This is a genomic window from Leucobacter sp. (assembly GCF_053528595.1).
Genome location: NZ_JAIVPF010000094.1, coordinates 1 through 56,624, shown reverse-complemented (window position 1 = coordinate 56,624; position 56,624 = coordinate 1). Strand labels below are relative to the sequence as shown.

Below are 56,624 nucleotides of genomic sequence, written 5' to 3'. Positions count from 1 at the left end.
ACGGGCGAATCGCCGAAATCACCCGCGTTTCTCGCCACTCGGGGGGAGAGTCCCGGCCATGCCGATCCAGCCGCACCGTCATCCTGCGCGGAGCGAGCGCCCTCGGGCGAGTGCTGAGGATGCGGCACGCATGTACCATCCGCGTCGTCGGAGCGGCTCCTGGCTCTTCTGGATCGGCCCGGCCCCGGTTGCGGCATCGCTTCCGCGGCTCTTCTTCGGGATCCCGATCTCCGAGGGGTCCGCGCCGGCCGGTCTCTCACTCGGCTCCATCGCCCGCGGCGACGGCACACCCTCCTCCTCACCGAAGCCCCCGAAGGGGGGATCGTTTGCCGGACCGGGACCGGCTACTCGTCGAGAATGATGTCGCTCGCCCGCAGCGCGCGGATCTCACCCTCCTCGAGCTCCAGCACCGTGCCGTCCGCACCGAGCCAGTACCAGGCGCTCAGGTCGGGACCCGGGGTATCGCGACGCGTCAAGGTGTAGAGCACGCCGTTCACGTCTTTGGTGTTCATGCCCCCGAATATAGACCCCTCCCGCCAGAACGGGCTGAGCCCCCTCTCGGAGATCCGGGAGGGGGCTCAGGGAGGGCCACGAGCCGGCAGCAGCCAGTCGCGAGCGGCGGCTTCAGGCGCTCGCGAGCTGCGGCGAGGGAGCGGCCGCGGCGGCGCGCGCCGGCAGACCGCTCGCGGGGACCGAGCTGCCCTCGTAGGCGAGGTAGCCGCGCTGGATCTCGATCTTGTCGGCGATGAACTTGGCGTCGTGCCACACGCCCCAGATGAAGGTGGAACCGCGATGCGACTGCCAGGGCAGGCCGAGGAAGTAGACGCCGGGCTCGGAGGAGACGCCGCGCTCGTGCTTCGGCAGCCCGCGCTCGTCGAGGGCGTCGACCTGCAGCCAGCCGTAGTCGACGCGGAAACCGGTGGCCCACACGATCGAGGTGATCCCCGCCTCCGCGAGGTCGAGTTCGAGGACCGGATCGACCACGCACTCCGGCAGCGGGCCGAGCTCGCGGGCCTCGGGCTCCTCGGGCAGATCGATGCCCGTGCGGGCGACGTAGGCGTCGGCATCGTCGAGGATCGAGAGGTAGTTCTCGTCGCCCCGGCGGATGTTCTCGGCGAGGTCGGAGCCGAAGCGCATGACCCCGTCGGCATAGGCGTTCGCCCGGCCTACGAGGGTGATGCCGCTCGCCGCGAGGTCGCGGAAGTCGATGGTCTGGCCACCGCCCGCCCCGCTCACGGCGATCGTGACGTGCTCGGCGCCCTCCGCGGGCGTGGACTTCTCCCAGAGCCCGAGCGTGCCGAGCCACCACACGAAGCTGCGGCTCCGGTAGCGCTGGGGCGGGCGGTCGTGCGGACCGACCGCGAGGAACACCTCGCGCCCCGCCTGGCGCAGTTCGTCGGCGATCTGCACACCCGAGGATCCCGCGCCCACGACGAGCACGGCGCCTTCGGGCAGCTGCTGGGGGTTGCGGTACTGGCTGGAGTGGATCTGGCGGATCCCGGCCTCCTCGGGCACGATCGGCGGGACCGAGGGCAGCTGGAAGGCTCCGGTGGCCGCGACGACGTAGCGGGCCTCGAAGGGGCCGGCACTGGTCTCCGCGATGAAGCCGCCGCGGCCCTCGTCGCGGCGCACCGAGGTCACCTCCACGCCGGTGCGGATCGGCAGGCCGAACTTCTCGGCGTACGCCTCGAAGTAGGCGGCGACGCGCTCCTTCGGGGCGAACTCGTCGGGGTCGACGTCGTCGAACTCCAGGCCGGGGAAGCGGTCGTGCCACGCCGGACCGTTGGCGACCAGCGAGTCCCAGCGCTCCGAGCGCCAGCGCTCCGCGATGCGGTTGCGCTCGAGGACGACGTGGGGGATGCCGCGGGCGGTCAGGTGTTCGCTGAGGGCGACCCCGGCCTGGCCGGCGCCGACGACGAGGACTTCGGTGACCTCGGCTGCTGGGCTGGACATAGTTCTTCTCCGCTCGGATGACTCGATGGCGAGGAGCGGGCCGGCGTGCGCGCCGGGATCCGCGCCGGGGATGAGAACCGGCTCATCCCGCTGCCCCAAGCAAACAACAGGAGGCGCGGGCAAAGCCAATATGCTTTCGCGGTCCACTGCATCTATTGAGAAGATGGATTCACGTAACTGGATCGCTTTAATGCATGTATGGGTGGCCGCGCGGCGGTCATCGATGCCGCGCGCGGCGAAGCCGGTCGTGCTGCAGGAGCTGAGCGAGCCGCGGTGTGCGGAATCCATGGAGTGCTGGATCTCGCGGCTGTGGATCCTGCGACTCGCGAGCTCGCCCAGGATGACGGGAGCGCGTCGATCTTGCGACTCGCGAGTTCGCGCAGGATCACGGGCGGGCGGGATCCCGGAGCGGGGCCCGCTCAGACGCGCGGGTCGGTGAGGAGCTCGCGCACCACGGCCTCGACGGCTCGAGCCCGGGCCGAACGCCTCGACTGCGCGAGCGAGGAGACCGCGACGCTGAGGCTCGGCACGGAGTCGGTGATCTCGATCGTGACGGTGCTGGCGCCGGTGTAGGTCTGCTCGATGCGGGGCCGCTGGTTGAGGATCGAGTAGCCGAGTCCCGCCGCGACCATCGAGCGCACCGTCTCGTAGCTCGAGCTGCGGTACTTGATCCTCGGCATGATGCCCGCCTGCAGCAGGATGCCCTGGAAGTAGGCGCTGCTGCTCGGCAGGTCGAGGAGCACGAAGGGATCGTCGGCGATGTCGGCGAGGGCGATCCGCTTGCGCGACGCGAGCCGGTGGGCGGTGTGCACGATGACGTGGGGGCGGAACTCGCCCACGATCTCGCGGGCGATGCCGTCGGCGTCCGTGAGGTTGTAGGTGATGGCGAGTTCGGCCCGCCCGCCCCGCAGTGCGGCGAGGCTCTCCTCGTGGTCGCCCTCGGTGACCGCGACCTCGAGTTCGGGGTAGCGCTGCTGCAGCGTGCTGATGAGCTGCGGCAGCAGGAACGGGGCGAGCGTGTTGAAACAGGCGACCGTGATCGATCCTCGGATGTCGCTCTGCTCGGCCCGGATCGTCTCGATCGTGTCGTTCAGGTGGTCGAAGAGCTGGTGGGAGTGGCGCAGCAGAGTTTCGCCGGCGGGGGTGAGCACGAGGCCTTTGGAGTGCTGCCGGATGAAGAGCGGGGCGCCGAGGGCGCGCTCCAGCTGCGTGATGGCCGTCGACACCGCCGACTGGGCGACGTGGAGCTCCTGACTCGCCGCGGTCATGTTGAGCGTCTTGGCGCACTCGGCGAAGTAGACGAGCTGCGTGAGCGTGATGGGGAAGCGCTGCGGCATGTCCGGTCTCCCTGCGCTGGGGCGTCCCGCGCGGCCGAGCGGCGCGAGAGGCGATCTGTTGAGTAGATGGACTGGGTAACTTTTGACTATTTTACAGATACCCCTGGTCCTCCCGAGAATGGTGCCAGAAGAACACGACCATTCACCACTCGACGAGGAGGACCCCGTGGCTGAGACGACCCACGTGCGGCTGAGGAAGTTCAACACCCAGGAGACCTATCCCGAGCAGAACCTCGACAACGACCTCTGCCAGGCGGTCGTGGCGAACGGGGTCGTGTACCTCCGCGGCCAGATCGGGCAGGATCTCGAGACCCGCGAGTCGGTGGGGATCGGCGACGTCGCAGCTCAGACCGAGCAGGCCATGGCGAACATCGCGATGCTCCTCGAGGAGGCGGGCAGCCGGCTCGAGGACATCGTCAAGGTGACGATCTACATCATCGACCCCCGCTACCGCGAGGACGTGTACCGCACCGTCGGGAAGTGGCTGAAGGGGGTCTACCCGGTCTCGACCGGCATCGTGGTGCAGGCGCTCGCCCGCCCCGAGTGGCTCGTCGAGATCGACGCCACGGCCGTCATCAGCGAGCGATAGGGATCGCACCATGACCTTCTCCCTGATCCTGCGCGATCCGGAGACCGGCGAGTTCGGCTCGGCGATCTCCTCCTCCTCGCCCGCGGTGGCCGCGCGGTGCCTCAACCTCGCCGACGGCGTGGGCGGGGCCAACTCCCAGAACGTGACGGACCCGCGCCTCGGCCCGCAGCTCCTGGAGCGTCTGCGCGCCGGGCTGTCGGCCCAGCAGGCGCTCGACGCCGTCGTGGCAGCAGCCGATCCCGCGACGATCGACTACCGGCAGCTGCTGGTGCTCGACGGCTCCGGCCGCGCCGCGGCCTACTCCGGCGGCCGCGCCCTCGGGGTCTTCGGATCGACCGTCCGCGAGAACGCGGTCGCCGGGGGCAACATGCTCGCGGGCCTCGACGTGCTCGACGCGCTCGTGGACACCGCGCTGTCGGCGACGGGCCGCATCGAGGAGCGCCTCTACGCCGCGCTGCAGGCGGCGATGGCCGCCGGGGGCGAGGAGGGGCCCGTGCGCTCCGCGGGTATCTCGGTGGTGGCGAACGCCGGCTGGCGGGTCACCGATCTGCGCGTGGACTGGGTCGACGAGGATCCGATCGGCGCCCTGGGGCGGGTGATGGACGAGTGGCTGCCCCAGCGCGACGACTACGTCGCTCGCGGCCTCGATCCCTCGGCCGCCCCGTCGTACGGGGTGCCCGGCGATGAGTGACGAGCTGAAGCGCCGCATCGCCGATCGCCGGGCCCGGGTGGACCGCGAACTCGTCGCACTCTCGAACCGACTGCACGACGACCCCGAGCTCGGCTGGCAGGAGCACCGCTCCTCCGCCGCGGTGGCGGGGCTGCTCGCAGCGCACGGCTTCGCGGTCGAGCAGCCCTACCTGGGCCTCGAGACCGCGTTCCGCGCGGTGTACGGCGCGGGTGCGGGATCGGCCGAACCCCGCTTCACCGTCGGCTTCCTCGCGGAGTACGACGCCCTGCCCGGGCTCGGCCACGCCTGCGGGCACAACCTCATCTCCGCGATGTCCGCGGGTGGCGCCATCGCGCTCGCCGCCGTCGCCGACGAGCTCGGCATCGTGGTCGAGGTGATCGGCACCCCTGCGGAGGAGGGCGGCGGCGGCAAGATCGAGCTGCTCGAGCGCGGTGCCTTCCAAGAGCTCGACTTCGCGCTCATGGCCCACCCGGCCCCCGTCGACGTGGCCGAGGCGCGCCCCTTCGCGGTGGCGCACTGGCACGTGCAGTACGACGGCCGTGCCGCGCATGCGGCGGCCTATCCCGAGCGCGGGATCAACGCGAACGACGCCTTCCTCGTCGCGCAGCTCGCGATCTCCCTGATGCGGCAGCAGCTGCCCGCGGGGGTGCGGGTGCACGGCGTGCAGACGCGCGGGGGAGAGGCCCCGAACGCGATCCCGGAGCGCACCGAGGGTCGCTGGTACGTGCGCGCCGAGACCACCGAGCAGCTGCTCGAGCTCGAGGAGCGCGTGCTCAAGTGCTTCGAGGCCGGCGCGCTCGCGACGGGCGCGCGACTCACCGTGACCCCCGAGAGCAAGCGCTACGCCGAGATGCGCACCGCCGAGGACGCGCTCGCGCTCTACCGCGCGAACGCGATCGCGCTCGGCCGCGACTTCGACGTGGATCCGCAGGCCGCGACCATGAACCGCGCGTCGACCGACATGGGCAACGTCTCGCTGGTCGTCGACGCGATCCACCCCTACATCGGCGTCGGCGGCGAGGCGAGCAACCACCAGCCGGGCTTCGCCGCGGCCTGCGTCGGGCCGGTCGCCGAGCAGACGCTGCGCGACGGGGCCACCGCGCTCGCCTGGACCGCGCTCGACGCGGCGCTCCGCCGCTCCGCCGGCCACTAGATCCCGAATCACACGAAAGAGGAAGACATGTCCCGCAGCTACGAGGAGTGGAGGGCCGCCGCGGCGGCCCTCGAGTTCGACGGCCGCCCGGTCATCGGCGGCGCGCGCGTGGATGCGCGCTCCGGCGAGACCATCGAGAAGACGAACCCCGCGACGGGCGAGGTCATCTCGCGCATCCATGCCTGCGGCGAGAGCGACGTCGACGCCGCGGTCGCCGCGGCGCGCGCCGCCTACGAATCGGGCGCCTGGTCGCGCGCCGGCGCCGGCTTCCGCCGCGAGCGCCTGCTCGAGTTCGCGCGGCTCATCGAGCAGCGCGCCGACGAGTTCGCGCTCTACGACAGCCTCGACATGGGCAAGCCGGTGCGCGAGTCGTCGACGATCGACGCTCCGGGATCCGCGGCCCTCTACCGCTTCTACGCCGAGGCGATCGAGAAGCAGGAGGATCTCATCCCGGTGACCCCGCCGGGATCGACGGCGCTCGTGACCCGGGAGCCGCTCGGCGTGATCGGCGTGATCGTGGCCTGGAACTACCCGCTCGAGATCGCCACCTGGAAGCTCGCTCCGGCGCTGGCCGCCGGCAACGCGGTCGTCGTGAAGCCGCCGGTGGAGGCCTCGCACTCGACGCTGCTGCTCGCCGAGCTGGCGGTCGAGGCCGGCATCCCCGCCGGCGTGCTCAACGTGGTGACGGGCCGAGGTTCGACCGTGGGCCGGGCTCTAGCCCTGCACGAGGACGTCGACATGCTGGCCTTCACCGGCTCAACCGAGGTGGCGAAGCAGCTGCAGCAGTACGCGGGCCGGTCGAACATGAAGCGCCTCGCTCTCGAGGCCGGCGGCAAGAGCTCGAACCTGATCTTCGCCGACTGCGACGACCTGCGGCTCGCCGCCGAGAAGGCCGCGTTCGGCAGCTTCTACAACCAGGGCGAGGTCTGCTCGGCCAACTCGCGCATCTTCGTGGAGCGCGAGGTCTACGAGGAGTTCCTGCGCCTCTACGCCGAGGCGGCGCAGGCCTACGCGCCGGGGGATCCGCTCGATCCCGGGACCGGGATCGGCGCGCTCGTCTCCGAGGCGCACGCCGACACGGTGTGGGCGACGATCGAGAACGCGCGCCGCGACGGCACGATCTACGCCGGCGGATCCCGCCCCGAGATCGGCGGATCCCGCGCCTTCATCGAGCCCACGATCGTCACCGATGTACCGGCCGACCACGAGGTGCACACCCGCGAGATCTTCGGGCCCGTGGCCGTCGTGACGCCGTTCGACACCGAGGAGGAGGCGATCGCGCGCGCGAACGAGACCCCCTACGGACTGGCGGCGTCGCTGTGGACCGGCAGCCTGTCGCGGGCGCACCGCGTCTCGCAGCGGCTCGTCGCGGGCACGGTGTCGGTGAACACGGTGGACGCGCTCGGCTTCACCACGCCGTTCGGCGGCTTCAAGCAGTCGGGCTTCGGACGCGACCTCTCGGTGCACGCGCTCGAGAACTACACCGACTACAAGACGACCTGGATGCAGTGGGGCTGAGCGCTTCTCGGTGAGGTGGCTTGCGGCCCGAGGGGCCGCCGATCGCTGATCGAGCGGGCCCCGGCGAGTCGGCTCCCGCGCTCCATCTTCGCGCGTCAGTAGTTGTCACCAAACCTCGGTTTTGCCGACAACTACTGACGCGCGAAGGCGTCCCTTCCCGGTGAAACCGATCTCGTTGCTCGAACCCCCGCTGCTTGAGCGAGCGTCAGCGAGTCGGAATCGCCCTGGGGTCCGAGCTCCGACCCGTCGCTCCGACCCGTCGCTGCGCTCCGCTCCGCCCGTCACTCTGCGCGCAGTCGCAGGATCTCAGCCGCGCGCCCGGCACGCAGTAAGCGATCTGATTCGCAGATGAACAAGACAGATTTTCACTATTTTACAGATGCTCCGACCGGTGTGACGATGAGTGTGCAACGGCTCCGTCGCCCAGTCAGAGCCGACTGAGAGGACACGAGGGAATCATGACTCTGCAGCAGGAAACCATCGACCTGGCCGGCGCCGTCTCGGAGGCTCCGAGCGGTCTCGCGGAGATCGCGAAGCGCCACCTGGTGATGAACTTTACCCCCGCGAGCAAGTACCGCGACGACGAGCTGCCGGTGTTCGTGCGCGGAGAGCACTGCTCGGTGTTCGACGAGAGCGGCCGTCGCTTCTTCGACGGCCTGGCCGGTCTCTTCTGCGTGCAGCTCGGCTACACCCACGGCGCCGAGGTCGGCGATGCGGTGCGCGAGCAGCTCGCCGCGCTCCCGTACCAGACCACGTGGAGCGTCACGCATCCGCCGGCGGCGCTGCTCGCGCAGAAGATCGCGCAGCTCGCCCCCGGCGACCTCAACCGCGTGTTCTTCGCCTCGGGCGGCGGCGAGTCGAACGAGGCGGCGATCAAGCTCGCCCGCCAGTACCAGCAGACCATCGGCCAGGGCAGCCGCCACAAGTTCATCGCCCGCCGCGTCGCCTACCACGGCACCAGCTTCGGCGCGATGTCGCTCAACGGCATGACCGCCGTGCGCTCCATGTTCGAGCCGCTCATGTCGGGCGTGCGCCACACGCACAACACGAAGCGCTACCGCCGCCCCGAGGGCGAGACCCCCGAGCAGACCACCGCGTTCCTGCTCGGCGAGCTCGAATCGCTCATCGTGCAGGAGGGCCCCGATACGATCGCGGCGATCATCATGGAGCCGCTGCAGAACGCGGGCGGCAGCCTGAAGCCCCCGACGCCCGAGTACTTCGCGGGCGTGCGCGCCCTCTGCGACAAGCACGGCATCCTCATGATCGCCGACGAGGTCATCACCGGCTTCGGCCGCCTCGGCCGCTGGTTCGGCTCGCAGCACTACGACTTCCAGCCCGACATGATCGTCTTCGCGAAGGGCATCGCGTCGGCGTACATGCCCCTCGGCGGAGTGATCGCGAGCGACCGGATCATCGAGACCGTGCTCGACGGCCCGGTCGGCATGTTCAACCACGCGCTCACCTACGGCGGCCACCCGGTCGCCTGCGCGGCGGCGCTCAAGAACCTCGAGATCATGGAGCGGGAGGGCGTCGTCGAGAACGTCGCCGAGCTGAGCCCCTACCTCGAGGAGCGGCTCACCGGGGTCGCGCGGAAGCACGCGAAGATCGTCGGCGACTTCCGCGGCGACGGCTTCCACCGCAGCTTCGAGCTCGTGACGGATCACGTCGCGAAGCGCTGGGAGGCCGAGCCGATCAGCGCGGGCGACTTCGTGGGCCGGTACCTGAACCCGGCGCTCGCCGAGGTGGGGCTCATCTGCCGCGTCGCCATCGACGCCGAGGGCAACCCGCTCGTGCAGGTCTCGCCCCCGCTCGTCATGACGCGCGACGACATCGACGAGCTGGCCGATCTGCTGGACCGCGCCTTCACCATCGCGAGCGACGGCGCAGGCCTGTAGCCGATCCGTCGTGAGTGCGGGCCCCGCCCCACCGCGCGAGCGGGGTCCGCGCGACTGGCGCAACCCGCGCGACTGGCGCCACCCGCGCGACCCGCGCAATAGCGCGTCCGATCGCGACCCCGGGCCGCCGCGGCGAACGACGGTCCGGCGACGGCGCCGGATCCGCCCGTCCGTGCGCCGCGACGAGCACGCCGCGACGGACGCGCACCAGGCATCACCACATTCAAAGGAGATTGACGATGACCGAGCAGGCACTGGTGGAGGGGAAGACCACCGCGGGGGCGAGACAGCCCGGCGCCCTGTGGACGCTGTCCTGGACCGAGCTGTGGGAGCGCTTCAGCTTCTACGGCATCCAGGTGATCCTCGCCTACTACATCTACTACTCGGCCACGGACGGCGGCCTCGGGCTGTCGGAGTTCGAGGCGCTCGCCATCACCGGCGCCTACGGCGGCGCGGTCTACCTCAGCCAGCCCGTGGGCGCCTGGATGGGCGACCGGGTCTTCTCGGCGCGGACCATGGTGGCCGGCGGCGCCGTGGTCGTCATGGGCGGCCACATCACGCTCGCGGTCACATCGGGGCTCGGAGGCCTCCTCGTCGGTCTCGGCCTCATCGTGCTCGGCACGGGCGCGCTGTTCCCGAACGTGCTCGCGATGATGAACTACGTCTACGAGCAGAAGGAGCACTCGCGCAAGCGCGAGGTCGGATTCTCCCTCTACTACGCGGGTGTGCTCATCGGCGCGTTCGCCGGTCCGATGGCCACCGGCTGGCTGCAGGTCGCCTACGGATTCCACGCGGGCTTCTCGGCCGCCGCGTTCGGCATGCTGCTCGCGCTGGCCGGCTACGCGCTCGGCCTCCGCTCGCTGCCCGAGCAGGCGAAGCGCGTGCCGAATCCGCTGACCGCGCAGGCCGGGGTCCGCGCGATCGTCGTCGTGATCGCCGCGATCGCGGTCATCGTCGTGCTCGTGCTCCTCGGAGTCATCACCACGACCAATCTCAACAACTACGTCATCGGCGCCGCGATCCTCGTGAGCATCCTCTACTTCGCGGTGATGTCCCGCTCCGGGAAGGTCGACGCCGTGGAGCGCGGCAAGGTGCTCGCCTTCATCCCGTTCTTCATCACCGCGACGATCGCCTGGACCCTGATCCTCCAGCTCTTCACCACCTTCGCGGTCTACGCCGACCAGCGCGTCGATCTCACGATGGGGCCGATCACGATCCCGGCGGCCTACATCAGCGTCTTCCAGGTCATCACCGGGATCATCGCCGGCCCGCTCATCGCGAGCGCGTGGCAGCGACGGGAGGCCGCCGACCCCGCGGGTGCCCCGAGCGCTGGCCGGAAGCTCGGTGTCAGCATGCTGATCATGACCGCGACCTACCTGCTGTTCGCACTGCTGCCGGTGGTATTCAGCGGGCTGATCCCCCTCGTCGCGGTGATCGTCGGCATGGTGCTGCTGGGCATCTCCGAGGTGAGCTTCGCCCCCCTGTTCCTGTCCACCGCCGGCAAGCACGCGCCGCGGGCGTTCAACGCGCAGATGATGGCCCTCGCGGGCCTCACGCTCTCGCTCGGCGCGAGCCTCTCGGGCTATCTCGGCCAGCTCTACGTCGGCATGAGCGAGATCGGGTTCTTCCTGCTGTGCGCCGGGATCGCGGCCGCGTGCGCCGGGATCATGTTCGTCGCGAAGCCCGCGAAGGGGGCCTGACGCCATGCCGCACGACGACGCCGTCATCTGCAATGCGCAGCTCTGGCTGCCCGCGCGGAGCGGGTTCACGGCGCTCGCGATCCGGGACGGGCGGATCTCGGCGCTCGGGAGCGACGAGGAGATCCTCGCGCGCGCCGGCGACGGGACCGAGCGGATCGACGCGGGCGGCGCGGCGGTGCTGCCCGGCTTCCACGACGCGCACGTGCATCCCGTCGCCGGCGGGCTGGAACTGCTCGGCTGCGACCTCGGAGACATCCACGACCGGGAGGCCTACGAGCAGCGGATCGCCGACTTCGCGGCCTCGCGCTCGGACGCCTGGATCGTCGGCTCGGGCTGGTTCGGCGACGTCTTCCCCGGGGGCTTCCCCGACCGGGCGCTGCTCGACCGTCTCGTGCCGGACCGGCCCGCGGCGTTCACGAGCCACGACCACCACTGCGTGTGGGTGAACAGCCGGGCCCTGGAGCTGGCCGGCATCGACGAGCGCACGCCGGATCCCCACGCGGGCTACATCGAGCGGGACGAGTCCGGCGAGGCGACGGGCATGCTCTTCGAATCGGCCGCGGAGCTGGTGACGAGTCTGCTCCCGGCGGTCGACGAGCACGCGGTGGCCGAAGCGCTGCTCGCCTCGCAGGAGCATCTCCTCTCGCTCGGGGTCGTCGGGTGGCACGATGCGCTCCTCGGGAGCGCGCTCGGGATCCCGGACGGGCTGCCGGCGTACCTCGGCGCGCTGGCCGACGGGTCGCTGCGCGGCCGCGTCTCCGGCTCCATCTGGTGGCCCATGGGGGCTGGACCCGACCGCCTCGACGAGGTGCTCGCACGAGTCGAGCACGCGCGCGACCGCGGCTTCGCCGTGCGGAGCGTCAAGATCATGCAGGACGGCATGTGCGAGAACTGCACCGCCGCGCTCGTCGACCCGTACACGGGCGTGCACCCCGAGACCTCGGGCGACTCGGTGATCGAGCCCGGCGAGCTCGGGGAGATCGTGACGAGGCTGGACGCCGCGGGCCTGAGCGTGCACTTCCACGGCGTGGGGGATCGCGCGGTGCGCGAGTGCCTCGACGCGGTGGCCCGCGCGCGGGAGCGGAACGGCGCCGGACGGCCGCACCAGATCGCGCACATCGATGTGATCGATCCCGCGGATCTGCCCCGCTTCCGGGAACTCGGCGTGACCGCGAACCTGCAGCCCCTGTGGGCGCGCGACGACCAGGAGATCCTCGAGCGGAAGTTCCCGCTCATCGGCCCGGAGCGGGCGCGATGGCACTTCGCCTTCGGGTCCCTGCACGCCGCGGGAGCCCATCTGGCGATGGGGAGCGACTGGCCCGTGACGAGCCCCGATCCGCTCTGGGGTCTGCACACCGCGTGCACGCGCACGGCTCCCGCGGCGGATGTCCACGCGCTCAACGCGGAATCGAGGGTGCCCGCTCAGCCGGACGAGCGCCTCGACATCGAGACCGCCCTCAGGGCCTACACCCTGGGGTCGGCCGAGATCTCGGGGAACGCGGCGGAGACGGGGAGCCTCGAGGCGGGGAAGCTCGCCGACCTCGTGATCCTGACGGGCCCGATCGACGGCGAGGAGAGCCTCGACCGCCTGCGGGTCGCACGCACGATCCTCGGGGGCGCCACCGTCTACGAACGACCCGGCGCCTCCCCATCCCGACAGAGCCACTCATAGGAGAGAGAACCATGTCCAACGAACCACCGGTCGTCACGAAGACCTTCAAGAAGTTCGAGCAGCAGCACATCCTGCCGATCCCCGAGAACGAGCGCAGCGGCACCAACTGGTCGCTCGCCGCCATCTGGATCAGCCTCAACATGATGCCGCTCACCGTCATCACGGGCGCCGTCGCGAGCGGCTCCTACGGCCTGCCGATCGGCTGGAGCATCGTCGCGATCCTCGCGGGCAACGTCATCGGCGCCTTCGGCTCGGCGCTGCACGCCTCGCAGGGACCGCACCTCGGCATCCCGCAGATGCTGCAGGCCCGGGCGCAGTTCGGCTACCTGGGCGCGAGCCTCTTCGCGCTCATCGCCTTCATCATGTTCATGGGCTTCTTCGCGAGCATCCTCATCGTCGCCAAGGACTCGCTGCTCGCGGTCTTCCCGGAGTTCAACAGCACGCTGGCGATCATCGGCTTCGGGGCGGTCGGCGTCGTGCTCTGCGTGTTCGGCTACGAGCTGCTCAGCAAGACCATGGCGTGGCTCTCGATCGTCATCGGCCTGGCGGTGGCGGTCTCGATGATCCTCTTCTGGACGAAGCCCGAGGTGACCTCGCAGCGGGCCGAGGCCGCGTTCACCTTCGAGGGGTTCTTCGCGATGCTCGCGATCGGCATCGTCTGGCAGCTGGCCTACGCCCCGTACGTCTCCGACTACACGCGGTACCTGCCGAAGGACACCGGTCCCAAGGCGGCCTTCTGGGGCACCTACCTCGGCCTGGTGGGCAGCTCGGTGTTCGTGATGAGCCTGGGTGTGCTGCTCGGCGCCGCCAACCCGGAGAACCCGCTCGCTGCGCTCGGCGAGTACCTCGGCCCGATCGGCATGGTGGTGCTCATCGTGTTCGCCGTGAGCTCGGCCCTCATCAACGGCGTGGAGCTCTACTCGGCCGTGATGAACGCGCTGACGGTGATGCAGTCGAACTTCAAGACCGTCATCACCTCCGGCACCCGGGTCTGGACGACGGTCGTGTGCGGTGCGATCGCCACGGCGATCGCACTGCTCGGCCAGGGCGACTTCATGACCATGTTCGAGAGCTTCCTGACGCTGCTGCTCTACGTGCTGATCCCGTGGTCGGCGATCAACCTGGCCGATTACTTCATCGTGCGCAAGGGCGAGTACTCCATCGGCGATCTCTTCGCCCCCGACGGCGGCAAGTACGGCAAGTGGAACGGCGTCGGCCTCGCCAGCTACGGCATCGGCCTCCTCGCGCAGGTGCCCTTCATGATCACGCCGATCTTCACCGGCCCGTTCGCCGAGCCGCTGCAGTACATCGACATCGCCTGGCTGGTGGGCTTCGTGGTGACGGCGGCCGTGTACCTCCTGCTGGTGCGCTCCGCCGCGGCGAAGCGCGCCGTGCTGCAGGGGTAGGGCCCCCGAACCGGCGGGCCCGCTCGCACCGTCGCGGAGCGGGAGGGCCCGTCGGTCGTCCGCGGCGGCGTCCCCACGTCCGCGCGCCAGTAGTTGTCGCCTCGCAGCCTTCTTGGCGACAACTACTGGCGCGCGAATGTGGGCGGTGGCGGCCGGTGCAGGGATCCGTCCCCGTGCCGCGACGATGCGCTACTTCACGTCGCCGGCCGCGGAGGCCTTCTGCGAGAAGTAGACCGGGATGAGCGAGAGCAGGATCATCACGGTCGCGACCACGTTGACCTGGTTCACCTCGTTCGGGCGGGCCATCTGGTTCATGATCCACAGGGGCAGCGTCTCGACGCCGGGCGGCGCCGTGAAGATCGTGACCACGATCTCGTCGAAGGAGAGCGCGAACGCGAGCAGGCCGCCGGCGATGAAGGCGCTGCGGAACTGCGGGAAGGTGACGAGCCGGAAGGTCTGGCCGATCCCGGCCCCGAGGTCCATCGAGGCCTCCTCGAGGTTCGGGTTCATGCGGCGCAGGCGGGCGATGACGTTGTTGAACACCATGACCACGCAGAAGGTGGCGTGCGCGATGATCATGCCCCAGTAGCCCACGTGGATGCCCATGGGCTTCAGCACCTGGTGGAAGGTGTTCGAGAGGGCCACGCCGGTGACGATGCCGGGCAGGGTGATGGGCAGCACGATGAGCAGGTTGACGGTGTGCTGCCCGAAGAACCTGAAGCGCTGCAGGGCGAACGCCGCCAGCGTGCCCAGCACGAGCGCGAACGCCGTGGCGACCGAGGCCACCACCACCGAGTTGAGCAGGGCCGCGTGCACGGCGGGGTTGACGAGCGCCTTGCCCCACCACTCGAGCGAGAAGCCCGGGACGGGCCATCCGGCCACGCGGCTCGAGTTGAAGGAGTTCATGATGATCACGAACAGCGGGATGTACATGAAGCCCAGGACGACGAGCGTGACGACGGCCAGCGCGATCCTGGTGCCGCGATTCAGGCGAAGCATGGCGGTTCTCCTATGATCCTTGGTCTGGTGCGCAGCGGGCGCAGGGGGCCTACAGGTTGTTCAGCGCGCCGGTGCGGCGCACCGCGGCGAGGTAGATGACCACGAGCACGATCGGCACGACCGAGAAGGCGGCGGCGAGCGGCGGGTTGAGGTTGATGTTCTGCGCGATGATGCTGCCGATCATCTGCGTGGATCCGCCCACGTACATGGCCGCGATGTAGTCGCCGAGGCTGAGCGAGAAGGTGAACACCGAGCCCGCGATGAGCGAGGGCAGGAGCAGCGGCGCGACGACGGTGCGGATGGTGCGGAAGCCGCCGGCCCCGAGGTCGGAGGAGGCGTCGAAGAGATTGGCCGGGATCTGCGACACCGCCGCATATACCGGGATCGCCATATAGGGGAACCAGAGGTAGACGAGCGTGAGGATCACGGCGGCGGTGCCGAATCCCGGCCCCTCGACTCCGACGGGCGAGAGCGACCAGTTGAAGAAGCCGTTGTCGGTCCAGACGAGCCGCATGGCGATGATCTTCACGAGGTAGCCGGCCCACAGCGGGAGGGTGACGAGCACGGCGAGCACCGCGCGCAGCCTCGGGCCCGCGACCTTCACCATGAAGACCGCGAGCGGCACGGAGAAGATCGCGCAGATCGCGGTCACCGCGAGCGCGATCCCCAGCGTGCGCATCGCGGTCGCGAAGTAGGCGGGGACGCTGAAGAGCTGCTGGAAGTTCTCGAGCGTGAACCCGGGCTTGACGCGCGAGGTGAAGGGGTCGGTCGTCCAGAACGCGGTGATGAGCAGCAGCGCCAGCGACAGGATGTAGACGCCGACGAGCCAGGTCATGGGCAGCGCCAGCAGCGACGCCAGACGCCCCTTCGGGTGCCGGTAGAGCGCCGTGGAGATCGGCTTGGGGCGGCGTTCGAGAACGGTCTTGGTGCTCACGGTGGGTCCTCGCTGACGAGTGGTGCCGGTGGGGCGGAGATGGTGGGAGGCGCGGTGCGCGGGTGCGTCTCGGGTCATCCTGCGCGGAGTCGCAGGATCCATGCCGGGTGGTGGATCCTGCGACTGCGCGCTCGGCGCTCCGCGCAGGATGACGTCCGAGAGATCGGGCGGTGCGAGGGGACTAGCCCTTCACGGTCGCCCAGGCGTTGGTCCAGTCCTGGTAGTTCGTGCACTGCACGTCGGTGCGGCCGTCGAGGCACTGGTCGATCGGGGTGGTCCAGAACCACACCTTCTTGAAGTACTCCTCGTTGGTGGCGTTGTAGTAGTCGCAGTGCTCCCGCGCCTCATCGCTCGTCTCGCAGAACGCGCCGTTCGCGGGGGCCATGCCGAAGTTCATGGCGATCTGGCCGTTCACCTCGGGCGAGCTCGTGTAGTCCATCCAGGCGTAGGCGCAGTTGGGGTGCTGGGCGTCGGCCGCGAGCATCCAGGCGTCGGACCATCCGGTCGAGCCCTCCTCGGGCAGCACGCTCTTGAACTTCTCGTCGCCCGTCGCCTTGCGCAGCACCTCCCAGGAGGTGCCGACGACCGAGTTGCCGCCGGTGAAGGAGGTGATGTTCGTGGCCGGGTTCCAGTACTCGGAGACCATGCCGTTCTGCTGCTTGAGCAGATCGACGGCCGCGGCGAGCTGCTCCTCGTCGAGCGCGTAGGGGTTCTCGATGCCGAGATCCGGCTGCGTGGCCATGAGGTAGATGGCCGCATCGGCGATGTAGATGGGGCTGTCGTAGGCGGCGATCTTGCCGGCGTACGGGCTGTCGTCCTCCCAGACGACGCTCCAGCTGTTCGGCTCGTCCTTCACCTCGTCGCTGTTGTACTGCAGGATGTTGGCGCCGCGGCCGATGGGGATGCCGTAGACGTTGCCGTTGAGGGTGTCGTACAGCTGGCCCTTCATGCCCTCGACGATGTCGTCGCTGAAGTTCGGGATCAGCTCGGTGTTGAGCGGCTGCACGTTGCCGTCGACGATGAGGCGCAGGCTGGCGTCGCCCGAGGCGGAGACGAGATCGTATTCCCCGGTGCGCATGAGCTGCACGGCCTCGTCGCTCGTCGCGAAGATCTTGCGGTTCACCGTGCAGCCGGTGTCGGCGGTGAACTGGTCGGCCCAGGCGGGTTCGACGAAGCCGGACCACGCGAGGATGTTGACCTCGTCCTCGGTGTCTCCGAGCGCGTCGATCATCGGCACGTCGGGCACGTCGATCTGGAGCTCGCCCGGTGCGGCGGCTTCTCCGCCGTCGCCGGCGGCGCAGCCGGAGAGGGCGAGTCCGACCGCGGCGGCGAGGGCCGCGGGCACGAGCAGTTTCTTCTTCATCATTACTCCTTCGTAGTGCGGGATTGCGGGTTCGGGTCGGTGGGGGCCGCGCTCAGCCGGCCTCGGCCGGCACGGCGACCACGTGGTCGCGGGCGAAGCGCAGGCTGACGGCATCGCCGCGCTGCACGCTGGGCGCGGTGTGCGGGGTGTGGCTGTTCTGCTTCTCCGAGATGAATCGCACGCCGACCTCGGTCTCGACGAGGTAGCGGGTGTGGGCGCCCGCGTACACGGTCTCGAGCACACGCCCGGAGAGCGAGACCGTGCCCGCCTCCGGCGGGGCGTCGGGGCCCGCGAGCTGCACGCGCTCGGGGCGGACGCTGTGGGGCGCCGCCTCGCCGAGCAGCGCCCGTGCGGTCTCGCCCGAGATGAGGTTCGTGATGCCGAGGAACTTCGCCACGAACTCGGTGCGCGGGAACTCGTAGACCTCGCGGGGGCTGCCCACCTGCTCGATCTTGCCGTCGTTGAACACGGCCACGCGGTCGGAGAGGGTGAGCGCCTCCTCCTGGTCGTGCGTCACGAACACGAAGGTGATGCCGACCTCGCGCTGGATCTGCTTGAGCTCGAACTGCATCTGCTCGCGCAGCTGCTTGTCGAGGGCGCCGAGCGGCTCGTCGAGCAGCAGCACCTTGGGGCGCAGGATCAGCGCTCGCGCGAGCGCGATGCGCTGCCGCTGGCCCCCGGAGAGCTGTGAGGGCCGCCGCTCGGCGACGTGGCCCAGCTGCACCTGCTCGAGCGACTCGGAGACGAGCCGTGCCCGCTCCGCCTTCCCGACCCCGCGCACCTTGAGCCCGTAGGCGACGTTCTCCGCGATGCTCAGGTGGGGGAACAGCGCGTAGTCCTGGAAGACGGTGTTGACCGGGCGGTCGAACGGCGCGGCGCGCGTGACGTCCTCGCCGTGCAGCAGGATCCGCCCCGCGGTGGGCTCCTCGAAGCCGGCGATCATCCGCAGCACGGTGGTCTTGCCGGATCCCGATGGGCCGAGCATGGAGAAGAACTCGCCGACCCGGATGTCGATGTCGAGATCCTTCACCGCGACGAGGTCGCCGAACTGCTTGTGGACGCCCTGCACCGATACGGCGATGTCGCCCTCGGGGCCGTTGCTCGCGGCGTGATCGCCGGCGGTTGCGGCGGGGGTGGTGTGAGGCATGGTGTCGATGCTCCTCAACGTCGTTGTCGGATCGGTGCTTGAACCATAACATATGTTTTTATAGGTTTAAGCGACGGCCGCGATTCGATCGGGTTACGTTTCGGTCACGGCGGGTTCCAGGGATTCCTCACGCGGGTCGTGTCAGACTCGACGCACACACAGATCGGAGGGGCCGGTGAGCACTACCGCGGGACAGGCGCCTCCGAGTCGTCTGCGGACCGCGGCGTTCGCGCCGATCGGCGAGGAGGGCCGCACCGAGCAGGTGGAGTCCCGGCTGGTCCAGGCCATCTCGGTGGGGGCGTTCATCGAGGGGGAGCGGCTGCCCAGCGAGACCGAGCTCTCGGGTCTGCTCGGGGTCGCGGTGGTGACGGTGCGCGAGGCGCTCGGCACCCTGCGCCACCGGGGGCTCATCGAGACCCGTCGCGGCCGCAACGGCGGCAGCTTCGTGCGCACGAGCCGCGGCGCGGTGGAGGAGGTCAACGCGCGGGCGCTCATGGCCATGCCGCGTGTGGCCCTCGCCGATCTCGGGGTGCACTACGAGGTGATCGCGAGCGCCTGCGCCGAGTACGCCTGCATGCGCGCCACTCCGGAGGAGCTGGCGGTGGTGCAGCGACTGCTCGAGGAGGCCCGGGATCTGGCGCCCGACGTCTGGCGCCGCCGCGTCACCGAGGTGCAGCTCGAGCTGGCCGCGCTCAGCCAGTCGGTGCGCCTCACCACCGAGCACGTGAACGTGCAGACCGAGTTCACGCCGCTGCTCGCGCTGCAGGACCAGGACGACCGCGCGCGCATGGCCACCCACGACGCGCTCGCGGCGCAGACCGTGGCCACGCAGGCCGGCGACGTCGCCGCCGCGCGCTCCGCGGTGCGCGAGAGCATCCGCTCCTCGGTGCGCTGGCTGGTGGGCTTCCGACGGGACCTGCTCGCCGATCCTCGCGACGAGGCGTTTCGTGACACACTGGAGTCACGCCGGGTGGGCGGGGGATCCCGCGCCGGCCTCGATGAGGAGGGAAACGGGTGAGCACGCAAGCGGTGCACGAGCTCGACGCGGCCATGGAGGTGGTCGACGAGTTCTTCGACGGCGTGTTCGCGCCGCTCGAGGCCTGGCTGCCCGAGCTCACCGCGCGCCTGGTGCGCCAGCTGGAGGACGGCAGGCTCACGGGCGCGCAGCTCGCGACGCTCGTCGAGCCCGACGCCCACCGCATCCTCGACGCGGTCGACCGTCCGCTCTACGGAGCGGGGTACTGCGCCAGCGAGCTCGTGGTCTCCGAGGGCAACCCGCTGGCGTGGTGGCAGGGCCCTGACCGCAGTCTCCTCGCCTCCTCCACCTTCGGGCCCGGCCAGGCCGCGATCGATCTCGTGCGCCTCGAGTGGTACCGCGTGCCGCAGGGCACGGGCGAACGGCACGTCGCCGGACCGTTCGTCGACTACCTCTGCTCGAACGAGATCACCATCACCTCGTCGATCCCGGTGCTGCACGAGGGGCGCTTCCTCGGGGTGATCTGCGCCGACGTGCTCGTGGCGTCGCTCGAGAACGCCCTGCTGCCGCGCCTCTCGCGCGGGGCCGACGTGACCCTGGTCAACGCCGGCGGGCGCGTGGTCGTGTCGAGCGACCCCGGGTACGAGACGGGGGATCGCCTCCTGGGGGCGGATCCGCGGCTCGAGGGATCGACGCGCTCGGTGAGCTCGCGGCGGTACCCGTTCTCGCTCATCGCGCCGGCCTGAGGCGGACGAGCCGAGCGCTGCATCGGCGGCGCCGCGCGACGGGTGTTCCGTTGCGCGGCTGAGACCCGGGCGTTTCGCGCCGCCGGGTCGGCGATCCGACGCAGACCGGAGGCCGCCTGGGGGCGACGGGGCCCGGTGGTGCGCCGGCTCGGCGGTGCGCCGCCGTCTCGAGCGACCCGAACGGGGCCTCGCCGGGTTTCGCGTGCGCGAGCGATCCGTGTTTCACGTGCATGAGCGATCCGTGACAACTCGATTTCACGAGCGATCCAGAAACCGTCTTGACGCTCGACGGACTTCTCTCTATATTCAGTTATGTTCATAGTTGTCTACGTACAAAGAAGTTCGGTGAGAATCCATGAAGATTGCGGTAGTCGGAAGCTACGGCGTCGGCCTCACGATGCGAGTGCCGCGGTTCGCCGCACCCGGTGAGACGGTCAGCGGTGGCGCCTTCGCCAGCGAGCACGGAGGCAAGGGCTCCAATCAGGCGATCGGAGCCGCTCGACTCGGAGCGGACGTGTCGTTCCTGACCGCGGTGGGCGACGACCCTCACGGGGCCGACGCGCGCGAGCTCTGGAAACGGGAGGGGATCTCCGCCGATCGCGTGATCACCGGTCGGGCGCCGACCATGGTCGGCTTCATCGAGGTCGACGCCTCCGGCGAGAACCGCATCGCCATCGCCCCGGGCGCGCTCGACGAGCTCGACGGAGCGGTCGTGGGGACCTTCCGAGACGAGATCGCCGCGGCCGACGTGGTGGTCGTCTCGATGGAGATCCCGCGAGCCGCGGTCGCCGCGGCGCTCCGGATCGGCCGCGAGGCGGGCACGCGCACCCTGCTCAACCCCGCACCGGCGCGGCGGCTGCCCGACGAGATGTGGGGCGACATCGACGTGATCACCCCCAACCAGAGCGAGGCGCCGGTGCTCCTCGGACTCGGCGCCGACCACGGGCTCGACGATGTGGCGCTCGCGACGATGCTGCAGCAGCGCACCGGAGGCGTGACGATCCTCACCCGCGGAGGGCACGGCGCGCTCATCGCCGACGCCGGAGGCGTTCGACCGGTCCCGCCGAATGCCGTGGGCAACGTCGTGGACACCACGGGTGCGGGGGACTCCTTCACCGCCGCCCTGGCCGTCGGGCTCGCGAGCGGCCGCCCGCTCGACGCCGCCGCCGAACTCGCTGCGGCCGCCGGGGCGCACGCCGTCACCGTGGCGGGCGTGATCCCGTCGCTCCCCACCGCCGAGCAGCTCGGTCTGCCCGCCCCGATCCGGAATGGAGACGCCCGATGACCGCGACAGCCGCGCCCGCGCAGCGGGGATTCGACCTCCGCTCCTTCCTGCACGCTCGCGAGGCCGGCGTGCTCACGGCGCTCGTGCTCCTGTTCATCCTCGGTGCGGTGCTCTCGCCGAACTTCATGCAGGCCGACAACCTGCTCTCCGTCGGCCAGCAGATCGCTCAGATCGGGATCATGGCGATCGGCGCCACCTTCGTGATCGTCAACGGGGAGATCGACCTGTCCGTCGGTTCGATCTACGCGCTCGCAGCGATCAGCGCCGGTATGGCGATCGCCGCGGGGATCGCCTGGCCGGCGGCGGTGCTCATCGGACTCGGGGTCGGAGTGGTCGCGGGATTGATCAACGGTCTCGCCGTCGTGCTGCTCGGCGTCCCCTCGTTCATCGTGACGCTCGGCACGCTCAGCGTGTTCCGGGGTGCGACGCTGCTGATCTCCGACGGAGCCCCCATCTCGCTGAGCTCCGCGCAGCCCGGAGTGGCCGAGTTCACGCTGCTCGGGCAGGGGCGCCTCTTCGGAGTCGTGCCGATGCAGCTCATCTTCTTCGCGGTCATCGCCGCGCTGGGCGTGGTGCTGCTCTCGCGTTCCCGATTCGGCTTCAACACCTACGCGGTCGGCGGCAATCAGGAGGCGGCCCGGCTGGTGGGCATCAACGTGAAGCGCGTGAAGGTCGGGGCCTTCGTGCTCTCCGGCCTCACCGCCGCGATCGCCGGCGTGCTCGGGCTCTCGTTCCTCTCCTACGTGCAGGGCGTCACCGGAACCGGCCTCGAACTCACCGTCATCTCGGCGGTGATCATCGGCGGGGCCGCGTTGTTCGGCGGCAGCGGCACGATGCTCGGCACCGTCATCGGCGTCGCGTTCATCGGCCTGCTGCAGAACATCCTCAACATCAACGGCATCTCGTCGTTCTGGCAGACGGTGGTGACGGGCGTCGTCATCATCGCAGCGGTCGCGGCCGACAGCTGGCAGCGCAGGCGCAAGACCCGAGCCTGAACCGCTTCATCACCTCATCCACACACACGAAACCCTCAAGGAGTCAACGATGTCTCTCGTATCAACGGCGCGGAGAGCCGCAGTGGCAGGAATCGCAGCGGCGGCGCTCGCGCTCGGGCTGGCCGGCTGCGGAGCGATCACCACGGGCGACGAGCCCGCATCGGCGGACGGCTTCCAGCTCGCCGATCACATCCAGCAGAGGATCGACGACGGCGAGGAGCTGCGCATCAAGCTCAGCTACCACGACCCGTCGCTCGCGTTCGCCACGCCGATCAGCGCAGGCATGGAGCGCGCCGGCGAGGAGTTCGGCGTCGGCGTGCAGCTCATCGGGCCGACCGGCGGCGACGCGGCGAAGCAGGTCGCCGAGCTCCAGACGGCGATCCAGCAGAAGACGGTCGACGGTCTTGCGGTCTCCTCCGCCTCGAGCGATGCGCTCAAGCCCGTGATCGAGCAGGCCTACAACGCGGGCATCCCGATCATCTCGTTCAACACCGACAACCCCGACTCGAAGCAGATGGGCTTCGTGGGGCAGGACCTCACCGCCTCGGGCCGGGCCCAGGCGGAGGAGCTCGTCGCGGTGCTCGGCGAGGAGGCGACGGGCAAGGTCGTGGTCTTCTCCCTCGACACCGGCGCCGGGTGGTCCCACGATCGCTTCGGAGGGTTCGAAGAGGGGCTGTCCGGGACGGACCTCGAGATCGTCGGCCCGGTGAACGTCGGCAACGAGCCGAACGCCGCCTACAACACCGTCGAGTCGACCATGGCCGGTCAGTCGGACGTGGTCGCGATCGCGGGCCTCGACTGCTGCTCGACCACAGCCGCGGCCCAGTGGGTGCAGCAGTCGGGAAGCTCCGGGGAGATCGTCATGGTCGGCTTCGATCTGCTGCCGCAGACCGCCGAGTTCGTCGAGGACGGCATCGTCACCTTCACCATCAGCCAGAACCCCGAGGAGCAGGGATACCAGGCGGTGAAGACCCTCTTCGACTTCCTGACCGACGGGACCGAGATCACCGGCGTCGACACCGGGGCGCAGTTCATCACGAAGGAGAACCTGGCCGAGGCGACGGTCGAGGGCTGAGCGTCGGCGCGGAGCCGGTGATCCAGGAATGAGGAGACGAACGTGACGCAGATCCACCCCGCGGTGCGGGTGAGCGACGTGAGCCGGGCATTCGGGCCGGTGCGGGCGCTCGAAGGCGTGAGCTTCGACGTGCCCGAGGGGCAGGTCACCGCCCTGCTCGGGGAGAACGGAGCCGGCAAGTCGACGCTGCTCAAGATCCTCGCGGGCCTGCAGCCGCCGAGCAGCGGGACGGTGGAGGTGTTCGGAGAGCCGATCGAGTCCTTCGATCCCAACACCGTGCTCTCGAAGCACAGCGTGGCCATCGTTCCGCAGGAGCTCTCGCTCCTGCCCGACCGCACGGTCGCCGAGAACGTCCTCGTCGGAGTGGAACCCGGCAACCGGTGGTTCCCCTCGAAGACGGGGATGCGTCAGCGCACCGCGGAACTGCTCGCGGAGCTCGATCTCGACATCGACCCGTCCACGGTGGTGCGGGACCTCGACCTCGCGAAGCAGCAGCTCGTCGTGGTCGCCCGGTCGATCGCGCGGGGCTGCCGGGTGCTCATCCTCGACGAGCCCACCGCGATGCTCACGCCGGCCGAGGCGGATCGGCTGTTCGCTCTCATGGGAAAGCTGAAGCGCGCGGGTACGACGATGATCTACGTCTCGCACCGGATGCCGGAGGTGTTCGAACTGTGCGACCAGATCGAGGTGCTTCGCGACGGCCGGCACGTGGCGTCCGCGCGTCGCACCGAGATCACGCCCCAGCGGGCGGTGGCCGCGATGGTGGGTCGCGAGCTGGGACAGTTCACGACCCGGTCCGAGCAGGGCTCGACGGCGCGGACCGACGAACCGGCGGCGCTCGAGATCGAGCGCCTCGCGGGCAGGGGCCACGAGGATGTCAGCCTCTCGGTGAGGCCGGGGGAGATCCTCGGCATCGCCGGACTGCCCGATTCGGGACGGGTCGAGCTGCTGCAGAACGTCTTCGGCGGTCGAGCGGGCCGTTCCGGAACGGTGCGGGTGCTGGGGGAGGAGTACGCGCAGAGATCGCCGATCGCCAGCGTCGAGCGGCGCCTCGCGTTCGTGCCGGGCGAACGCCGGGCCCAGGGACTGCTCACGACGATGAGCGTCGCCGAGAACATCGGAGTCCTCACCGCCCGAGCGCTGACGAGGCTCGGCCTGATCCGGCGCCGCGAATTCGACCGCAGGGCGCGGGAGCAGGCCTCCAGGCTGCGGGTGAAGACCGCGACCATGGGGCAGGACATCACCTCCCTCTCGGGCGGGAACCAGCAGAAGGCCATGCTCGGCCGCTGGCTCGCCATCGATCCAGGGGTGATCATGCTCGACGAGCCCACGCGGGGCGTCGACGTGGGCGCCAAGGCCGAGATCTACGAGCTGCTGTTCGAGCTCGCGGCGCAGGGGGTCGGCATCCTCTGCTCGTCATCCGATCTCCCCGAGCTGCTGACGATCACCGACCGCATCGCCGTCATGCGAGAGGGGCGACTCGCCTCCGTGATCGAGACCGGCACCGCCACCGAGGAATCCATCATGGCGCTGGCCACCGGCGCCGCCGAATCCGTCGCGTAACGCGGCTGAGAGGAGAACACCCATGAAGAGATCAGGCATTCTCAACGACCGCCTCAGCGCGGCGCTCGCGACGCTGGGGCACACCGATCTGGTCCTCGTCGTCGACGCCGGGTTCCCGATCCCCCGCCAGGCGGATCGCATCGACCTCGCGATCGCCGAGAATCTCCCCGACCTGCGCACCGTGCTCGAGCTCATCTCCCGCGAGCTGGTCGTGGAAGGGGTGGTGCGCGCCGAGGACGTGGTCACGCACAACCCCCGCCTCGACGAGTGGCTGCAGGGGACCTTCACCGGCGCCGAGTTCTCCACGCGCACCCACGCGGACATGCTCGGTGAGCTCGCCCGGCAGGCGAAGGTCGTCGTGCGCACCGGAGCCTTCGAGCCGTGGGGCAACGTCGGGCTGTTCTGCGGTGTCGACGTCCCCAGGTGGTTCGGCGGCGAGGGTGTGGTCGTGCCCGACTACTACGCCGACAAGCTCTAGCCTCCGCTGTCCCGGCGAGGCCCAACGAATGAAGAAAAGAGATCAGACATTGTCCAGTGCAGAGGAACTCACGCTCGCCCCCGCGGAGATGGCGCCCTACATCCAGCACACGCTCATCGACGCCGGGATCACGAGGGAGCGCATGATCGCCCACGCCCGTGAGGCGGTGGAGCACGGCTTCAACGCCGCGATGGTGCCGGCGTCGTGGGTGGCGCTCGTGGCATCGGAGCTGGCGGGCACCGGCGTCGGGATCGCGTCGGCGCTCGACTTCCCCACCGTCGGCGTCATGACCAGCGCGGGCAAGGCCGCCGAGGCGGCCGAGATCGCCCGGCTCGGCGCGACGCAGCTGGACATCGGCGTGCAGATCGGCTGGCTCAAGAGCGGCATGTACGACGAGTTCCGGGAGGACATCGCCGGCGTGGTGCGCGCGAGCGGGATCCCGGTCAAGGTGATGCTCGAGCTGCCGCTGCTCACCGAGGCGGAGCGCGAGGCGGCCGTCGAACTGTCGCAGGAAGCCGGAGCGGCGTACCTGAAGAACGCGAGCAGCGGTCAGATCGAGACCGCGAACCCGGAGAGCGTGCGCTACCTCGTGGAGCGCGCGAGGGAGGGAGTGCTCGTCAAGGCCTCGGGCTCGATCAAGAGCTATGAGCAGGGACTCGGCCTGCTCCGCGCCGGCGCGGTGCTGCTCGGCACCAGCGCAGGACTCGCGATCATCTCCGACACGGGCGACGACGAGACCGAGAGCTACTGACGCGCCGCGGCGCGGCCCACCGCCCCGGTTGGACAACCCGACCGGGGCGGTGGTATCCAGGGAACACGACGAGCGAGGGGAGGTGAGCGTGAGCACGATCGACCGTGACGCCCCCGTGGCCATCCACACGCAGATCTCGGATCGGATCAGACTCAAGATCGCGTCGGGGGAGTGGCCGCCCCACTACCGGTTGAAGAGCGAACCCGAGCTGGCCCAGGACTGGGGCGTGAGCCGCGGAACGCTGCGACGGGCGATGACGACCCTGATCGGTGAGGGGCTGCTCCGCCAGGTGCGCGGTCGCGGCACCTTCGTCACCTCGACGGTCATCGAGCCGGCGATCGCGCAGAAGCTGACCACGCTCACCGAGGACTTCGCGCATCAGCGGATCGTCACCGAGACGACCGTGCTCGCCTGCGAGCTCATCGACCCGCCGAAGCCCGTTGCGGCCCTGCTGGAGGTGAGCCCGGGCGGCAGGGTGCTGCGGCTCGCACGCGTGCGCAGCACCGATCAGGGGCCCGTCGCCCTGCTGCACAACTACGTCCGCGCCGACATCGCCCCGGGGATCGAGGCGCAGGACTTCGCGACGCACAGCCTCTTCGGGGTGCTGGAGGAGATGTACAGCCTGAAGATCGCCTCGGCCCGGCGAACGTTCAGCGCGGAGGCGGCCGCCCCCGACGTCTCGGTCGCGCTCGAGCTCGCCGAGGGCGCTCCGGTCCAGTACCTGCAGCAGATCACCTATCTCGACGACGACCGGCCGGTGGAGTACTCGGACGTGTGGATCCACAGCGGACGGCTGCAGGTGACCTCGCTCCTGTCGCGCCGCTGAGCGGGTCGCGGCTCAGAGCAGGTGGCCGCCCCCGGTCACCTTCATCCGGTTCACGAGGTTCTTGACGTCCTGCGCGCGGCTCTTGGACGTGACCAGCAGCACGTCGGCCGTGTCGACCACCACCACGTCCTCGACGCCCACGAGCGCCACGAGGCGGTCGCTCTCGGAGACCACGATGCCGCTCGACGCGTCCGAGAGCACCTGGGCCCCGTCGCCGAGCACGGCGAGGTCGCTGCCCCGGCCGCGGGTCAGCAGATTGGCCACCGAGGCGAAGTCGCCCACGTCGTCCCAGTCGAAGTGGGCCGCGACGCACACCATCTTGCCCGCGGCCGCGGCGGGCTCGGCCACGGTGTAGTCGATCGCGATCTTCGGCAGCGCCGGCCACAGCCGCTCCCGCACCTCGGCGCCGCGCTCCGTGTTCCACGTGGCGGCGATCTCGCGCAGCGAGCGCACGAGTTCGGGCTCGGCGAGCGCCATCTGATCGAGCAGCACGGTCGCGCGGGCGATGAACATGCCCGCGTTCCAGAGGTAGCCGCCGTGCGCCAGGTACTCGCCGGCCTGCGCGGCGTCGGGCTTCTCGACGAACTCGGTCACGTCGTAGACGTCGAAGGGGGCCAGATCGCCGCGGGCCTTCCCGCACGAGATGTAGCCGAAACCGGTGGCCGGATGCGAAGGGTGGATCCCGATCGTCGCGATGTAGCCCTGGTCGGCGGCCTGCACCGCCGTGGTCACCGCGCGCTGGAACAGCACGTCGCCGCGGATCACGTGGTCGGCCGCGAACGACCCGAGGATCGCGTCGGGGTCGCGCAGCTCGAGCAGTGCTGCGGCGAGCCCGATGGCGGCCGAGGAGTCCTTGGGCTCGCTCTCGGTGATGAGGTTCTCGGAGAGCAGCTCGGGCAGCTGCTCGACCACGGAGTCGCGGTGGGACACCCCCGTCACCACGAGGATGCGCTCGGCCGGCGCGATGGGGGAGAGGCGATCCCAGGTGGCCCGCAGCAGGGAGTCGCCCGAGCCGGTGAGGTCGAGCAGGAACTTCGGGGCGTTGGCCCGCGAGAGCGGCCAGAGCCGGGAGCCGACGCCGCCCGCCGGGATGACGCAGGTGAAGCTCTCGAGGGCTGGCGTGCTGCTGGTGGCCTCAGTCATGCGATACAGACTACCGGCGGGAGGCGGGCGAGGGCCGGGTGCCCGCACGCCTCGGGCGGGGTCGGTGGTCCCAGCGTCCGGCGAGAGCTCGGGGACGTCCCCGCCCGGCTCGTCCCGCGCGGGCTCGCGGGACGTTCGTCCGGTCCTCCTGCGCGGGTTCGCGAGTCGCGGGATCCGCGTGCCCCGGATTCTGCGACCGCGCGGAGCGCGACGAACCTCGCATCGGACGAGCCGTCGGCGCGGCCGCTCCCGCGGAATCATCTGATGATTCCGCCGTTCCGCTGGCCGGTCGGCCGTGCCGAGGAGCCTGTGGAATGGTGCCATAATGGATGCGGCGGATTCCCAGCAACGCCCTGTGCGGAGTGCACTCGAGTTCGCTGGGACCGCGTTGTCAGCCGGGGAGCAGTGCTCGTCGAAGCAGGACCAAGGAGGAAGCCCGTGTCAGCCCAAACGGCAGAGGTCGCACCCGCGGCGAAGCAGAAGAGCCGCCCGGGCGGTACGCTCTATCGCGGCAACGAGGGCATGTGGTCCTGGGTGCTGCACCGCATCACGGGCGTCGCCATCTTCTTCTTCCTGCTCGTGCACGTGCTCGACACCGCGCTCATCCGCGTCAGCCCCGAGGCCTACAACGCGGTGATGCACACCTACAAGACCCCGATCATGGGCCTCGGCGAGGCCGCCCTGGTCGCGGCGATCGTCTTCCACGCCTACAACGGCATCCGCATCATCCTCGTCGACTACTGGCGCAAGGGTGCGCAGTACCAGCGCGTGATGTTCTGGGTCGTGATCGCGGCCTGGGCCATCACGATGGCCGGCTTCCTGCCGCGTCACCTGATGAACGTGTTCGGGCACTGAGCGTAGGGAGAGCAGAGACATGACGATGACGATTGACGCCCCGCGTTCGAAGACCCCCGCGAAGAAGCGCACCAACTGGGAGAAGTGGGGCTGGATCTACATGCGCGTCTCGGGCGTGCTGCTCCTGGTGCTCGTGTTCGGCCACCTCGCCTCGAACCTGCTGCTCACCGAGGGCGGCGTGCACGCCATCAACTTCGGGTTCGTGGCGGGCAAGCTCGCGAGCCCGTTCTGGCAGATCTGGGACACGCTGCTGCTGTGGCTGGCGCTCATCCACGGCGCCAACGGCATGCGCACGATCGTGAACGACTACGTCGAGCGCCCCGGCCTCGCGAAGACCTTCAAGGTGCTGCTGTTCCTCTCGGCGGCCCTCCTGATCCTCCTCGGCACCTTCGTGATCTACACGCTCGACCCGTGCCCGGCCGGCGCCGATCCTTCGCTCGTCGCCTCCTTCTGCAACGCGTCGTAACGGGCAGCCCGGGCGCATCGCAGACTTTTCGAACCGAAGAATAGGACTCTCGTGACCACAGACACCCACCAGGGCGAGGAAGTGACCGTCAAGGACGGCGTCATCTACCACCAGTTCGACGTCGTGATCGTCGGAGCGGGCGGCGCGGGCATGCGCGCCGCGATCGAGGCCGCTCCCAAGGCCAAGACGGCGGTCATCACCAAGCTCTACCCCACTCGATCGCACACGGGCGCGGCGCAGGGCGGCATGGCCGCGGCGCTCGCCAACGTCGAGGAGGACAACTGGGAGTGGCACACCTTCGACACCGTCAAGGGCGGCGACTACCTCGTCGACCAGGACGCCGCAGAGATCCTCGCCCGTGAGGCCATCGACGCGGTCATCGACCTCGAGAACATGGGCCTGCCGTTCAACCGCACGCCCGAGGGCAAGATCGACCAGCGGCGCTTCGGCGGCCACACCCGCGACCACGGCAAGGCGGCGGTGCGCCGCGCGTGCTACGCGGCCGACCGCACCGGGCACATGATCCTGCAGACGCTCTTCCAGAACTGCGTGAAGCTCGGCGTCAACTTCTTCAACGAGTACTACGTGCTCGATCTCGTCATGACCGAGACCGACGGAAAGAAGCGCCCCTCGGGTGTGGTCGCCTACGAGCTGGCCACCGGCGATCTGCACGTCTTCCAGGCCAAGTCGATCGTCTTCGCCACGGGCGGCTTCGGCAAGATCTTCAAGACCACCTCGAACGCGCACACGCTCACGGGCGACGGCGTCGGGATCATCTGGCGCAAGGGCCTGCCGCTCGAGGACATGGAGTTCTACCAGTTCCACCCGACCGGCCTCGCCGGCCTCGGCATCCTGCTCACCGAGGGCGCGCGCGGCGAGGGTGCGATCCTGCGCAACGCCTCGGGCGAGCGCTTCATGGAGCGCTACGCCCCCACCATCAAGGACCTGGCGCCCCGCGACATCGTGGCCCGCTCGATGGTGCAGGAGGTGCTCGACGGCCGCGGCGCCGGCCCGCACAAGGACTACGTCTACCTCGACTGCACCCACCTGGGCGCCGAGGTGCTCGAGACCAAGCTGCCCGACATCACCGAGTTCGCCCGCACCTACCTGGGCGTCGATCCCGTCACCGAGCCGGTGCCCGTGTTCCCCACGGCGCACTACGCGATGGGCGGCATCCCCACGAACAACGACGCCGAGGTGCTGAGCGACAACACCACGGTCGTCCCGGGCCTCTACGCCGCCGGCGAGTGCGCCTGCGTCTCCGTGCACGGCTCCAACCGCCTCGGCACCAACTCGCTGCTCGACATCAACGTGTTCGGCAAGCGCAGCGGTAACAACGCCGCGGACTACGCGAACCGCGCCGAGTTCGTGCCGCTGCCCGAGGATCCCGCCAAGGAGGTCCGCGAGCTGGTCGACGGCTTCCGCACCGGCAGCGGCACCGAGCGCATCGCCGATCTGCGCCGCGAGCTGCAGGAGGCGATGGACCGCGGGGCCCAGGTGTTCCGCACGGAGGAGTCGCTGACCGAGGTGCTCGGGGTGATCCACGATCTGCGCGTGCGCTACATGAACGTGGGTGTGCAGGACCGCGGCAAGCGCTACAACACCGACCTGCTCGAGGCGATCGAGCTCGGCTTCCTGCTCGACCTCGCCGAGGTGCTCACCTACACGGCCCGCAACCGCCGCGAGAGCCGCGGCGGCCACATGCGCGACGACTACCCGCAGCGCGACGACGAGCAGTACATGCAGCACACGATGGCGTACCTCTCGGGCGACCCGCACTCGCCGAACCCCGAGGACCACATCCGCCTGGACTGGAAGCCGGTGGTCGTCACGAAGAACGAGCAGGGCGAGTTGAGGTACCCGCCCCTGGAGAGGAAGTACTAGGCGATGAGCACTGCAACCGCTGAAGCGACGGTCACGGAAGCCCCCGAGGCGCCGAAGCCGTTCACGGTCACCCTCCTCGTCCGGCGATTCAACCCCGAGTCGGGGCGCGACGCCTACTGGGAGGACTTCGACGTCGAGATGTATCCGACGGATCGCATCCTCGACGCCCTGCACCGCATCAAGTGGGATCAGGACGGATCGCTCGCCTTCCGCCGCTCCTGCGCGCACGGCATCTGCGGATCCGACGCGATGCGGATCAACGGGCGCAACCGCCTGGCCTGCAAGACGCTGATCAAGGACCTCGACATCTCGAAGCCGATCTACGTCGAGGCCATCAAGGGCCTGCCCCTCGAGAAGGACCTGATCGTCGACATGGAGCCCTTCTTCGCGGCCTACCGCGAGGTGCAGCCGTTCCTCGTCTCGAACACCGCCCCGGAGCCCGGCAAGGAGCGCATCCAGTCGATCGAGGACCGCGAGCGCTTCGACGACACCACGAAGTGCATCCTGTGCGCGGCGTGCACCACCTCGTGCCCCGTGTTCTGGACCGACGGGCAGTACTTCGGCCCCGCCGCGATCGTCAACGCACACCGCTTCATCTTCGACTCGCGCGATGAGAACGCGCAGGTGCGCCTCGACATCCTCAACGACACCGAGGGCGTGTGGCGCTGCCGCACCACCTTCAACTGCACCGACGCGTGCCCGCGCGGCATCCAGGTGACGAAGGCGATCGCCGAGGTGAAGGCCGCGATCCGCACCGGCAGGACCGCCTGACGCGCGTTCCGGCCGACCCGGTGCCCGCTAGCATGGGCACATGACGACGCCCCGTGATCCCTCACCGCCCCGCGCGGATGAGGGATCCGGGGCGTCGCGCGTTTCGGAGCTGGTGTCGGAGGGCAAGCAGCGCTGGGCCTGGGTGCAGCGACTGCGCCCGTGGCGCACCTTCTCGCACTTCACCGATGTGGGGGGCAGCGTGCTCTCCGGGGGGATGAGCTACCAGGCGCTGTTCGCCGTCTTCGCCGGACTCTGGGTGGGCTTCGGCATCTTCGGCATCGTGCTGCGGGGCCGCCCCGAGCTGCTCGACTCGCTCGTGACCCAGATCAACACCTTCGTGCCGGGGCTGCTCGGGGAGAACGGGACGGGCGCCGTGCCGCTCGGCACACTGCTGGAGGCCCGGGCGCTCGACTGGACGAGTGTGGTGGCGGGCGTCTCGCTGCTGTGGGTGGCCCTCAACTGGTTCACCGGCACCCGCCGCTCGATCCGCATCATCTTCGGCCTCGAGGTGAAGCAGTACCGCAACGCGGTGCTGCTCAAACTGCGCGACTTCGTACTGGCGATCTGCTTCTTCGCGGCCATCCTCGTATCCGCCGCGCTGACCGTCCTCAGCTCGAACCTCACCGAACTCGTGTTCTCGTGGATCGGCGCGGATCCCGACAACTGGTTCCTCTGCTGGCTGGGCACGCTGGTGCGCTACGGGGCGATGCTGGTGTTCGACATCCTGGTGCTCGTCGCCATGCACCGCTTCCTCGCGGAGGTGCGCGTGCCGTGGTGGAAGCTCATCCGCGGCTGCAGCCTCGGAGGCCTCGCGCTGCTCGGCTTGAAGGTGCTCGGCAACGCGCTGCTCGGCGGCGCGTCGAGCAACCCGCTGCTCGCCTCGTTCGCGGTGTTCGTGGGCCTGCTGCTGTGGTTCAACCTGATCTGCCGCACGCTGCTGCTCACCTCCGCGTGGATCGCCACCGGCATGGACCGCACGAAGGGGTTGCCCGACCGGGAGGCGGCGGACTAGGCGATCGAGCCCGGCGCGCCCCGCAGACCGGGCGCCTCCGGCAGATCGGGCGCCTCCGGTAGATCGGGTGTCTACGGCAGGCAGTCGGCGTCATTCGGCTCGATCGCCGTCCAGGGGGTCTGCCGGCCGTCGGCCGTGGAAAGCTGGATCTCGACGACCGCGTCGTGCAGCTCGCCGTCGACGAGGCCGTCCCACTGCGAGAACGGGGTCAGCGGGTGGCTCGACCACCACCAGTTCTTGCGCTGGGTCTCCATGGCCTCGGGCAGGAGGACGGGGGCCTGCGGCGCCTGCGTCACCCGTGCGCGGACGGTGCCGGGCTCCGAGGTCCTGCCCCAGATGTAGTAGTGCGCCGCATCCCCCTGGCGCGTCCAGCAGCCGGAGTCGAAGAGGAACGCCGGCGTCTCACCGCCGGAGGCGTCGCTGTCGCCCGTCGCGTCGGCGCCGTCTGCGTCGGCACCGTCCGCGTCGGCGTCTGCGCCGTCCGCGTCGGCACCGCCGGACGCGTTCGCACTCGCACTGCTGTCGGATCCGCTGCCGGAGCCGCTGTCCGCATCCGCGCCGTTCGCGTCGGAGGCGCTGTCGGCCCGTGCGCCGGAGCGCGCATCTCCGCCGCTGTTCGCGTTCGCCCGCGAGCCGCTGTTCCCGCTCGCGGTGCCGTCCGCAGCCGCGGTGCTCGATCCGCCGGCCCGGCCGTCGGCGCCCGAGCCGGATCCGGATCCGCCGGATCCTGACCCGCCTGAGCCGCCCGAACCTCCGGCATCCCCGTCGGCGCGTGCCGAGGCCGACGCGTCGGAGGACGCGGAGGCGCTCGCGCCGGAGACCGCTCCCGGCTCCTCGCGCGACGACTGCGTATCCGGCTTCGACCGCACCGGGGAGGCCTTCCCGGTATCGGCGTCCGCGGGGCCCGCGGGGTCCGCGGTCGCGGGGGGAGCGGAGACCGTCGTGGCCTCGGCGGCCGGCAGCGGATCGGACGAGCGGAGGACTCCCGACATGAGGAGCGCCGTGCCGCCGATGGCCACCGCGGCGACCGCCGCGGTGATCAGCACGGCCGGCGCCGCGATCAGACCCGCGCTCGCACCGATCGCCGCCGTCCCGGCCGCCGTTCCGCCCGAGGCGGTGCCGGCCGCTCCGGTGCCCGTGCTCGTCGCTCCGGCGGAGGAGACGGCTGCGGAGGCCGCCGCGACGGGACCGAGCCCCTCGAGGAGCGCGAGGGCGGGGCCGGCGCCGAGCAGCACGCCGGCGATGACGAGCGCGAGCTGTCGGTTGAGCGCCGAGTACTCGGCCGCGGCCTTCGAGCAGGAGTCGCAGGTCTCGAGGTGGGCGGCCACGTCGCGGCTCGCCGCCCGGGTGAGCTTCCCGCGCTGGTAGCGCTGCAGGTGCTGCAGCGTGGACCGGCACGCGGCCGCGGCGAGCTCGCGGTTGACGTGCGCCTCGACCCAGGCCGACTGCAGCGCCTCGCGGGCGCGGGCCGCCAGCGCAGACACGCCGTTCGCCGAGATCCCGAGCAGCTTCGCCGCCTCCCGGGGAGGCAGGCCCTCGACCTCCGTGTACCACAGCACCGCCTGCCAGCGCTCGGTGAGGGTCGAGAACGCCTGCGAGGCCGCATTCAGGTCGAACGCGCCGTCCTCCCAGGGGCCGGCCTCGGTGAGGGCCGGGATCTCGTCGAGCGCCTCGGTCGTGTACTCGGGCAGCCGCCACCAATCCGCGGCGATCGAGCGGATCACCTGGTAGAGGTACGGGCGGAACGCGCCGCGCGGGCCGCGGCCGTCGCGCGTGAGCTCGAAGATCCGCAGGTAGGCCTCCGACACGAGGTCGTCCGGGCTGAACCGCGGCGCCAGGTTGCGCGCCGCCACGATGCCGGCGCGGCGGTGCCGCTCCCACAGCTCCGCGAAGGCGTCCGAGTCGCCGCTCCTGCAGCGATCCAGCAGCTCCTCATCCGAGGGCGCGCTCCAAGACGAACGTGGCATCCGAGTCCTCTCCAAACCCGTCGCCGCGCGGCATGCGCGCAGCAAGGACACCCCCGACCGCCGACGCCGGTGCGTCGCGCTTCAACCCCTCCTTCTAGTATCGACTGTTTTTCCGCTGTTCGCTTCCTGGGGGCGGCATTTTCGAATTTTCTTCGAAACGCGCGTCACGATCCGGGCGATTCCCCGTGTTATGAGAGTGCCCGGCTCCTGAGCTGATCCCCTGCAGTAACCCCTCAGCTCAGGAGCCGGGCCTCATTCTCGGGCGAGCTCCGCCCAGGCGGCCGGGATCGCCTCGGCGATGTCGAGTGCGGCGACGGGTCCGCCGGCGCCGGAGGCGTCGGTGTCGCCGGAGGCGGTGCGCGCCGCTCCGTCGTGCAGCAGCGCGGCCGTGGCGCCGATCGGGATGAGCAGCTCGGGGTCCGCGCGCACCTCCTCCGCGCGTGCGGCGACGAGCGCTCCGAGGATCCCCGCGAGCACGTCGCCGGTCCCCGCCGTCGCGAGCCAGGGAGTGGCCGGCCCGCAGCTGAGCGAGCGCCCCGCGGGGGAGGCGAGGATCGTCACCGATCCCTTGAGCAGCAGCACCGCCCCGAGCCGTTCGGCCAGCCGCAGGGCGGCCCCGCAGCGGAGCGCGGTCGCGCGGGACCCGTCGACCGCCTCCGCCTCGTCGGGTGCACCCGCGGCCGGCGCTCCGTGCGCCGCGGGCGGGCGGGCGGTCCAGCCGGTCGGCAGCGGCTCGCGGAACGCATCCTCCCAGAGACGCTCGAACTCCCCGGCGTGCGGGGTGAGGATCGCGGGTGCCCGGCGGCTCCCGGCGCGGTTCGCCTCGCCCGCGAGCCCGAGGGCGCCCGCGTCGATCACCGCCGGGGCCGGTCCGCCCAGCAGTTCCAGGAGCGCCTCGCGCTCCTCGGCCGAGCGCACGTCGGGATCGGTGCCCGAACCGATCACCCAGGCGTCGCAGGGCCGGCCGGCCGCCTCGCCGAAGACGGTCTCGGGGCGCGCCGCGAGCACCGCAGCGGCGGGGTGCGGCAGCCCGAGCGGGGCGGGGCCGTGCTCGAGCGGCGGCACGTAGCGGAGCAGCCCGGCTCCGGTGCGCCAGGCCGCCGAGACCCCGAGCACGGCTGCGCCGGGGTATCGGAGGGTGCCGGTGCGCATGCCCAGCACGCCGCGCCGGTACTTGTCGTCGGCCGTACTCGGGCGCCGCAGCCACGCGGCCGCGTGCTCCCGGGTCCAGCGCTCGATCATGATTCCGGGGTCTCCGCGAGACCCGGGGACGGGTGCGCGTCGTCGGCCGTGCTCTCCTGCAGGCCCCCCAGATACGCCCGCACGCCGGCCTCCAGCGCGCGGAGCGAGCGCTCCGCGGCCTTGCGGCGCCTCTTCGCGGATCCCTCGTCGCTGAAGGTGTCGAGGTACACCTTCAGCTTGGGCTCGGTGCCGCTGGGGCGGATCATGACGCGCGATCCGTCCTCGAGGTCGTAGCGCAGCACGTCGGCCGGCACCGCCGCCGCGTGCGGCGCGAGCAGGTCCCGCGTCTCCGCCACACGGACATCGCCGAACTCCCGCGGCGGGTCCCGGCGCACGCGCGCCGCGAGCGAGGAGGCCGCGGGCATCGACTCCAGGCGCAGCGTCACCTGCGCGCTCGCGAAGTGTCCGAAGCGTTCGCTCGCCTCGTCGAGCAGATCCCACACCGTACGGTTCTCCGAGGCCAGCTCGCGCACCATCGCGATGGCGTCGGCGCTCGCCGAGATCCCGTCCTTGTCGCGCACGATGTCGGGGTGGGTGAGGTAGCCGAGGGCCTCCTCGAAGCCGAAGATCAGCCGCGGCACCCGCGAGACCCACTTGAACCCCGAGAGCGTCTCGGCGTAGTCCAGGCCGTAGTCGCGGGCGACCGCGCGGAGGGCGGGCGACGAGACGATGGTGCAGGCGAGGGAGCCCGACGGTCGCGATCCCGACAGGGCCGCCGCGGCCCGGGCGCGCTCGGCGGCGCGCCAGCCGAGCAGCAGACCCAGCTCGTTGCCCGTGAGGCGGCGGAACCCGGAGCCCTCTCCGCGGTGGGGCAGCGCGATGGCCAGACGGTCCGCGTCGGGGTCGTGCGCGACGACCAGGTCCGCGTCGGCCTCGCGCGCCGCGCGGAAGGCGAGATCCAGCGCCCCCGGCTCCTCCGGGTTGGGGAACGACACGGTGGGGAAGGCGCCGTCGGGGCGATCCTGCTGCTTCACCGGGATGACCCGCGGCAGGCCGGCGGCGGCGAAGACCCGGCGCGCGATCTCCGAGCCCACGCCGTGCATGGCCGTGTAGACGACGGTGAGCGGGGTGTCGGCGCCGATCGCGGTGCCGGGGGAGTCCGGGCGCTGGGGCAGGCCCGCGAGCACGGCCGCCGCGGTCTCCGCGACGTAGGCGGTGACGACTCCGGGGCCCAGCACCGTGTAATCGGTCGAGCGGGGGATCCCGGCGACCGGGATCGCGGCGACGGCGTCGATGTGCGCAGCGATCTCGCCGTCGGCCGGCGGCACGATCTGCGAACCCGCGTCGGCGTCGCCCAGGTACACCTTGTAGCCGTTGTCGCGCGGCGGGTTGTGGCTCGCGGTGATCATGACCCCGGCCGAGACGCCGAGGTGGCGCACCGCGAAGGCGGTGAGCGGGGTGGGCCCGGGCTCGGGCAGCAGGAACACGCGCACGCCGGCGCCGGCCATGACCTCGGCGGTGTCGCGGGCGAAGACGTCGGAGTTGACCCGGCCGTCGTAGCCGATGACGATCGAGGGCGGATCGTCGGTGGCGTGCTGCGCCGCGCGCTCGAGGAGATAGGCCGCGAAGCCCGCGCTGGTCTGCGAGACGACGACGCGGTTCATGCGCCGCGGCCCGGCTCCCAGCCGTCCGCGCAGGCCCGCCGTTCCGAACGCGAGACGTCCGCCGAAGGCGTCCTCGAGCTCCGCGATCGCCTCGTCCCGTCCGTCGCGGGCGCCCGCGATGAGCCGTCGCGCCTCCGCGCGGGTCTCGGGATCGATATCCTGCGCGGCCCACTCGCCGGCGCGAGCGATGATCCGCTCGTGCTCGTCCTCCAGCGGTGCCGTCGAACCCGCGTCGCCCGCAGGCGACGTCCCCGTACCGGGCAGTCTCATCGCTGTCGCTCCCTCCCCCCCGGCCTGCGCCGGAGTGTTCTCAAGCTACCACCCGAGCTCGGGTCCGCGTGCCAGGTACGGATGTGCCGCTCCCGCGCCGCTCGTCCTCCCAGACGCCGCGGAGTAAACTGCCTGCAGCAGGAGGTTCCCGCGCCGCCGAGGATCGCGCAGACGGGGCCGCTCCCGAGACCTCTCCAGCGATCCCCGTCGAAAGGACCCCGACATGTGCTCTCCCGTCCGCTGCTCCGACTGCGGCAAGACCACCTGGGCGGGTTGCGGACTGCACATCGAGGAGGCGCTCGCCGGCGTCGCCGAGGCGCAGCGCTGCTCCTGCCCGCGCTGATCGCGCGGACGCTGCGCCCGGGACGCGCCTAGACCTCGTCCCTCCCCGGCGCGCCCGGCGCGACGTCGTTCGGCTCGAGATCGCCGCAGCCGATGGCCGCCTGCACCGCGAGCCAGCACTCCGCGGTGTCCTCGATCGACGACAGGTCGCGGTCGATGATCTTCTCGATGCGCGAGACGCGGGCGATGAGCGTCTGCCGGTGCACGTAGAGCCGCTCGGCGGCGCGCACCCAGCTGCGATTCTCCTCGAGGAACACCCGCAGCGTCTGCGTGAGCGAGGTGCCCCGCTGCGCGTCGTAGGTGCGCAGCGGGCCGAGCACCTGGCGCGCGATGCCCCGGAGCTGGTCGGCGTCGTTGGGGAGGAAGAGCGAGGCGGTCGTGTTCTCCTCGAAGCGCAGCACGCGGCCGGACTGGTGATTCCGGATCAGCGCGCTCCGCGCCTGCCGGAGCGCCGTCGGCAGATCCTCCAGCTGGTGGAAGTGCGCGCTCACGCCGATCCGCGCGGTCTCGCCGGTCAGGGACTCCAGCACCCGGTCCACCCGCTCGCCGGCCTCGGTGAGGATCAGCACCTGGCCGCCCTTGATGGTCGCGAGCGCCGGCACCCGATGGGTGGCGAAAGCCGTGTGCACCTGGTCGAGGGCTGCGCGCACGTCGTCGTTCTCGGTCACCGCCAGCAGATAGGGCGGCTCGACGTCGTAGGTCGCCACGAGCCGCGCCGCGGGCTCGGACGGCACCGATCCGCCGCACAGCTCCGCGAGCAGCAGCGATCCGTGCAGCTGCTCCGCCTGCACCACGCGCGCGGTGCGCTCCGACTGCACGGCCTCGGCGACCGCCATGGCGAGCGAGACGAAGGGCACCTCGTGCGCGGTCTGGAGCACCGGGAAGCCGATGTGCGCGGCGTAGGCGAGCGCGGGCTCCGTCAGCGGCGTCTCGGGCAGGGTCGCATCGACCGCCAGGGCCGCGATCCCGGCCGCGTGCATGCCGGCGAGATAGGCGCACTGCTCGTCCGTGGTGGCCGGCAGCCCGATGCCCGTCGTCATCACCAGCGCGCCGCGTCCCAGCCACTGCCACGGCTCGGGCAGCTCGCAGACGTGCGCCCAGGTGATCGCACGGTCTTCTCCGACGCCCGGAGTCAGCGAGATCGTGCTCACCGCGGGCAGGTTGAGAAGTGACCTGACGGTGAAGGTCATGTGTCCAGGATAGATCGGACGTCGCGGCTCATGAGGGGATCTCGTTCGCGAGCGCCGCGGCCGCGCGGTACCCTGAGGCGACGGCCCCCGACAGCGACTGCGCGAGACCGGTGTGCTCGCCGGCGATCGCCACGCGGCCCGCCGGGCGGTCGAAGGCCGCGGCGTCCGCAGCGGTCCAGTCGAGGCCCGCCGCGGTGTAGGCTCCGCGGGTCCAGGGGTCGTCCGCCCACGTCGTGAGCAGCACCTCGCCGTCGATCTCCAGCTCGGGACGCATCCGCCGCAGCGCCCGCACCCAGCCGTCGGGGCCCTCGGTCACGCCCAGGGCGTCGAGGGCGAACGGCCCGCCCGCGAAGGAGGAGAGCGCGCCGATGCGGTGCTCGCCGTCGATCGAGAGCGAGCGCCACGACCACCAGGTGTGGTCGGGGTTCTGCAGCGCGATGTCGTCGTCGACGCGGCTGAGGGGCACGCCGAGCTTCGCGGCGACGCCCATGAAGCGGTGGTCGAGCGCGAGCCGCTGCGCCTCCGGCAGCGCGAAGTCCAGTTCGAGATCGCGCAGGATCGGGAGCGGCACCGCCACCACGGCGGCATCGGCGTCGATCCGGGAGCCGTCGCGCAGCAGCACCTGCACCCCCGTCGCCGTCTGCTCCACACCCGAGACGGGATGCTCCAGGCGCACGCGGTCGCCGAGCCGGCGCGCCAGCTCGATCGCGAGCGCCTGGTTGCCGCCGACGAAGCGGCCCCCGTCCTCGATGTACCCGTCCACCGTCGACGACTCGTGCAGCAGCACCGCCTCCGCGCTCACGAGGGCGGGATCCGCGGCGGCCGACGTGGTGGTGCGGCGGTAGACCGGGTCGAGACGGTAGTCGGCGCCGAGCGCCTCGGCGAAGGCGCGCTCGAGCGAGACGCCGGTCTCGCCGTCGGCGAGCATCTGCGCCAGCGTCGCGCGCACGCGGTCGCCCGTCTGCGCGAGCTCGTCGAACGAGATGACCCGCCCGTTCACCGTGCGGCGGCCGTACCGCACGTTGTGCGACATGATCGGCACTCCGACCTCGGCCGCGAGCCGCCGGATCGGGAACTCCGTCGGGAAGACGTACTCGCCGCCGCGCTCGGTCACCTCGCCGTTGCCCAGCCGCTCCGACCAGGTGCGTCCGCCGACGCGATCCCGTGCTTCGAGCACGGTGCAGCGGTGCCCGGTCCTGCCGAGCTCCCACGCTGCGGTGAGTCCGGCGAGCCCGGCCCCGACGACGACGATGTCCATGCGCGTTCCTCCTCGAACTGCTTGCGATGCCTGTTCCATGGTAGGGATCGCGCCGCGATCGAGGGATCGGAAATCGGGCTGATCGGCCGAATCCTTATGTTCGTACCACCGTCTGCCGGGGGGATGTACGAATCTATGAAAGATGTCGCGAGCGGTAACGAAGGGGTAACGGAGGGCCGCCGGGCGAGGGTGGGCGCTGGTAGCTTCGGTGGCACCCGCCGGGCGAGCAGGGGCCGTTCGAAAGCCTCGGATGCGGCGCTCGCGGGAACCACGATCACGATGAGGTGAGGAAACACATGTCCACTCTGAAGAACCCCAAGACCCGCCGGGGGCTCGCGCTCCTCGCGGGCTCTGCGGCGCTCGCGCTCACGCTGGTGGGCTGCAGCGGCGGAGGCGGCGACGACGAGCCGGCCCCGGAGCGCGACCTGGGAACGCCGGTCGCCGGTGAGATCAAGGAGGGCGCCCTCGCGGGCACGACCCTCACCTTCGCCGGATCGGGCGGCGTCTTCCAGGACGGGCAGACCGAGGCGCTCTGGAACCCGTTCGCCGAGGCCTCGGGCGCCACCTTCAACCAGGACGCGTTCGACGCGGGCAAGCTCAAGGCGATGGTCGACAGCGGCAACGTCAGCTGGGACATCGTCAACACCACGCAGTTCGACACCGCCCGCGGCTGCGGCACCCTCTACGAGGAGTACGACTACGACCAGATCGACACGTCGAAGATCCCCGAGGGCACCATCACCGACAAGTGCATGGTGCCGCAGATCCTCTACGGCCTCGTCGTCGTGTACAACACCGACAAGTTCGGCGACAACCCGCCCACGAGCGCGGCGGACTTCTTCGACACGGAGAAGTTCCCGGGCAAGCGCACCGTCAGCCAGTCGACCTACGTCGATCCGCAGACCGTCGAGTTCGCCCTCGTGGCGCAGGGCAAGGACGTGAAGAGCATCACGCCGGAGGACATCGACGGCGCCTTCGACATGTACCGCGATCTGGGCGACGACGTGATCGGCTGGACCACGGGCGCCCAGGCCCAGCAGCAGCTCGAGGCGGGCGAGGCCGTGATGGGCCTCGTCTGGTCGGGCCGCGGATACGGCGCCGCCAATGCCGGGGCGCCCGTCGCCCCGATGTGGGACGAGTGGATGATCATGGTCGACTCGAACGGCATCCCGAAGGGCGTCAAGGACAAGCAGGCGGCCTTCGCGGCGGTCAACTACTCCATCGGCGCCGAGCAGCAGGCCAAGATGACCGAGCTCACCTCCTACGGCGGGGTGAACGTCGACGCGAAGCCGGAGATGGACGAACTGCTCACCGAGTGGATGACCACCGAGCACCTGGACACGGGGGTCGCGCCCAACGTCGATTTCTGGGTCGACAACTACGACGCGCTCGCCGCGGCGTGGGCCGGATGGGCGACCGGTAACTGATCGCCATGACCGACAACACCGTCACCGGGGGCGTCGCCGCGCAGAGCGCCGGCGTCCCCGGTGCGGACGCCGGGAATCCGAAGCGGCGGGGGCCGAAGAACTGGCGCCCGTTCCTGCTGCTGATCCCGGCGTTCGTGATCGTCTCGCTGTTCTTCCTGGCGCCGCTCATCGACGTCTTCATCCGGTCGGTGACCGACCCGGAGCCGGGCCTGCAGAACTACGTCTGGCTGTTCACCACCGAGGCGAACCTGAACGTCGTGATCCGCACCTTCGGCACCGCGATCCTCGTCACGATCGTCTGCCTGGTGCTGGCGTATCCGTACGCCTACCTCATGACGATCGTCTCCGACCGCACCCGCAACATCATGCAGCTGTTCATCATGATGCCGCTGTGGACGTCGATCCTCGTGCGCACCCTCGCCTGGATGGTGCTGCTGCAGGACACCGGTCCCATCAACGGGCTGCTGGCGGCGTGGTTCGGGATCGGCCCGATCCCGCTGATCCGCACCACCTTCGGCGTGGCCCTCGGCATGAGCCAGGTGCTGCTGCCGTTCATGGTGCTGCCGCTGTACTCGTCGATGGCGAAGATCGACAAGCGACTGCTGCCGGCGGCTTCGAACCTCGGCGCGAACCCGGTGACCGCGTTCTTCACGGTCTACCTGCCGCTGTCGCGGCCCGGGATCTTCTCGGGCGGCGTGACGGTGTTCATCCTGGGCCTGGGCTTCTACATCATCCCCGCGCTGCTGGGGTCCTCGAAGGAGATCATGATCTCCGCGCTGATCCAGCAGCAGATCAGCGTCTTCCTGATGTGGGGCCAGGGCACGGCGCTCGGCGTCTTCCTGCTGGTGTGCACGATCCTGATCCTGGTGGTCGTCTCGCGCTTCAACAAGAACGGCAGCCTGTTCCCGGGGGTGGATCGCTGATGACCACGAAACGTCTGCTGGGCGCCTTCTCGGTGCTGATCGTGCTGTGGCTGATCGTGCCGACCCTGGTGATCGTGCCGATGTCGTTCAACGAGGCGCCGTCGTTCAACTTCCCGCCCAAGGGATTCTCGACGCGCTGGTACGAGAACTTCGTCACCGACCCGAGCTGGCTGAAGGCGCTGTTCTCCTCGCTGCAGGTCGCGCTGCTCACCATGCTCGTGGCCACCGCGGTGGGCGTGCTGGCCGCGCTCGGCCTGTCGAAGGTGCGGTTCCGCGGCAAGGGGCTGCTCGAGGGCTACTTCCTGCTGCCCCTGATCGTGCCGGGCATCGTGCTGGCCGTGGGCCTGTACTCGCTGTTCCTGCGCATGGACCTGCTGGGCACGCTGCCCGGTTTCGTGCTGGCGCACACGATCGTCTCGATGCCGCTCGTCGTCACGAACGTGATGGCGTCGCTGCAGGGGCTGGATCCCCGGCTCGAGCAGGCCTCGGCGACGCTCGGCGCCGGCAAGGTGCGCACCTTCTTCAGCATCACCCTGCCGCTCATCGCGCCGGGTGTGACCGCCGGCGCGCTGTTCGCCTTCGTCACCTCGTTCGACGAGGTGATCCTGTCACTGTTCATCCAGAGCCCCACACTGCAGACGCTGCCGGTGAAGATCTTCAACAGCGTCACGCAGACCAACGACCCGACGGTGGCCGCGGTCGCGGTGATCACGATGCTCACCTCGGTGATCGTCATGCTCATCGCCCAGTTCGCCACGAGGAAGAGAAAGCGACCGGTAGCGTGAACGCTATGACCCACAACGACATCCCGGTGCCCGACGGGCACGAGCAGGAACTGCGCGAGGGAGGCCTGAACACCTCGGCGATCCACGCGATCGGCGAGGCCGGGATCAGCCTGAGCCAGGTGACCAAGCGCTACGGCGACAAGGCCGTGGTCGACGAGATCGACCTCGTGATCGAGCCGGGCGAGTTCATGACCTTTCTGGGCCCCTCGGGATCCGGGAAGACGACCACCCTGAACATGATCGCCGGGTTCACCGGCGTCACCGAGGGGCACCTGCACATCTACGGCAAGCCCGTGGCGAAGCTGCCGCCGCACAAGCGCGACATCGGCATGGTGTTCCAGAACTACGCGCTGTTCCCGCACAAGACCGTGGCCGAGAACATCGCCTACCCCCTGCAGCGCCGCAGGTTCTCGAAGGCGCAGCAGAAGGAGCAGGTCGCCGCGGCGCTCGGCATGGTGCGCATGAGCGACTACGGCGACCGCTATCCCTCCGAGCTCTCGGGCGGCCAGCAGCAGCGCGTCGCCCTCGCCCGCGCCCTCGTCTACGAGCCGCGGGTGCTGCTGATGGACGAGCCGCTCGGCGCCCTCGACAAGAAGCTGCGCGAGTGGCTGCAGGGGGAGATCAAGCGCATCCACCGCGAGGTGGGCTCCACCTTCGTGTACGTGACGCACGACCAGGAGGAGGCACTGTCGATGTCGGACCGCATCGCGGTCTTCAACAACGGCCGGATCGAGCAGGTCGGCACCGCCGAGGATCTCTACGAGGCTCCCCAGACGCTGTTCGTGGGTCGCTTCCTCGGCGAGTCCACCGTGCTGCTCGGCAAGGGCACGCCGGTCGGCGAGCGGCAGACCGCGATCGAGGTCGCGGGCCACCGCATCGTCGCGAACGGGCAGAGCCGGCACGAGGATCTCGCGATCCTCATCCGGCCCGAGAACCTGCGCCTCGAACCCGCGGCGACCGCCCCGTCCGAGAACCAGAACGCGATCCCGGTCACGATCACCGACGTCACGTATCTCGGCGCCTCGCGCCGCTACTCGGTGCGGCTGCCCGACAGCAGCGAGGGCGCCGTGCGCCTGGGGCAGGACGCGCGCATCCACAATCGGGGCGACGAGGTCGCCATGATGTGGGACATCTCCTCCGGAGTGCTGCTCGTCGACACCGGCGAGGCCGGCGAGTCCACGACGTAACAGCGCCCCGCCGGTTGAGCGAGCGGAGCGAGTCGAAACCGTACGCGCATGCGCGGTCCCTCCGTCATCCTGCGCGAAGTCGCAGGATCCACAGGCCAATTGGATCCTGCGACTCGCTCCGCTCGCGCAGGATGACGGAAAGACACCGCGGAACCCAGCCCGCGAGGCGCCCGCCCGCCCGCCTACGCCTCGATGTCGACGTCCTTCGTCTCCGGCGTCAGGATGAGCGCCACGAGCGTGAGCACGGCCGCGCCCGTGAGGTAGAGGCCCACGAAGATCGGGCTGCCGCCCGCGAGCCCCCACAGCCACACGGCGATGATCGGGGCGAGGGCCGCGCCGAGGATGGACGACACGTTGTAGGCGATCGCCGATCCGGTGTAGCGAACGTTCGTGGGGAACATCTCGGGCAGGAAGGCGCCCATGGGGCCGAAGGTGAGGCCCATCAGGGTGAAGCCGAGCGCCAGGAAGAACATCACGAGCGCCGTGCCTCCGCCCAGCAACGGCACGAACGTGAACCCGAAGAGCGCGATCGCCACGGTCACCGCGATGAGCGTGCGGCGGCGGCCGAAGCGGTCGGCGAGGGGGCCCGATACGAGCGTGAAGACGCCGAAGAACACGACGCCGAACACGAGCATCAGGATGAAGTCGTTGTAGGCGTAGCCGAGCCCGGGAACGTAGGCGTCGGCGTCGAACGGCGTGCCCGCGGCGTCGGCGGCCTGCTGCGCGGCCGCGAGGCCGGGACGGGTGCCGAGGGTGAGCGTGTAGGAGGTCATCAGATAGAACAGCACGTAGGTCGCGAGCATCGCGAAGGTGCCGAGGATCAGCGCGCGCCAGTGGAAGCGGAAGGCCGTGACGAGCGGCATGCGCGTGACCTGGCCCCGCTCCTTCGTACGCTCGAACGCCGACGACTCGACGAGCCTGAGCCGCACCCAGAGGCCGATGATCACCATGACGGCCGAGAACAGGAAGGGGATGCGCCAGCCCCAGCTGAGGAAGGCCTCCGAGGCGATGCCGGGCTGGGACGGATCCGCGAGCGACGTGTTGATCGCGAAGAACAGCATGTTGGCGATGATGAAGCCGATGGGCGCGCCCAGCTGCGGGAAGGTGCCGTACCAGGCGCGCTTGCCGCGGGGCGCGTTCTCGGTGGCGACGAGCGCGGCGCCCGACCACTCGCCGCCGATCGCGAATCCCTGCGCGAGGCGCATCACCAGCAGCAGCACGGCCGCCCAGGGGCCGATCTGCGCGTGCGTGGGCAGCAGGCCGATGAGGAAGGTCGCGATGCCCATGGTGAGGAGCGACGCGACGAGGGTGGTCTTGCGGCCGAGGCGGTCGCCGAGGTGGCCGAAGAAGACCGCGCCGATGGGACGGGCGAGCATGGCCGCGCCGAACGTGGCGAAGGAGGCGAGCAGCGCGGTCGTCTCATTGCCGGTGGGGAAGAAGAGGTGCGGGAAGACGAGCACCGCCGCGGTGGCGTAGACGTAGAAGTCGTAGAACTCGATGGTGGTGCCGACGAGGCTCGCGATGACGACCCGGGAACGGGAGTTGCGCGGCGCTGCGGCGGTCGGTGCGGATACGGCTGGTGATGACACGGGCGGCTTTCGGTTGCGTTCGGTGCGCCGGCCGCCGCTCCGTCGGTGTGGTCGATGGCTCAGCGCCATTGACTGCGTGCGTCCTCGTGAGACGTCGGCGTCCAGTGTACGCCCTGTTCCTCCGCCGCCCTCGCAGGGATCGGGCGCAGCGCCGCGACCCCTGCGGGTCCCGGCTACTGGCCGACGACCATGATCTCGTGCGGCAGCTTCGAGAGCAGGCTCGTCCGGTCCTCCTCGATCGCGAAGGTGTCGAGCAGGCCGATCCCGCACATGCTCTCGAAATTCGCCACCATTCCGGCCTCGAAGACCCGGTCGTCGTCCTCGCCTCCGACCACGGTGAACTTCCACTCGCCGACCCAATCGGGCGGGAATGCGATGCCCATCTCGTAGCCGCCGATCCAGACGCTGGAGTTCAGCTCGAAGACCCCTGCGTCGCGGTAGTAGGCGTACAGCTCGGCGTTGACGTCGCCGATCCGCACTCCCGGCCGTGCCCGCTCCGTGAGGATGTCGAAGGCGCCCGTGAGCACGCGCATCAGTTCGACCGCGCCCTTCGGCGGCTCCTTGAACGCGTAGAGCTGCGAGCGGTTGGAGTGGTAGCGCCGGTAGACGCCGCAGGGATCGACGTCGAGGAAGTCGTCCTCGGTGATCACGCGCCGCCCGGAGATCTCGTGGTACACGCCGAGCGCCGCGAGGCCCACGAAGGCGACCTGGTGCAGCCCGGCCGGTTCGCCGCCGGCCGCCGAGAGGCCGCGGATCAGCTCGCCGTGCGCCTCGAGCTCGGTCATTCCCGGCCGCAGCACCCCCGCGAGGTGGAGGAGACCGGCGTCGCAGATCTCCGCGGCCCGCTTGATCGCCTCCATCTCGGCGGCGGACTTGATCATCCGCACCCGCCGCGAGGTGAGGGTGCCGTCGACCACGCGGCCCCCGGCGTCGAGGAGCGCCCCCTCCATCATCTTGGAGACGGCGGGGTTGGGGATCGCGGAGAACAGCTCGAGGCCGACGTTCGCTCCCTGAACCCAGCCCTCGCGCTTGAGCTCGTCGACGATGAAGCGCAGCATGCCGTCGCGCTCGTAGCGGGGGAGGAGCCGCACGTCTCGCGCGGCGGAGGTGCGCCGGATCATCTCGGTGTGCTCGATGCCCTCGAAGAGGATGAAACCCGCATCGACGCGGACGACAGTGCAGGTGAGGGGGCGCCAGTCGCGGGGGCCGTTGGCCTTGTACCAGCGGAGCGCGAGTCCGTGGAGCCAGTTCTGCGCCTCGGGGGAGGAGAGCACCAGCGTGTCGATGCGGTCCTCGGCCATGGCCCGCTGCAGTCGTTCGAGCCTCGCCGCGTACTCCTCGTCGGAGAAGGCGATGTGGGGCTCCGTGCCCGAAATCCGCTCCTGCTGCTCGGCAAGGAATTGAGTGATCGTCGAATCGAGCATGCTCACCTCTGAGTATCTCCGTTGATGATGTGGTGCTGAGGAGGCCGCCCGGGCGGCCCCGTTGGTGATAATAACATATTATTGGAATAGGTCGAGAGTGCGGATCGAGTGCCGCTGCGGGGGTCGGAGCGGGCGCCGCCGTCTACGAGCCGACGCCCTCCTCGAGCAGCGCGTCCGCGACCACCTCGGGTGTGAGCGCGGTGGGCTCGGTGCCCACGGCATCGCGGGCGAGGGCCCCGAGCAGGCGATCCGCCTCCGCGGGATCGACGCCGAGCTGCGTCGTCGCCCAGTCGTTGAGCACTCGGAGCATGAGCTCCTGGGTGAAGACGTCGGGTTCGGCCAGGGTGCGGATGGAGAGGCCGTCCATGAGGGCGAGCATGCCGATGGTGAGTCCTCTGGGGTCGGCGCCGGTCGGCAGCCGGCCCTGCTGCTCGAGGCGGCGCAGGGCGGCCTCGAGGGGATGGGCCCACAGACGGTACACCTGCGTGGCGACCCCGCGGAGGTGATCGGAGCGCCCCGACGCCGCCCAGAGCTCGCTCCAGAAGCCCCACCGCTCCGGGAACGCGACGGTGCCGAAGACGTGGAGGCGGATCATCTCGTAGATGAACTGCAGCGGGTCGTCGACGGTCTGCACCCGCTGCGCGCTCTCCCGCGAGACCACCTGCATCATCGCGCCGAACGCGGCGTCGATGAGGTTCTCGCGCGTATCGAAGTAGTGCTGGATGAGCCCGAGGCTCACGCCGGACTCGCGTGCGATGTCCTTGAGCTTGGCCGCCACCACGCCGTCGCGAGCGATGACCCTGATCGTGCCGCAGAGGATCTCGGCTCGGCGCCGGGTGGCGAGGTCGGTGTCTCCCCGGCCGGCGGTGTGTGCTGTTGCGGTGGTCACGCGGACTCCTCGGTGGTGTGCGGGTGCGATCCGTTCGCTGGGGGATCGGTGTGTCCTACCTTAAGGTCCAGGATCGCACGCCCCTTGCGGTCACACAATAATGCGTTATTATGATAATCCGATCGTATTGACGAAGGGGTCAACCGAAGATGAGTAAGACAACCCTGAGGCTGCTGCCCGTCGCAGCCGTCGCCGCGCTTGCGCTCGCCGCATGCTCCTCCGGCACCGCCTCCGATTCCCCCGGCGACGGCGGCGGAACGCTGGTGTTCGCGAGTTACGGCAGCGCCTACCAGGACGCACAGAACGAGGCCTTCCTCACGCCGTGGGCCGAGGAGCACGGGGTCACCGTGCAGAACGACGGCCCGACCTCCTACCCGAAGATCCAGCAGATGGTCGAGTCCGGCAACACGATCTGGGACGTGGCCGACACCGAGCCCTACTTCCCGGTGGCGAACTGCGGCACGCTGGTCGAGGAGCTCGACTTCAGCGACATCGACACCTCGAACTTCCCCGAGGGCACCTGGTCCGACTGCTCGATCCCGATCGCGCAGTACTCGACCATGATGATCTACAACACCGACACCTACAGCGGGGCCGATGCGCCGACCACACCCGCCGACTTCTTCGATCTGGAGAAGTACCCGGGCGTGCGCATGATCCCGGGCTGGGCCGGCGCGGGCGCGCTCGAATTCGCGCTGCTCGCCGACGGCGTCGCGCCCGAGGACCTCTATCCGCTCGACACCGACCGCGCCTACGCGAAGCTCGACACCATCCGGGACTCGCTGACGTTCTGGAACACGAGCTCCGAATCGCAGCAGGCGATGGAGGACGGCTCGGCCGACATGTGGCTCGCGTGGTCGGGTCGCGGCTACGAGGCCGAGAGCAACGGCGCGAAGATCGCGCCCATCTGGGAGGACAACCTGCTGGCCTGGGCGAGCCTCAGCATCATCAAGGGCAGCAAGAATCTCGAGAACGCCCAGAGCTTCATCGAATTCGCCGCGCAGGCCGAGCCGCAGGCGCGCTTCGCCGAGCTGCAGCCCTACGCCCCCGCCGAGCTCTCGGCGGAGCCCCAGCTCGACGAGCTGCAGCAGAAGTGGAACGTGGCAGACGAGAGCGTGCAGAGCCAGTCCATCGTGACGGACGTCCAGTGGTGGGCCGACAACTCGGCCGAGGCCGAGACCGAGTGGACCGCCTGGTCGACCAGCTGACCCGGTCGCCGGCTCCCGGCGCCGACCGGAGGGAGCGCTCGCCCCTCCGGTCGGTACCACCCGATCCCCACCCGACTCCTCGGAGGCCCCATGCGTCAGTCGCGCCTGTTCGGCGGCATCGCCGTAGCCCCGGCGCTCGCCGTGGTCCTGCTCTTCTTCCTGCTCCCCATCGGCGTCATCATCGTCCGCTCCTTCACCGATCCGGAGCCCGGCCTCGGCCAGTACGCGAGTGCGCTCGCCGATCCGACCACCCTGCGGGTGCTCGGCCGCACCTTCGCCACCGCGGGCATCACCGTGGTCGTGTGCATCGCGCTCGGGTACCCGTTCGCCTACCTGCTGACCCTCGTCGGCCCCACCGCGCGCACGCTGCTCATGGTGCTCGTGCTCGTGCCGTTCTGGACCTCGCTCATGGCCCGCACCTTCGCCTGGATCTCCCTGCTGCAGCGCGACGGCCCGGTCTCGGCGATCCTCGCCTTCTTCGGAGCTGAGAACGTGACCCTGCGCGGCACGGCGGCGGGTGTGATCCTCGCCATCGTGCAGATCCTGCTGCCGTACATGATCCTCACGCTCTACACCGCGCTGGCATCGATCGACCGCCGTCAGCTCGCAGCGGCCCAGAGCCTCGGCGCGAACCGGTACCGCGCCTTCTGGCAGGTGTACCTGCCGCAGTCGCTGCCCGGCGTCTTCGCCGCTTCGTCGCTGGTCTTCATCCTGGCGCTCGGCTTCTACATCACGCCCCAGCTGATCGGCAGCCCCAAGGAGGCGATGATCGCCCAGGTGATCGGGCAGCGCGTCGAGAAGATCGTCGACTTCGCCGGTGCCGGAGCCCTCTCGGGGATCCTGCTGCTGGCCACACTCGGCCTCTTCTGCGTCGTGATCCTCGCGGTCGCCCCGCTGCGCCGGGGGATCTCGCAGATGGTGTCGGGAGGTGACCGGCGATGAACGAACGGACCCGCATCCGCCTGCCGATCCGCCTCTGGGCGGCTGTGGCGGCCCTGCTGCTCGTCGCGCCCACGCTCGTCGTGGTCCCCCTGTCGTTCTCGGACAAGCGCAGCTTCGCGTTCCCCGTCGAGGGCTGGTCGCTGCAGTGGTACGAGAACTTCTTCACCGATCAGCGCTGGCTCGGGTCGCTCGGCACGAGCCTCGGGATCGCGTGCATCGTCGGGGTTGCGGCCACCGTGCTGGGCACGCTCGCGGCGCTCGGGCTGCGGTCGCTCCGCGCGCGGTTCTCCGCGACCGCGCAGATCACGATGATGCTGCCGATCCTCGTGCCGGGTATCGTCGCGGCGATCGCCATCTTCGGGATGTACCTGCGCTGGGGGCTCGCCGGATCGCCGCTCGGCATCGTGCTCGCGCACATCACGCTCGCGCTGCCGTTCGTGCTGATCCCCGTGGGCACCGCGCTGCGCGGTCTCGACGACACGCTCGTGCGCGCGGCGGCGGTGCTCGGCGCCGGACCGACGGCGCGATTCCTCCAGGTGCAGCTGCCGATCCTCATGCCGGGCATCGTCACCGGGTTCATCTTCGCCTTCGTGACGAGCCTCGACGAGGTCGTGGTCGCCTACTTCCTGCAGTCGCCCACGCTGCGCACCCTGCCCGTGCAGATGTACAGCTCGGTCACGCTCGAGACCGATCCGAGCATCGCGGCCGCCTCGACGCTGCTGCTGGTGCTCTCGACGCTCATCATCCTCATCCCCAGACTCGTGCAGGTCGTGCAGGAACGACGTGCCGCGAAACGACTCGGAGACCCCTCATGACTGCGACGTCCGTACCGGGCGCTGAGCTGCGGCTCAGCGGCCTCGTCAAGCGCTACGCCGGCACCGCCGCCGTCGAGAACGTCGACCTGAGAGTCGCGTCCGGCGAGTTCCTCACGCTGCTCGGACCGAGCGGATCGGGCAAGACGACGACGCTGTCGATGATCGCCGGCTTCACCGAGCCGAGCGGCGGCAGCGTCGTCTGCGACGATCGCGAGATGACCGCCGTGCCGCCGCACAAGCGCGGGCTCGGCATGGTCTTCCAGAACTACTCGCTCTTCCCGCACCTCTCGGTGCGCGAGAACGTCGAGTTCCCCCTGCGCCAGCGCGGTGTGGCCAAGGCCGAGCGGGTCCGCCGGGCCCTCGCCGCGCTCGAGCTGGTGGAGCTGCAGGCGCGGGCGAACGCGAAGCCCGCCCAGCTCAGCGGCGGGCAGCAGCAGCGCGTCGCCCTCGCCCGCGCGCTGGTCTTCGAGCCCCGACTGCTCCTCATGGACGAGCCGTTCGGCGCGCTCGACCGGGCCCTGCGCGAGCGGCTGCAGATCGAGCTCCGCCGTCTGCATCGCGAGCTCGGCATCACCGTGGTGTTCGTGACGCACGATCAGGAGGAGGCGCTGACGCTCTCCGACCGGATCGCGGTCTTCAACGAGGGGCGGATCGAGCAGGTCGGCACGCCGGAGGAGCTCTACGAGCGGCCGGCGACCCTGTTCGTCGCACGGTTCATCGGCGAATCCAACGCGCTGACCGGCGAGGTGCGCGGCGAGGTCTTCACCAGCGACGCCGGCGTGCGCATCCCGGCGCCACGGCTGCCCGACGGCTCCGCCGTCGCGATCGTGCGGCCCGAGCGGCTGCGCGTCTCGGACGCGGGCGGCGCCGCGGGTGATGCCGCGGGCGGCGGACCCTCCGGTGACGGCGCGGGCGAGTCCCCGGGCGAGTGCGGGATCGGCGGCCGCATCCGGGACATCACCTACCTCGGGGCCCAGCGCCGCGTCGAGATCACGACCGACGACGGTCCGGTGATCGTGCGCTCGGGCACCGAGCAGCCGAGCCCCGGCATCGGCGCCGGCGTGCGCCTGAGCTGGGCGACCGCCGACACCGCGATCTTCCCCATCCGCAGCGAAGCAACCGAAACGAGGAATCCATGGACCGCAACCCTCGCCCCGTCCACGTCAAGCTCGAGGAGCTGACGCCCGTCGACGCGGCGACCGCCCCGACGAGGGTGCGCATCAACCGCGTCATCACCCGGCGCGATCACCAGAGCGAGCTGACCCAGGGCGTCTGCTGGATGGACCCCGGTGAGCAGACCAACCGCTGGTCGAGCCGGGAGATCTTCGATCCCGAGGAGGCCGAGCACTGGTACGGTCCCGTGGACGAGACCTACTTCATCGTTCGGGGCCGACTGCGCCTGACCTGGGACGAGGGCGTCTTCGAGCTCGGGCCGAACGACACCGTCTATCTCGCACCCGGCTGGACCTATCACCTGGAGAACGTCGGCGATGAGCCCGCCTTCTTCGTCTACAACATGACCCCGGCCCAGGAATGAGCACGGGGCAGCCGATGAGGCCGACGAGGCCGGAGAGGAGCCGCGGATGACGTCGACCGAGGCGATGCCCATCCACTTCGACGCGCGGGTGCTCGACCACGACACCGGCAGCGCGCTGCACGAGACGTCGCCGAGCCCCTGGTTCGCGGTGAATGAGCCGCACACCGAGGGGCGGCTGCGGATCGAGCGCATGCACGACATCCTCGAGCGCGGGCCCGTCGCCGACTCCGTGCGCTTCGCCCCCGGGCGGCTCGCGGGCGAGGACGAGCTGGAGCGGGTGCACGAGGCCGACTACATCGCCGAGGTGCGCCGCGCGGCCGAGCGGGGCGGGGGATGGGTGACCGGTACGACCCGGCTGGCCGCCGGGTCGTACGAGCCCCTGCTCGCCGCGGCCGGAACGGCGCTCGCCGCGGCCGAGTCGGTGCTGTCGGGCCGTGCCCCGATGGCCTACGCGCTGACCCGCCCGCCCGGCCATCACGCCCAGCGGGCGCAGGCCGACGGCTACTGCTTCTTCAACGGAGCGGCGCTCGCGGCCGACGCCGCGAGACGAGCCGAGATCGACCGCGTGCTGGTGATCGACTGGGACGTGCATCACGGCAACGGCACGCAGGACATCTTCTACGAGCGCGACGACGTGCTCACCGTGAGCCTGCACATGGACCACGGCGCCTGGGGACCCAGCCACCCGCAGACCGGCCGGCTCGAGGAGCGGGGCGCGGGGCGCGGCACCGGCTTCAACCAGAATGTTCCGCTGCCGCTCGGGGCGGGCAACACGGCCTATCTGCGGGCGTTCGACGAGGTCATCGCGCCACTCGCCGAGCGCTTCGATCCCGGCATGATCGTGTGCGCGAGCGGCCAGGACGCGAGCGCCTACGACCCGAACGGCCGGCACAACGTCTCGATGCCGGGGTTCCGGGGTATCGGCCGGCGTGTGCGCGAGCTCGCCGAGCGGCACACCGGCGGGCGCGCGATCCTCGTGCAGGAGGGCGGGTACAACCCGTCCTACGCGCCGTACTGCCTGCTCGCCACGGTCGAGGGCCTGCTCGGCTCCGGCGAGGAGACCGCCGACCCGCTGGCCTACGTGCCGGATCAGACCCTGGGCCTCGACGAGCGCTTCGCCGAGCTCGCGGTCGAGCTCGGGCCCGAGCGACTCGAGCGAGTGGGCGGCTCCGCCGGTTGAGCGAGCGCAAACGGATCCCGCCGGTCGAGCGCACTCCGACTCGTCGCTTCGCTCCTCGCGCAGCGACCGCGCAGCGAGCGCCGCACCGAGCGGGGTGGAGCCGAGTCGAAGTGTCGGAACCGCGGGGTCACGGGTCGAGATCGGAGGTCGATCCGGGTGGCGACCAGCTGCCGGAATCGCCGCTCTTCTGGCACGCGGCATGCTGAATCAGTCGCACTTTCCCATATGCAGTCACGAAATCGGTATCGTTGAGCGTGAGGCTCGATGAGGCGGAGGAATCGAAGATGATTAACGGCAATGTGTCTCATTGGTGGCAGCGGGTCGGGGGGCCGAGGCTGCGTCCGGAGTTGCCGGGGAACGTCACGGCGGATGTTGCGATCGTGGGGGCGGGGTATACGGGGTTGTGGGCGGCGTACTACTTGAAGCGGGCCCGGCCGGAGCTGGATGTGGTGGTGGTGGAGCAGCGGCATGCGGGGTATGGGGCGTCGGGGCGGAACGGGGGTTGGTTGACGTCGGCGATGACGGGTGGCCGGGCCCAGTATGTGCCGACGCATGGGCGGGATGCGGCGGAGCGGTTCCAGCGGGCGATGAACGAGACGGTGGACGAGGTGATCCGGGTGGCTGCGGCCGAGGGGATCGACGCCGATATCAAGAAGGGCGGCGAGTTCAACGTCGCCTACACCCCGGCGCAGGAGGCGCGGATCCGGGCGTTCGCGGCGGAGGAGCAGTCGTGGCGGTATACGGATCTCGAGTTGCTGGAGGCCGACGAAGCCACGGCGAAGATCAATGTGGCGGGGACGCGGGCGGCGGTGTGGCATCCGCATGCGGCGCGGATCCAGCCGGCGAAGCTCGTGGCGGGGCTCGCGGATGCGGTCGAGCGGCTGGGTGTGAAGCTCTATGAGCGCACCCGGGTGGTGGAGATCGAGCCGCACCGGTTGCGCACCACGCACGGTACGGTGTCGGCGGAGTATGTGGTGCGTGCGACGGAGGGGTTCACGGCGGGCTTGAAGGGGTTGAAGCGGTTGTGGCTGCCGATGAACTCGTCGCTGATCGCGACGGAGCCGTTGCCGCAGTCGGTGTGGGATGAGTTGCACTGGGGTCAGGGGGAGGTGCTGGGTGATTTCGCGCACGTGTACATGTATGCGCAGCGCACCGCCGATGATCGCATCGCGATCGGTGGGCGCGGCGTGCCGTACAAGTACGGGTCCCGGACGGATACGGATGGTGAGACGCCGCCGGTGACGGTGGAGACGCTGAGTGAGATCCTGCATCGTTTCTTCCCTGTCACGCGGGGCGCCGCGGTCGATCATGTGTGGTCGGGGGTGTTGGGTGTGCCCCGGGATTGGGCGGCGACGGTGGGTCTGGATCGGGGGACGGGGATCGCGTGGGGTGGCGGGTATGTCGGTACGGGGGTGACGTCGACGAATCTTGCGGGGCGCACGATCGCGGATCTGATCCTGGGGAATGATTCGGAGATCGTGGGGTTGCCGTGGGTGAATCATCGGGTGCGCAAGTGGGAGCCCGAACCCCTCAGGTGGATCGCGACGAAGGGCCTGTATGCGGCGTACGGGATCGCGGATCGGGCGGAGCTTGCGGGTCGGGTGAAGACGTCCCCGATCGCGCATCTCGCCGATGTGGTCACCGGACGCCACTGACCCCCCG

The 56,624-nt window shown here is 70.2% G+C and carries 49 protein-coding genes; 33 read left to right on the top strand and 16 right to left on the bottom strand.

The features are described from left to right. Nucleotides 1-344: 344 nt before the first annotated feature. From ACWKZU_RS18735 to ACWKZU_RS18725, 3 genes are all read right to left on the bottom strand, one after another. A complete protein-coding gene (locus ACWKZU_RS18735) occupies nucleotides 345-512 on the bottom strand; it encodes a hypothetical protein (RefSeq protein WP_449283857.1) in 168 nt (55 codons plus the stop codon). Nucleotides 513-624: 112 nt separating this feature from the next. After that, nucleotides 625-1,953 carry a flavin-containing monooxygenase gene (locus ACWKZU_RS18730; RefSeq protein ID WP_449283856.1) on the bottom strand — a complete coding sequence of 443 codons (1,329 nt, stop codon included), beginning with the start codon at nucleotides 1,951-1,953 and terminating at the stop codon, nucleotides 625-627. A gap of 419 nt (nucleotides 1,954-2,372) precedes the next feature. Next, a complete protein-coding gene (locus ACWKZU_RS18725; protein ID WP_449283855.1) occupies nucleotides 2,373-3,290 on the bottom strand; it encodes a LysR substrate-binding domain-containing protein in 918 nt (305 codons plus the stop codon). 166 nt (nucleotides 3,291-3,456) lie between these two features. On the opposite strand from ACWKZU_RS18725, the gene ACWKZU_RS18720 reads away from it, so the two are divergent. The 8 genes from ACWKZU_RS18720 (at nucleotide 3,457) to ACWKZU_RS18685 (ending at nucleotide 13,914) form a co-directional block, all read left to right on the top strand. Next, a complete protein-coding gene (locus ACWKZU_RS18720; RefSeq protein WP_449283854.1) occupies nucleotides 3,457-3,879 on the top strand; it encodes a RidA family protein in 423 nt (140 codons plus the stop codon). A gap of 10 nt (nucleotides 3,880-3,889) precedes the next feature. Next, complete coding sequence (locus tag ACWKZU_RS18715; RefSeq protein ID WP_449283853.1) at nucleotides 3,890-4,570, top strand: DUF1028 domain-containing protein; 681 nt, start codon at nucleotides 3,890-3,892, stop codon at nucleotides 4,568-4,570. Continuing rightward, nucleotides 4,563-5,723 carry a M20 family metallopeptidase gene (locus tag ACWKZU_RS18710; RefSeq protein ID WP_449283852.1) on the top strand — a complete coding sequence of 387 codons (1,161 nt, stop codon included), beginning with the start codon at nucleotides 4,563-4,565 and terminating at the stop codon, nucleotides 5,721-5,723. The genes ACWKZU_RS18715 and ACWKZU_RS18710 overlap by 8 nt, the downstream gene beginning before the upstream one ends. A 27-nt stretch (nucleotides 5,724-5,750) precedes the next feature. Next, nucleotides 5,751-7,241 (top strand): aldehyde dehydrogenase family protein, encoded by a 1,491-nt coding sequence (locus ACWKZU_RS18705; RefSeq protein ID WP_449283851.1) that lies wholly within the window; start codon nucleotides 5,751-5,753, stop codon nucleotides 7,239-7,241. 458 nt (nucleotides 7,242-7,699) lie between these two features. Next, complete coding sequence (locus tag ACWKZU_RS18700; protein WP_449283850.1) at nucleotides 7,700-9,136, top strand: aspartate aminotransferase family protein; 1,437 nt, start codon at nucleotides 7,700-7,702, stop codon at nucleotides 9,134-9,136. Nucleotides 9,137-9,375: 239 nt separating this feature from the next. Continuing rightward, the gene (locus tag ACWKZU_RS18695) at nucleotides 9,376-10,836 is read left to right on the top strand and encodes a peptide MFS transporter (protein ID WP_449283849.1); all 1,461 of its coding nucleotides are present in this window, start codon (nucleotides 9,376-9,378) and stop codon (nucleotides 10,834-10,836) included. 4 nt (nucleotides 10,837-10,840) lie between these two features. After that, nucleotides 10,841-12,508, top strand: coding sequence for an amidohydrolase (locus tag ACWKZU_RS18690; protein WP_449283848.1), 1,668 nt, complete (start codon nucleotides 10,841-10,843; stop codon nucleotides 12,506-12,508). A gap of 11 nt (nucleotides 12,509-12,519) precedes the next feature. Continuing rightward, on the top strand, nucleotides 12,520-13,914 hold the full coding sequence (locus ACWKZU_RS18685; protein ID WP_449283847.1) for a purine-cytosine permease family protein: 1,395 nt from the start codon (nucleotides 12,520-12,522) through the stop codon (nucleotides 13,912-13,914). 189 nt (nucleotides 13,915-14,103) lie between these two features. Here ACWKZU_RS18685 and ACWKZU_RS18680 read toward each other — a convergent pair whose 3' ends face one another. From ACWKZU_RS18680 to ACWKZU_RS18665, 4 genes are all read right to left on the bottom strand, one after another. Further along, on the bottom strand, nucleotides 14,104-14,913 hold the full coding sequence (locus ACWKZU_RS18680; RefSeq protein WP_449283846.1) for an ABC transporter permease: 810 nt from the start codon (nucleotides 14,911-14,913) through the stop codon (nucleotides 14,104-14,106). A gap of 49 nt (nucleotides 14,914-14,962) precedes the next feature. Further along, nucleotides 14,963-15,847: an ABC transporter permease gene (locus ACWKZU_RS18675; protein WP_449283845.1), complete on the bottom strand. Its 885-nt coding sequence runs from the start codon at nucleotides 15,845-15,847 to the stop codon at nucleotides 14,963-14,965. 181 nt (nucleotides 15,848-16,028) lie between these two features. Next, nucleotides 16,029-17,210: an extracellular solute-binding protein gene (locus ACWKZU_RS18670; protein ID WP_449283844.1), complete on the bottom strand. Its 1,182-nt coding sequence runs from the start codon at nucleotides 17,208-17,210 to the stop codon at nucleotides 16,029-16,031. Nucleotides 17,211-17,262: 52 nt separating this feature from the next. Further along, on the bottom strand, nucleotides 17,263-18,357 hold the full coding sequence (locus ACWKZU_RS18665; protein ID WP_449283843.1) for an ABC transporter ATP-binding protein: 1,095 nt from the start codon (nucleotides 18,355-18,357) through the stop codon (nucleotides 17,263-17,265). 175 nt (nucleotides 18,358-18,532) lie between these two features. Here ACWKZU_RS18665 and ACWKZU_RS18660 point away from each other — a divergent pair, with 175 nt between their 5' ends. The 9 genes from ACWKZU_RS18660 to ACWKZU_RS18620 all read left to right on the top strand — a co-directional run bounded on the left by ACWKZU_RS18660 (nucleotide 18,533) and on the right by ACWKZU_RS18620 (nucleotide 27,052). Further along, nucleotides 18,533-19,375: a FadR/GntR family transcriptional regulator gene (locus ACWKZU_RS18660; RefSeq protein WP_449283842.1), complete on the top strand. Its 843-nt coding sequence runs from the start codon at nucleotides 18,533-18,535 to the stop codon at nucleotides 19,373-19,375. After that, the gene (locus tag ACWKZU_RS18655; protein ID WP_449283841.1) at nucleotides 19,372-20,079 is read left to right on the top strand and encodes a PDC sensor domain-containing protein; all 708 of its coding nucleotides are present in this window, start codon (nucleotides 19,372-19,374) and stop codon (nucleotides 20,077-20,079) included. Before ACWKZU_RS18660 ends, ACWKZU_RS18655 begins: the two co-directional genes overlap by 4 nt. A 355-nt stretch (nucleotides 20,080-20,434) precedes the next feature. Continuing rightward, complete coding sequence (locus tag ACWKZU_RS18650; protein WP_449283840.1) at nucleotides 20,435-21,364, top strand: ribokinase; 930 nt, start codon at nucleotides 20,435-20,437, stop codon at nucleotides 21,362-21,364. Further along, on the top strand, nucleotides 21,361-22,359 hold the full coding sequence (locus ACWKZU_RS18645; RefSeq protein ID WP_449283839.1) for an ABC transporter permease: 999 nt from the start codon (nucleotides 21,361-21,363) through the stop codon (nucleotides 22,357-22,359). The genes ACWKZU_RS18650 and ACWKZU_RS18645 overlap by 4 nt, the downstream gene beginning before the upstream one ends. Nucleotides 22,360-22,441: 82 nt before the next feature. Next, the gene (locus tag ACWKZU_RS18640) at nucleotides 22,442-23,434 is read left to right on the top strand and encodes a sugar ABC transporter substrate-binding protein (RefSeq protein WP_449283838.1); all 993 of its coding nucleotides are present in this window, start codon (nucleotides 22,442-22,444) and stop codon (nucleotides 23,432-23,434) included. Between the two features lie 42 nt (nucleotides 23,435-23,476). Continuing rightward, a complete protein-coding gene (locus tag ACWKZU_RS18635) occupies nucleotides 23,477-24,997 on the top strand; it encodes a sugar ABC transporter ATP-binding protein (protein ID WP_449283837.1) in 1,521 nt (506 codons plus the stop codon). 22 nt (nucleotides 24,998-25,019) lie between these two features. Beyond that, nucleotides 25,020-25,475 carry a D-ribose pyranase gene (gene rbsD / locus ACWKZU_RS18630; protein WP_449283836.1) on the top strand — a complete coding sequence of 152 codons (456 nt, stop codon included), beginning with the start codon at nucleotides 25,020-25,022 and terminating at the stop codon, nucleotides 25,473-25,475. Between the two features lie 49 nt (nucleotides 25,476-25,524). Beyond that, on the top strand, nucleotides 25,525-26,226 hold the full coding sequence (gene deoC / locus ACWKZU_RS18625) for a deoxyribose-phosphate aldolase (RefSeq protein WP_449283835.1): 702 nt from the start codon (nucleotides 25,525-25,527) through the stop codon (nucleotides 26,224-26,226). 88 nt (nucleotides 26,227-26,314) lie between these two features. Beyond that, nucleotides 26,315-27,052, top strand: coding sequence for a GntR family transcriptional regulator (locus tag ACWKZU_RS18620; protein ID WP_449283834.1), 738 nt, complete (start codon nucleotides 26,315-26,317; stop codon nucleotides 27,050-27,052). 12 nt (nucleotides 27,053-27,064) lie between these two features. Here the strand turns inward: ACWKZU_RS18620 and ACWKZU_RS18615 are convergent, their stop codons facing one another. After that, nucleotides 27,065-28,195, bottom strand: coding sequence for a mannose-1-phosphate guanylyltransferase (locus tag ACWKZU_RS18615; protein WP_449283833.1), 1,131 nt, complete (start codon nucleotides 28,193-28,195; stop codon nucleotides 27,065-27,067). Between the two features lie 438 nt (nucleotides 28,196-28,633). Here ACWKZU_RS18615 and sdhC point away from each other — a divergent pair, with 438 nt between their 5' ends. Genes sdhC through ACWKZU_RS18590 form a run of 5 tightly spaced genes read left to right on the top strand, consistent with a single transcriptional unit; the run spans nucleotide 28,634 to nucleotide 33,183 of the window. After that, entirely contained in the window at nucleotides 28,634-29,050 is a 417-nt protein-coding gene (gene sdhC, locus ACWKZU_RS18610) for a succinate dehydrogenase, cytochrome b556 subunit (RefSeq protein WP_075201080.1), read from the top strand. Between the two features lie 19 nt (nucleotides 29,051-29,069). Beyond that, nucleotides 29,070-29,516 (top strand): succinate dehydrogenase hydrophobic membrane anchor subunit, encoded by a 447-nt coding sequence (locus ACWKZU_RS18605; protein WP_449283832.1) that lies wholly within the window; start codon nucleotides 29,070-29,072, stop codon nucleotides 29,514-29,516. 51 nt (nucleotides 29,517-29,567) lie between these two features. Next, nucleotides 29,568-31,400 carry a succinate dehydrogenase flavoprotein subunit gene (gene sdhA, locus ACWKZU_RS18600; RefSeq protein WP_449283831.1) on the top strand — a complete coding sequence of 611 codons (1,833 nt, stop codon included), beginning with the start codon at nucleotides 29,568-29,570 and terminating at the stop codon, nucleotides 31,398-31,400. A gap of 3 nt (nucleotides 31,401-31,403) precedes the next feature. Further along, the gene (locus ACWKZU_RS18595; RefSeq protein ID WP_449283830.1) at nucleotides 31,404-32,171 is read left to right on the top strand and encodes a succinate dehydrogenase iron-sulfur subunit; all 768 of its coding nucleotides are present in this window, start codon (nucleotides 31,404-31,406) and stop codon (nucleotides 32,169-32,171) included. Nucleotides 32,172-32,211: 40 nt separating this feature from the next. After that, nucleotides 32,212-33,183: a YihY/virulence factor BrkB family protein gene (locus tag ACWKZU_RS18590; RefSeq protein ID WP_449283829.1), complete on the top strand. Its 972-nt coding sequence runs from the start codon at nucleotides 32,212-32,214 to the stop codon at nucleotides 33,181-33,183. Nucleotides 33,184-33,254: 71 nt separating this feature from the next. Here ACWKZU_RS18590 and ACWKZU_RS18585 read toward each other — a convergent pair whose 3' ends face one another. From ACWKZU_RS18585 to ACWKZU_RS18565, 5 genes are all read right to left on the bottom strand, one after another. Then, complete coding sequence (locus ACWKZU_RS18585; protein WP_449283828.1) at nucleotides 33,255-35,150, bottom strand: sigma-70 family RNA polymerase sigma factor; 1,896 nt, start codon at nucleotides 35,148-35,150, stop codon at nucleotides 33,255-33,257. Between the two features lie 252 nt (nucleotides 35,151-35,402). After that, nucleotides 35,403-36,392, bottom strand: coding sequence for an ADP-dependent NAD(P)H-hydrate dehydratase (locus ACWKZU_RS18580; RefSeq protein WP_449283827.1), 990 nt, complete (start codon nucleotides 36,390-36,392; stop codon nucleotides 35,403-35,405). Further along, complete coding sequence (locus ACWKZU_RS18575) at nucleotides 36,389-38,266, bottom strand: phospho-sugar mutase (protein WP_449283826.1); 1,878 nt, start codon at nucleotides 38,264-38,266, stop codon at nucleotides 36,389-36,391. Before ACWKZU_RS18575 ends, ACWKZU_RS18580 begins: the two co-directional genes overlap by 4 nt. A 371-nt stretch (nucleotides 38,267-38,637) precedes the next feature. Continuing rightward, nucleotides 38,638-39,798, bottom strand: coding sequence for a PucR family transcriptional regulator (locus ACWKZU_RS18570; RefSeq protein WP_449283825.1), 1,161 nt, complete (start codon nucleotides 39,796-39,798; stop codon nucleotides 38,638-38,640). A gap of 28 nt (nucleotides 39,799-39,826) precedes the next feature. After that, on the bottom strand, nucleotides 39,827-41,056 hold the full coding sequence (locus ACWKZU_RS18565; protein WP_449283824.1) for a flavin monoamine oxidase family protein: 1,230 nt from the start codon (nucleotides 41,054-41,056) through the stop codon (nucleotides 39,827-39,829). 296 nt (nucleotides 41,057-41,352) lie between these two features. On the opposite strand from ACWKZU_RS18565, the gene ACWKZU_RS18560 reads away from it, so the two are divergent. The 4 genes from ACWKZU_RS18560 to ACWKZU_RS18545 are packed head-to-tail and all read left to right on the top strand — an operon-like array spanning nucleotide 41,353 to nucleotide 45,378. Further along, the gene (locus tag ACWKZU_RS18560; protein ID WP_449283823.1) at nucleotides 41,353-42,483 is read left to right on the top strand and encodes an extracellular solute-binding protein; all 1,131 of its coding nucleotides are present in this window, start codon (nucleotides 41,353-41,355) and stop codon (nucleotides 42,481-42,483) included. A gap of 5 nt (nucleotides 42,484-42,488) precedes the next feature. After that, nucleotides 42,489-43,406, top strand: a complete 918-nt coding sequence (locus tag ACWKZU_RS18555; protein WP_449283822.1) for an ABC transporter permease — start codon at nucleotides 42,489-42,491, stop codon at nucleotides 43,404-43,406. Beyond that, on the top strand, nucleotides 43,406-44,191 hold the full coding sequence (locus ACWKZU_RS18550) for an ABC transporter permease (RefSeq protein WP_449283821.1): 786 nt from the start codon (nucleotides 43,406-43,408) through the stop codon (nucleotides 44,189-44,191). Before ACWKZU_RS18555 ends, ACWKZU_RS18550 begins: the two co-directional genes overlap by 1 nt. Nucleotides 44,192-44,196: 5 nt before the next feature. After that, complete coding sequence (locus tag ACWKZU_RS18545; protein ID WP_449283820.1) at nucleotides 44,197-45,378, top strand: ABC transporter ATP-binding protein; 1,182 nt, start codon at nucleotides 44,197-44,199, stop codon at nucleotides 45,376-45,378. A 182-nt stretch (nucleotides 45,379-45,560) separates the two neighbouring features. Here the strand turns inward: ACWKZU_RS18545 and ACWKZU_RS18540 are convergent, their stop codons facing one another. The 3 genes from ACWKZU_RS18540 to ACWKZU_RS18530 form a co-directional block, all read right to left on the bottom strand. Beyond that, entirely contained in the window at nucleotides 45,561-46,967 is a 1,407-nt protein-coding gene (locus ACWKZU_RS18540; RefSeq protein WP_449283819.1) for an MFS transporter, read from the bottom strand. Between the two features lie 173 nt (nucleotides 46,968-47,140). Further along, a complete protein-coding gene (locus ACWKZU_RS18535; protein ID WP_449283818.1) occupies nucleotides 47,141-48,391 on the bottom strand; it encodes a M24 family metallopeptidase in 1,251 nt (416 codons plus the stop codon). 142 nt (nucleotides 48,392-48,533) lie between these two features. Next, complete coding sequence (locus ACWKZU_RS18530; RefSeq protein ID WP_449283817.1) at nucleotides 48,534-49,280, bottom strand: TetR/AcrR family transcriptional regulator; 747 nt, start codon at nucleotides 49,278-49,280, stop codon at nucleotides 48,534-48,536. Between the two features lie 149 nt (nucleotides 49,281-49,429). On the opposite strand from ACWKZU_RS18530, the gene ACWKZU_RS18525 reads away from it, so the two are divergent. From ACWKZU_RS18525 to ACWKZU_RS18495, 7 genes are all read left to right on the top strand, one after another. Beyond that, entirely contained in the window at nucleotides 49,430-50,488 is a 1,059-nt protein-coding gene (locus ACWKZU_RS18525) for an ABC transporter substrate-binding protein (RefSeq protein ID WP_449283816.1), read from the top strand. A 90-nt stretch (nucleotides 50,489-50,578) separates the two neighbouring features. Next, complete coding sequence (locus ACWKZU_RS18520) at nucleotides 50,579-51,430, top strand: ABC transporter permease (protein ID WP_449283815.1); 852 nt, start codon at nucleotides 50,579-50,581, stop codon at nucleotides 51,428-51,430. Then, nucleotides 51,427-52,245 (top strand): ABC transporter permease, encoded by an 819-nt coding sequence (locus ACWKZU_RS18515; protein ID WP_449283814.1) that lies wholly within the window; start codon nucleotides 51,427-51,429, stop codon nucleotides 52,243-52,245. The genes ACWKZU_RS18520 and ACWKZU_RS18515 overlap by 4 nt, the downstream gene beginning before the upstream one ends. Then, nucleotides 52,242-53,426 carry an ABC transporter ATP-binding protein gene (locus ACWKZU_RS18510; protein ID WP_449283813.1) on the top strand — a complete coding sequence of 395 codons (1,185 nt, stop codon included), beginning with the start codon at nucleotides 52,242-52,244 and terminating at the stop codon, nucleotides 53,424-53,426. The genes ACWKZU_RS18515 and ACWKZU_RS18510 overlap by 4 nt, the downstream gene beginning before the upstream one ends. Further along, nucleotides 53,381-53,782, top strand: coding sequence for a cupin domain-containing protein (locus tag ACWKZU_RS18505; RefSeq protein ID WP_449283812.1), 402 nt, complete (start codon nucleotides 53,381-53,383; stop codon nucleotides 53,780-53,782). The genes ACWKZU_RS18510 and ACWKZU_RS18505 overlap by 46 nt, the downstream gene beginning before the upstream one ends. 46 nt (nucleotides 53,783-53,828) lie before the next feature. Then, nucleotides 53,829-54,962: a hypothetical protein gene (locus tag ACWKZU_RS18500; RefSeq protein WP_449283811.1), complete on the top strand. Its 1,134-nt coding sequence runs from the start codon at nucleotides 53,829-53,831 to the stop codon at nucleotides 54,960-54,962. Nucleotides 54,963-55,246: 284 nt separating this feature from the next. Then, nucleotides 55,247-56,617, top strand: coding sequence for an NAD(P)/FAD-dependent oxidoreductase (locus ACWKZU_RS18495; RefSeq protein ID WP_449283810.1), 1,371 nt, complete (start codon nucleotides 55,247-55,249; stop codon nucleotides 56,615-56,617). The last annotated feature ends 7 nt before the right edge of the window (nucleotides 56,618-56,624 follow it).

Excerpts from the sequence above, each read along its gene's own strand:
- ACWKZU_RS18735 (WP_449283857.1), bottom strand. The coding sequence starts at position 512 with ATGAACACCAAAGACGTGAACGGCGTGCTCTACACCTTGACGCGTCGC.
- ACWKZU_RS18730 (WP_449283856.1), bottom strand. The coding sequence starts at position 1,953 with ATGTCCAGCCCAGCAGCCGAGGTCACCGAAGTCCTCGTCGTCGGCGCC.
- ACWKZU_RS18725 (WP_449283855.1), bottom strand. The coding sequence starts at position 3,290 with ATGCCGCAGCGCTTCCCCATCACGCTCACGCAGCTCGTCTACTTCGCC.
- ACWKZU_RS18715 (WP_449283853.1), top strand. The coding sequence starts at position 3,890 with ATGACCTTCTCCCTGATCCTGCGCGATCCGGAGACCGGCGAGTTCGGC.
- ACWKZU_RS18710 (WP_449283852.1), top strand. The coding sequence starts at position 4,563 with ATGAGTGACGAGCTGAAGCGCCGCATCGCCGATCGCCGGGCCCGGGTG.
- ACWKZU_RS18705 (WP_449283851.1), top strand. The coding sequence starts at position 5,751 with ATGTCCCGCAGCTACGAGGAGTGGAGGGCCGCCGCGGCGGCCCTCGAG.
- ACWKZU_RS18700 (WP_449283850.1), top strand. The coding sequence starts at position 7,700 with ATGACTCTGCAGCAGGAAACCATCGACCTGGCCGGCGCCGTCTCGGAG.
- ACWKZU_RS18695 (WP_449283849.1), top strand. The coding sequence starts at position 9,376 with ATGACCGAGCAGGCACTGGTGGAGGGGAAGACCACCGCGGGGGCGAGA.
- ACWKZU_RS18690 (WP_449283848.1), top strand. The coding sequence starts at position 10,841 with ATGCCGCACGACGACGCCGTCATCTGCAATGCGCAGCTCTGGCTGCCC.
- ACWKZU_RS18685 (WP_449283847.1), top strand. The coding sequence starts at position 12,520 with ATGTCCAACGAACCACCGGTCGTCACGAAGACCTTCAAGAAGTTCGAG.
- ACWKZU_RS18680 (WP_449283846.1), bottom strand. The coding sequence starts at position 14,913 with ATGCTTCGCCTGAATCGCGGCACCAGGATCGCGCTGGCCGTCGTCACG.
- ACWKZU_RS18670 (WP_449283844.1), bottom strand. The coding sequence starts at position 17,210 with ATGAAGAAGAAACTGCTCGTGCCCGCGGCCCTCGCCGCCGCGGTCGGA.
- ACWKZU_RS18665 (WP_449283843.1), bottom strand. The coding sequence starts at position 18,357 with ATGCCTCACACCACCCCCGCCGCAACCGCCGGCGATCACGCCGCGAGC.
- ACWKZU_RS18650 (WP_449283840.1), top strand. The coding sequence starts at position 20,435 with ATGAAGATTGCGGTAGTCGGAAGCTACGGCGTCGGCCTCACGATGCGA.
- ACWKZU_RS18645 (WP_449283839.1), top strand. The coding sequence starts at position 21,361 with ATGACCGCGACAGCCGCGCCCGCGCAGCGGGGATTCGACCTCCGCTCC.
- rbsD (WP_449283836.1), top strand. The coding sequence starts at position 25,020 with ATGAAGAGATCAGGCATTCTCAACGACCGCCTCAGCGCGGCGCTCGCG.
- ACWKZU_RS18615 (WP_449283833.1), bottom strand. The coding sequence starts at position 28,195 with ATGACTGAGGCCACCAGCAGCACGCCAGCCCTCGAGAGCTTCACCTGC.
- ACWKZU_RS18605 (WP_449283832.1), top strand. The coding sequence starts at position 29,070 with ATGACGATGACGATTGACGCCCCGCGTTCGAAGACCCCCGCGAAGAAG.
- ACWKZU_RS18595 (WP_449283830.1), top strand. The coding sequence starts at position 31,404 with ATGAGCACTGCAACCGCTGAAGCGACGGTCACGGAAGCCCCCGAGGCG.
- ACWKZU_RS18590 (WP_449283829.1), top strand. The coding sequence starts at position 32,212 with ATGACGACGCCCCGTGATCCCTCACCGCCCCGCGCGGATGAGGGATCC.
- ACWKZU_RS18585 (WP_449283828.1), bottom strand. The coding sequence starts at position 35,150 with ATGCCACGTTCGTCTTGGAGCGCGCCCTCGGATGAGGAGCTGCTGGAT.
- ACWKZU_RS18580 (WP_449283827.1), bottom strand. The coding sequence starts at position 36,392 with ATGATCGAGCGCTGGACCCGGGAGCACGCGGCCGCGTGGCTGCGGCGC.
- ACWKZU_RS18575 (WP_449283826.1), bottom strand. The coding sequence starts at position 38,266 with ATGAGACTGCCCGGTACGGGGACGTCGCCTGCGGGCGACGCGGGTTCG.
- ACWKZU_RS18570 (WP_449283825.1), bottom strand. The coding sequence starts at position 39,798 with ATGACCTTCACCGTCAGGTCACTTCTCAACCTGCCCGCGGTGAGCACG.
- ACWKZU_RS18565 (WP_449283824.1), bottom strand. The coding sequence starts at position 41,056 with ATGGACATCGTCGTCGTCGGGGCCGGGCTCGCCGGACTCACCGCAGCG.
- ACWKZU_RS18560 (WP_449283823.1), top strand. The coding sequence starts at position 41,353 with ATGTCCACTCTGAAGAACCCCAAGACCCGCCGGGGGCTCGCGCTCCTC.
- ACWKZU_RS18555 (WP_449283822.1), top strand. The coding sequence starts at position 42,489 with ATGACCGACAACACCGTCACCGGGGGCGTCGCCGCGCAGAGCGCCGGC.
- ACWKZU_RS18550 (WP_449283821.1), top strand. The coding sequence starts at position 43,406 with ATGACCACGAAACGTCTGCTGGGCGCCTTCTCGGTGCTGATCGTGCTG.
- ACWKZU_RS18545 (WP_449283820.1), top strand. The coding sequence starts at position 44,197 with ATGACCCACAACGACATCCCGGTGCCCGACGGGCACGAGCAGGAACTG.
- ACWKZU_RS18535 (WP_449283818.1), bottom strand. The coding sequence starts at position 48,391 with ATGCTCGATTCGACGATCACTCAATTCCTTGCCGAGCAGCAGGAGCGG.
- ACWKZU_RS18525 (WP_449283816.1), top strand. The coding sequence starts at position 49,430 with ATGAGTAAGACAACCCTGAGGCTGCTGCCCGTCGCAGCCGTCGCCGCG.
- ACWKZU_RS18520 (WP_449283815.1), top strand. The coding sequence starts at position 50,579 with ATGCGTCAGTCGCGCCTGTTCGGCGGCATCGCCGTAGCCCCGGCGCTC.
- ACWKZU_RS18515 (WP_449283814.1), top strand. The coding sequence starts at position 51,427 with ATGAACGAACGGACCCGCATCCGCCTGCCGATCCGCCTCTGGGCGGCT.
- ACWKZU_RS18510 (WP_449283813.1), top strand. The coding sequence starts at position 52,242 with ATGACTGCGACGTCCGTACCGGGCGCTGAGCTGCGGCTCAGCGGCCTC.
- ACWKZU_RS18505 (WP_449283812.1), top strand. The coding sequence starts at position 53,381 with ATGGACCGCAACCCTCGCCCCGTCCACGTCAAGCTCGAGGAGCTGACG.
- ACWKZU_RS18500 (WP_449283811.1), top strand. The coding sequence starts at position 53,829 with ATGACGTCGACCGAGGCGATGCCCATCCACTTCGACGCGCGGGTGCTC.
- ACWKZU_RS18495 (WP_449283810.1), top strand. The coding sequence starts at position 55,247 with ATGATTAACGGCAATGTGTCTCATTGGTGGCAGCGGGTCGGGGGGCCG.